A 57,671-nucleotide genomic window follows, 5' to 3' on the forward strand; every position below is an offset into this window, starting at 1 on the left:
TCCAAGTCTCCTTGTCTCCAAGTCTCCTTGTCTCCAAGTCTCCTTGTCTCCAAGTCTCCTTGTCCCCCAAGTCTTCCTTGTCCCCCAAGTCCTTCTTGTCCTCCTTGTCTCCCCATCCCCCCCTCTCCCCCTCCCCCCCTCCTCCTCTTCACCGCAGAAGCAAGGGCACAATCATCAATTAAAGCGTGTCGTACAGCTTTAATTCCACCGATGCGATTTAAGGCTTCTCTACGAATTAGAATACAGCCTCCGGCGGCTGCGGCTGTTGTATTATTTGGATCGTTAACCCAGCGAAAGGGATAGATTTTTTGAAAGAAAAAGACAAAAGCCGGAATTAAAAGTTGTTCCCAAAGGCTTTTACAGCGAAGTCGCACCATTACCGAAACCAAATCTAAATTATCTTTTTCGGCTTTGGCAACGAGTCGGCGCAGGTTTGCTATATCATGCTCAATGTCTGCATCGGTTAGTAAATAATAGTCGGGTGTAAATTTTGAAGCTTTGTAAATGCCTTGTTCAATTGCCCATAGTTTACCAGTCCAACCGGGAGGTAGGGCTTGGGCGGAAATAATTTGTAATTGCTGCGATTTGTTTAAAGCGTATGCCACACCTTCAGCTATATCTGGAGTGCCGTCTGTGCTGTGGTCGTCTACGAGAAATATGGTGAACGAGCCGTGATAATCTTGGCGTAGAAGCGATCGCAAACTAACTGGTAGCAAATCAGCTTCGTTACGTGCCGGAATTACCGCACACACCGTCGGTAATGATTCTAGCATTGTTTCTCCTATCTCTAGTCGCTGGTCTGTTCGCCAAAACTGACCCCGCAAAGTTAATAATCCAATCCAAATTACCAAAGATAAGAGCATTACCCCGAATATAATTCCTTCCATAACCTCTTGCCAATTCACTGCCTCTGTGAGCAAAATACTATGTTTGCTGATTGTGTGCAAAGAACTTTTTTTTCCAATGCTGTGTCGGTAATATTGTTGAGATTGAGTAATATTACATGCAAACTCAAGATAGAATAACAGTCAATCAAGTAGCAGAAGCGATCGCCAAAAGCCAAAATCATCTTCTCTCGATTCAAAATCCCGCAGGTTATTGGTGGGCAGAGTTAGAATCTAATGTCACGATCACCGCTGAAGTTGTCCTTCTACATAAAATTTGGGGGACAGATTCGCAAAGACCTTTACACAAGGTCGAAACCTACCTGCGTTCTCAACAACGACAGCATGGTGGTTGGGAACTTTTTTATGGTGATGGCGGAGAACTCAGCACTTCGGTAGAGGCTTACATGGCGCTGAAGCTGCTAGGTGTACCAGCAAGCGATCCGGCAATGACAAAAGCGCGAGATTTTATTTTACAGCGAGGCGGCATCAGTAAAACTCGCATCTTTACGAAGTTTCATTTAGCACTGATTGGCTGCTACAACTGGCGGGGTCTTCCCTCGATTCCACCAGCAATTATGCTTCTGCCAGATGCTTTCCCATTTAATATCTATGAAATGTCGAGTTGGGCAAGGTCAAGCACTGTCCCTTTATTAATTGTCTTTGACGATAAGCCGATTTATCAAGTTGATGAAGCGATCGCTTTAAATGAGTTGTATGTTGAAGGTGCAGATATCCAATTTGAATTACCTCGTAATAACGATTGGACAGATTTATTCATCACCCTGGATAATGCTTTCAAGTTAGCAGAAAACTTGAATTTAATGCCTTTGCGGTCAGAAGGTATCAAAGCCGCAGAAAAATGGATTTTAGAAAGACAAGAAGCAACCGGTGATTGGGGCGGAATTATTCCGGCGATGCTAAACTCAATGTTAGCTTTGAAGTCGCTCAATTACGATGTTAACGATCCGATTGTCGTTAGAGGTTTGCAAGCACTTGATAATTTTGCGATTGAAACTGAAGATTGTTACCGAATACAACCTTGTGTTTCTCCAATTTGGGATACAGCTTGGGCAATTCGTGCTTTAATAGAATCTGGTTTTGCAGCAGATCATCCGGCGATAGTTAAAGCTGGAGAATTTCTGTTAGACAAGCAGATTTTGGATTATGGTGATTGGGCAGTTAAAAATCATCAAGGTAAACCGGGTGCTTGGGCATTTGAGTTTGACAATCGCTTTTATCCAGATGTAGACGACTCTGCGGTAGTTGTCATGGCGTTGCAGATAGCGAAACTACCGAATGAAAAATTAAAGCAGCAAGCGATCGCCCGCGCTATTAATTGGATTGCTTCGATGCAATGTCAAGCCGGTGGTTGGGCTGCATTCGATCTCAACAACAATCAAGATTGGCTTAATTTAGTGCCCTATGGTGACTTAAAAGCGATGATCGATCCAAACACCGCTGATGTTACCGCCAGAGTATTAGAAATGCTGGGCGAATGCAAACAGTCAATTGATACTCAAAGCTTTGAGAAAGCGATCGCGTATCTCATCAACGAACAAGAAATTGATGGTTCTTGGTTTGGTCGTTGGGGAGTAAACTACATTTATGGAACTAGTGGCGTACTTTCCGCTTTTGCTTTAGTTGCACCGCAGACTCACCAAAACAGTATCTCACGCGGTGCAACTTGGTTACTCAAATGTCAAAACCCCGATGGTGGTTGGGGTGAAACTTGCCGCAGTTACAACGACCCCAGTCTTAAAGGAAAAGGAAAGAGTACAGCATCCCAAACCGCTTGGGCAATAATAGGGTTGATAGCAGCAGGTGAGGCAACAGGGAAAATAGCGCTGCCCGCAATTGAAAAAGGAATTAACTACCTTTTAGCGACTCAACAATCAGATGGTACTTGGGACGAATCAGAATTTACAGGTACTGGCTTTCCCGGTCATTTTTACCTGAAATATCACCTTTATCAACAATACTTTCCTTTAATAGCTTTAGGGCGCTATCAGGCATTATAGGATTTTAATACGTTCGTAGTGAGCGGCTTGATCCGCTCATCTAAACACTCAATTCCCTATTGCCTATTTTCCAGATAACTATGAAAAAAATCAAAGCTTTTAACAGTGCTGGGAAACTCACAGCACTTTTATTCTTAATAACTATATTCCTCACCCCTTTTGTAATAATCAACGCTGGACAACGCGGCGTATTAATGCAATTTGGTCAAGTGCAAGACACAATACTAGGAGAAGGAATTCACACAATCATTCCTATAGTTAATACTGTCCAAAAATTGAGTGTTCGAGTCCAAAGCCAGGAAATTTCCGCAGAAGCATCCTCAAGAGATTTACAAGATGTCTTCACCGATGTAGCGCTCAACTGGCACATTATCCCAGAAGAAGTAAATGCCATTTTTCAACAAATTGGAGATGAAAAAAGTGTTATAGACCGCATTATAAATCCAGCGGTTGAAGAAGTACTCAAAGCCGTGATAGCAAAGTATACTGCTGAAGAAGTTATCACAAAAAGGGGGGAAGTGAAAGCAGGAGTTGACAATGCACTAACCACACGCTTAATTAATTATCATATTGCAGTTGATGATATTTCTCTAGTGCATATCCACTTTTCAGCACAATTTAGCCAAGCAGTGGAAGCAAAACAAATTGCCGAACAAGAAGCAAAACAGGCAGAATTTATAGCGCTGAAAGCATCAAAACAAGCTCAGGCAAATGTGAATCTTTCCAAAGGAGAGGCTGAAGCGAACAGTTTGCTGCGTGAAACTTTGACTCCAGAAGTACTGCAAAGACAAACAATCGAAAAATGGGATGGCAAGTTGCCATTAATTGTTGGTAAGGACGTTCCCAAATTGTTGAATTTGAGAGATTTGGTAGAAGCTAATCAAAAATGATGGGCATGGGGCATTGGGAATTGGTAATTGGGAATTGGTAATTGGGAATTGGTAATTGGGAATTGGTAATTGGTAATTGGTAATAGTGATGTGCGTTTTTTTCATTAGCCCATTCCCCATTCCCCATTACCTATTACCCATTACCTATTAGCCATTCCCCATTCCCCTAACAACTAACTCTTAACTATTAGAGAATAAAACGGGAGTATCAAGAATCTTAAACTGAATTAATAGGATAATCACTAGAGTAAAGACTGTTGAGGAAACTAAACCCGTGAATAACTCTTTTTTCAGGTTACGTTCTTTGGGTTCGTTTTGAAAAACATCTACAGACCCTAATTGCATTAAAATAATTCCGACAATGTTAGATAGCCAGTAGCCGATAATTGAACAAGGTATAAGTAACTTTGGGTAAAATAAACTACACATATACCCAAAACCATAAGCTATTGGCAGATTGAATAATAAATCATTCCACCAACATAATGGCGATAGTAAATATCCAAGCACTAGAAAGAATCCACCTCGGAGTTTTTTCCACATGTCTGGTTGGATGACGACGTGATTCGCGGTTTGTAATGATTCGTCAGAGGTGGTTTGTCTGGCTACGCTCAAATCCTGACTGACATTTTGGATATTTAACATGATAATGACTTAATTCCTATCGGCTTACCGTAGTTTATATAAAAACGCAGAAAAAGTCTACTCTACCAATAGAAAGATATCTATGCAGTTGACGGCGATGTCGGGACGACAACGCTTTGCGAACGCCACTATCAAAGGAATTCATCGTATTGGAAAAAGCAAAAATAGCGATCGCTTGTTACCAGTTGCCTTGGTATTACTGAATTTTAAGTATAATATATTACATATAGCCGCAAACGAAATTAAACATAAAATACTCTTTTGCTTCGTAGTGAGCGGTTTACCGCTCGTCGAGTCGGGATTTTAACGGCTTCAGCCGTTACTACTTAAGGAGCGTTTATTTATGCCTATCTACTTAATTAAGAAATATAATATGTTGTGCGATCGCCATCGGTCTGCTTACCCAAAATATTCCAACATCGAAACATTTCAAATCATTTTTTTACCTTTCCCCTTTTGAAAAATCCCTTTTCCCCTCCTTTGGTAAAAGCTATAATAAAAATGATGAATTAACTTAATAATATGACTAATTCTTCTTTAACTACTTTCTTTTTGATATTAGGAATAGTTTTCCTGACAATTTCTGTTATTGGGCAATCAAAATTGTTTTTTGCGGAAATTAATCCTGGTTGTTTTGGTCGATTTTTAGCTTTAATTATTGGTGTATTCAGCTTAATCTGTGCTGTTTTCATAGGAGTATTTCCCCTAGAAAGTGTTGATTTAGTCAAAAATTACTTAGCGCAGCAGCTTCAACAAAATATAAGCTCGATTAACCAACTTTTACTTGGGTCATAACACAATACAGTTCAGTTAGTAGTGTTCAGTTATCGAAGATCCCCCCAACCCACGCCACTTTGCTCAAGTCGAGCCAGCCGCTTGCGGGGGTTCCCCCCGTTGTGCGGACTGGCGTGGGAAACCCTTCCTGTGCAAGTGGCTCCCCTTATGAAGGGGGGCTTAGTTCCCTCCTTTTTAAGGAGGGTTAGGGAGGATCAAGTCTTAACACCAAGCGTATTCGGTCATAACAAGAGCGAATGTGAAATAATAATATATTAATTGGGGTGCGTTAGCAAAACACAACGCACCCCTTAACTGAAAACCTATGTAATTAGTATTAGTAATAAGCACCTATGAGGCTGTAAGTCAGAGCCGCTAATACGAACAAATTCACAAAAATGTAAATCAAATCACGCTGGCGAACAAAAGCCAAAAGGGAAACTATCACCCGAACTATGGGAGTAGCAATTAATAGCAGCAATCCTAGTTGAATAATCCCACGGCTGCTACCTGAAAAAACAGCTTCTACCACACTTGTAGGAGAGCGAAATTTAGATGGGGTTCCGCGAAAAAAGTGATATTCAGCAGGTTCAGCACCGTGGCGAATTAAATACAAAATACCGCCGAGCAAAACTACAGCACTAGCAATAAGAACGCCATATTTGAGAAGATTGCTAAGTAGATTTTCTAATTGCTGCTCGCTTGATGTTTTCGTGATGCTATTACTATCAATATCACGAGTTATTTTGTTAGCGCGTTGTGTTAACTCTTGAATATCAGAATCTGGTTCTGACTGCAAAGGTAGTGCAACTACTTCAATTTTTGGCTGTACCGATGATTTCCACTCCCAAGCCGACGAATTAAATTTATACATTTTACAGCCCCCCTAATAGACTGTTGTAGACCATCTTCAAAGCCATTACCACCAGCACAAGGCTGAAGATAATTCGCAAAATCTGCGTTTTAGCACCTACTAGAACTCTTGCACCCAAAAAAGCACCAGGAAGTACCCCCAACATCACCGGCATTGACAATCCTGGATCGATGTAACCCCGTGCTAGGTAAACCCCTGCTGATGCAGCTGCTGTCACACCGATCATAAAATTGCTGGTAGTGGTCGAAACTTTGAAGGGTAGACGCATAGCTTGATCCATCGCTAATACTTTGAATCCTCCTGAACCAATGCCAAGTAAACCAGAAAGCACTCCAGCTACTAACATGACGCTAAACCCAGCTGGCACAGATTGAACTTGATAAGACATCAATCCATCAGGAGTTGGGTAAGTACCATTGAGTTTTAGATAGTTTGCCAGAAAGTCAGTTGACTCAGTTTCGAGATTTTCTGGTCTAGGTTGTTGTGAAAGGTATGCTGAATAAATTAAAACGATGGCTAACACAATCGTCAGCGCTTTGATAGAAATAAAACTAGCAATTAAAGCACCAACTATCGCGCCAATTGTTGTTGCCACCTCCAGAAACATTCCCAAGCGTAAATTGGTATAGCCTTTTTTTATATAAGTACATGCCGCACCGGAAGAAGTGGCAATTACAGACACCAATGAAGCACCAACGGCGTAGCGGATATCAACGCCAAACATTGAAGTTAATAAAGGAACAATTACTACTCCACCCCCTAACCCAGTCAGCGCACCGAGAAAACCAGCGCTAAATGACCCTATCCAAACTAGTAAAGAAAATTCTAGGATATTCAATTTTTCTTTTCCTCTGTTTTGAAATGTATATAACAAGACCGAGATAATTTTTTATGCTTTCTTTAAATTTAAATCGCAGGCGGGTGAAGGCAAAGTATTATTGGGCACAAAAAATGATTTTTTTGTCACTTTCTGCGCCAGCCGATGATTTTTGTGGGCAATAATCACAAAGAAAGCGAGATTTCGCCATCAAATAAGTTTAATAGAGTCAACGTGCCACTATCTATTACTATAAAAGCACCTAACCCGATTAGCACAAAAGGCATAAACTTATTGCCGTAGCCAGTTAGAACAAGAGCGATCGCTTTGTTGTGGGTTAATTTATATGCTGCATAACACAACACTCCTACCAACACAAAGAATACCCCTAAAATTACCAGTAGACTCTCCCAAGTACTGCTAGCAAACAAAGGCAAATAGATGCTAATGTTGTCAGTACCATTAGCAACCGTGACGGCTGCCACACTGTAAACTTGGAGATTGATTAACTTGGCAAGAATCGAGTTGTTATGCGCTGTTTCTCCCTCGTTTTCTTCTGATGCATCTTCAAAATTGAGCAAGCATTTGATACCGATTAGTATTGGCAGTAAGCCAAATAATCCAATCAAAGGACGCGGTACAATTAAACCGCCAAAGAAACCGGGAATACTCAGGATTATTAGTGTTGTAAAGCCTATATACTGACCTGCAACGATATGCCAACGACAAAACGTAGCATTCACTTGTGAAAAAAACAGCGTCAGGAGAACCATATCATCGATGTTGGTGGCACTAAAGGCTGTTACCCCTGTAAAGAGTGCAGTAACTAACTCGCTCATATTAATTTTGGATACGTGAATTTTGTGGATCGTCAGCGCCGGTTTTCCCAGACGGATGCGTTTTCTGTGGAAAGTCAAAAGCTGGAAATTTTAAATTCCCAAACCAGGCACAAGTTGGTACGTTCCACTTTTAATTAGGATGGAGAGTCCCAAGTAGATTAATACAAACGGAAAGATTTTCCGACCGTAGCTCGCTACAACCGGAGCTGCCAGACGATTACGAGTCATGTGGTAAGACAGGAAGCACCACAGCCCAATAGTTAAATAGCAAACACACAGAATTAGACCCAAACTAGAAAGATTGCTACTGGCAAACAACGGTACGTAAATTCCTATGTTGTTTGCTCCATTTGCAATGGTAACAGCGGAAACGCGGTAAGTTTGGCGATCGCGTATAGTTGCCCATAATGATTGATTGCGACGCTGAGATTCATCATCACAGTTTAAAACTGACACAGTTTGCACCGATCCCTCTTCTTCTCGACTGATTAAATTACTGATACCAATCGCGATGGGAAGAAAACCTAACAATCCAATCCAAGCATCTGGAACAATTAAACCCCCGAAGAAACCAGGGAGACTAGCAAAAACTAATGCAGTGAATCCAAGAAATTCACCGATAACAATATGCTTGGGACGAAAGGTACGATTGACTTTTCCGAAAAAGGCAGTCAAGTATAAATTGTCGTCAAAGGTGGTTGCAAAAGCGGCAGAAATGCCAATAAATAAAGTACTAATTAGCCAACTCATGATCGTTACTCACAATGATTAAATGCTGTTTTTCCTAATTTTTCTCTGCTTCTCGATATGAGGCTCGCTCAGAGGCAGTGCGACTGGCAAACTGGGTCATGTTGATACTGACAAAAAATAGCCCAATTAAACCAACCAGAAAACTTAGCCAGATGCCGTTGACAAATATAGGCAACGATTAAGCCGATGTTTGATGCTCTTGTTTGTCGTGGGTGCAATAACAGTGAAAGATTGAGCTAGGACTTCTGGTAAATATTGGTAATTCAGCTTTAATCCGTGAGCACTTGGTAGATGCAATTTTATTTTCATTTTCCAAAGTTTATTGTGATGAATGACGCATGTATTGATAGGTTTACATGCAATTCATAGATAGAACCAAGGCATAATCTTCCTTCTATTCCATTTCTTATAAATCTATTTAATTTGTATTAAAATTATTTGTATTTATAAACACACATTGATTATACATGATGTTTTTTAAATAATCAAGTATTAGTAAAAGACATATTTTAAGTTTTCCTGATAAAAGTTAATTACCCCTAAGTTCATCGGAATACTGCCTATCAAATGTCAGTCATGAAATAATTATTTAATATTGGCTAAAGTCATAAAAAATACAATTTTATATAAGTATGAATTAGGTAATTTAAATTAATTGAACTCATAAAAGCGCCTTAATTCAACGTTGAGAAGCGATTTTAGCTAGTAAGCATGACTGTAAGAGAGCAGTAGAAAAGTAAATTATTTTGCTAAACTTGCGAAAATCAAGCTCAAATGGTAAGGTGAAACATGAATTGTTAAGTAGCAAACAAGCGTTGTTTACAAAAATTAGCTTTTGATAGCCTCCATAATGTCGAGAATTATGTAGAATCAAAAGCTGTAATTTATAGAATTAGGGGCAAAGAATCATGAAAAATTTCAAATACATTTTGATGATGGCGCTATTGCTAGTAAATCTAGTATTTGCTCCACCTTCATTCGCAGATGCGCCAAGTTTTACCAAAAATCCTGACTACATCGCACTAACTAAAGAGATTAAGAACTTGCAGACTCTTAAAGAAGCACATGCGGGTGTAGAAAATTTCACAAATGAGGAAATTGATAAGAAACTCAATGAATTAGAGTTTCAAAAATATGCTTTTGAGTCAGGCATTAACTGGGGGCAATGTCGTAATGAGACAGGTAAGACTATAGCTGTCTATGGACCAGATCCAAATCTGGACGATGACGATGATGAATACTCGTTGGGTGCTTCACTGTATTTTTTGGCTGATGGTAAGACAACAAAAGATAAATGGGATTGCAAAGGAGTTTTTCTCCCCAACGATATCAAAGCTGTTGCCCTCACTCCTGGTGGACAAAATCAAGACTTGACTGGTGGTGTTGTCATCAAGGTTCCCAATGGAACTAACTTAGTATTGAAGACAAATGCAGATACTGGGGCAATTGAATTCAATCAAGCTGGTATTCAAGTCTTGAAACCAGGTGAAGTAAACTGGTTTATCCCGAATGTGTCCCAAGCGATTGTAAATGCACGAGTGACCAATGCACCTACTAATAAGGGTTGAGGGATAAGGGATAGTGGGGCATTGGGCAATGGGCAATGGGCAATGGGCAATGGGCAATGGGCATTGGGCAATGGGCAATGGGCATTGGTAATTGTCTCCCTTGTCTCCCTTGTCCCCCTTGTCCCCCTGCCCCATGCCCCATGCCCCATGCCCCATGCCCCATGCCCCATGCCCTACTATCCCTATAACTGTGTTTCTTCCGGAAGTAATGAGGTTTCCTCTACTGGTGGTTCATTTACATCGCTTGCTTTGGTCAAATGCGGTTTGATAATCAGATTTACCCCAATTGCCCAGGCTAATGCAACCATCCATCCTGCAAGAATATCACTAGGAAAGTGAACGCCAAGGTAAAGTCGCGTCCAGCCGATCGCAACGACGAATAAACTACCGAAAAGCAAAACTAACCAACGCGAGTAGCTATTCCAAGCCAAAACTACCAAAACTGCTATTAGTGTCATACTCGTCATTGCATGACCGCTAGGAAAGGCATAACTGAGTTCATGAGCGCTTGATTCCCACAAGTCAGGACGCACTCTATGCATGAATTCCTTAGCTGTGCGGTTGATGAACGCGCTTCCCAATGCGGTGATGAGTACATAAGCTAGCGATCGCCAACGCTTCAACAACAATAACACCAGTGCGATCGTACTAAAAATTGGTATTGCAGTCCAAAACGACCCAAACTTAGTTAGTGACAGTGCAAAAATATCTAACTGTGGCTGTGCTGTTTTGTGAATTGCTATCAATATCGGCACATCCCACGGAAACCCACCTTCATGTTGCCATACTTCTAAGGCAAGTAACCCAAAGATTTGCAAAGGTAAATAAACCCCGATAAATAAAATTAGCAGTTCACGCCAGCGAGCAATCAACAGTTTTTTGATAAAGCTCAAAGGCGATTTTTGTTGTTGGCGATCGCCTGTGACGTTTTCTAATTTTTCCATATTAAATATTCCCTTGGACTGAGGTAACAATTCGTAAGATGCGATCCAAGTCATCATGCTGCGCTTGGATTTTTTGCATGGTATTTGATTACATTAATTTTAAAACTATCTTCTAAATTTATACATAATGTAACACTTTATTCTCAACAAATAACTTAGTAATTTTTATTACTAAAAACCCACGGATATTTAGTTTCACACGATATTTCATCGATGTAATTGGGTAATCTACAACACAGTGGACTAGACGTTTGCTTATGATTATAATTAAAATACGGTAAGTCACTCGGCTTTTAGTGCTTAACATGTAAAATACTAGAAAAAGAAGAAAGCAGTTAAGTTTCGCAGGAGAAGCGTCCCATCGGCAGTTAAGACCTGCTCAACAAGGGAAAAGTGCGATCGCCCTGAAAAAACTCACTCTAACGGCTTTTTTCGTCAGGATCTTAAATCCTCAAAGCCTTCGCTAAATAACCTTTGTGTTTCTCATCCAATTAGAAACACGAAAATTTGTGCTGTCTGCATTACCACAGTTAAAAACCCCCCATTTTGGATAGGAGTATGGACTATTTATTACTACCACTGTTAAGCTTCGGCGTTGGCATCATCGTTGGTTTAACAGGAATTGGCGGAGCATCTCTCATCACCCCAATGTTGATTTTTGTATTCCAAGTTCCGCCTTCGGTGGCTGTTAGTTCTGATGTCGTGGCTGCCACACTAATGAAGATTGTTGGCAGTGTCAAGCACTATCAACAGAAAACCCTTGACATGCAAGTTGTCAAATGGCTGGCATTCGGAAGTGTCCCAGGATCGCTCTTTGGGGTGGGGATTTTGCATCTAATTAAGCGTAATGGTGGATCTAGCCTGGATTATATTCTGCTGCGCTTGCTTGGGGTGATGATTTTGTTAGTTACAGTCTTAGCACTCGTACAATTGCTACTTTTGACTTTTTTCCCCAAGTTTACGCTACCCGAACTGCCAAAGTTTGACTTAAAAACTAACTTAGGTCGTTTTATGACGATGACAATAGGAGCAGTTTTAGGCTGTTTGGTCGGTTTAAGTAGTGTTTCTTCCGGTTCAATGTTTGCACTGGTATTGATTGGCTTTTTCCGTCTTGATGCTCGTAAATTGGTGGGTACAGACATTTCACAAGCCGCAATTTTATTGTTTTTTACCTCCCTCGGACACCTCACTTTGGGAACAGTTAATTGGAGTCTGGTAATACCGATTTGGATAGGCTCAGTTCCAGGGGTATTACTAGGTGCTAAAATCTGTAAAATCGCGCCTCAACGCCCACTGCGGTTTATCATTTACACAATATTGATGATGGTTAGTTGGAAGTTAGTTTATCAAGCGTAATGGATAGTGGATGGTGGATAGTGGATAGTGGGTAGTGGGTAGTGGATAGTGGATAGTGGATAGTGGATGGTGGATAGTGGATAGTGGTTATGAGTACTTTTTTACAACCAACAACCAACAACCAACAACTAACAACTAACAACTAACAACCAACAACCAACAACCAACAACCAACAACCAACAATCCAAAATGGTTAAGCTTTTACCCACGGTAATAAATTGAATGTACCTCTTTCATACATGATGAAAAGTCCCAAAGCAATTAAGACATAGGGGACAAGAATGTTACCGTAGCGAGTTAAAATATCAGCAATGGTAGGTTGAAGGGTTAATAGATAAGCAATAAAGCACCAAACCCCTACCATGACAAAAAAGACACTCAAAATTACTCCCAGACTGGCAAAATTATGACCAGCGAATAAGGGAATATAAATACTGATATTATCACCACCATTGGCAATCGTTACTGCCGCTACTTTATATGTATTAGGATGCAAAAGACTCAACACAAAAGATATTATGGGGTTTCTGTGTGAGGACTGCTTAAAATCACTGGTTACTGTCTGAACTTCTGTAGTTTCTTCTTCCGGACTTAGCAGTTGCTTAAGACCAATTACTATTGGTAGTATTCCGAGTAATCCAATTAATTCTCGCCGCACTACTAAGCCACCGAAAAATCCTGGTAAGCTAGCGATGATGATGGCGGCAAAACCAAGATATTGACCAAAAAAGATATGTCGGCGACGAAAGTTAGCATTTATCTGTGAAAAAAATAGCAGCAGGATTATGATGTCATCGATATTAGTGGCAAAGAAGGCGATTATTCCTTCTATGAAAGCCGTCCCAAGCTTGTTCATGCTGGATTGTCGGAAATTATTATTTATATAGTAAATTAAACGAACCGCAAAGACGCGAAGAACGCGAAGAAAGAGTAAGAGAAGAATGAATGAGTTAGTTGCTGCATTTGGTACTGGGGTAACGGCGTTTACTGCTACTAATATTGATGATATTGTGATTTTGTTACTGTTTTTTTCGCAGGTTAATGCTAGTTTTCGCCGTCGTCATATTGTTGTTGGTCAGTATTTAGGTTTTACGGTGTTGGTAATTTTTAGTCTTCCCGGTTTGTTTGGGGGGTTGATTTTATCGCCACACTGGATTGGATTGCTAGGTTTGATGCCAATGGCAATCGGTATTAGTAGTTTGGTTAATTCTGAAGATGAATCGACTCAAGAGAAGGCGGAAATAGAAGAATTTGATGATTTAAATGTTACTAGTTTTTTTGCTCCCCAAACTTATAGTGTAGCGGCTGTGACTATTGCTAATGGTAGTGACAATATTAGTGTTTATGTGCCTTTGTTTGCTAACAGCGGTTTTGTCAGCTTCTTAATAATTATTATTATATTTTTTGCACTTTTAGCTGTTTGGTGCTATGTAGCAGATAAATTAACTCATCAGAGTACAATAGCTGAACTGATAACTCGCTATGGTAGTTATCTTGTGCCTTTTGTGCTGATGGGTTTAGGTGCTTTTATTGTCTTGAAAAGTGAGGCGTTAAGTCTAACTAAATTAATTCTTAGTTGTATGTGTTTGACTGTTTTGGTGAAAAAGGATGGGGATTCTGTTGACAAGGTATAAGGAAAAAGGAATAAGGAAAAAATTCAATCTCCATAAATAAATTTAGACATAAGTTGAAACAAAGCTAGTAGTGTGTCATCACAATTAGGCGATCGCACTTTCTAAATGCTTTGCCACAAAAATTGCTGCACATAAAGCTGCTAGAGTAGAAATTCTATAAGGGCAATCTTTCATATGTGGCTAAAGGACGACTAGCTGACACAGAGCGCGTCTTTGCTCATCGTATCAGGTATTGTTAGAATAAGATGGTAGCCCTGTGCCACCATAAAATAAAGCAATTCCGGTGTTACAGGAATAAGCTTGACGACAAGAAAGCGCTTTGCGCTTTGGATTGGGGAATCTTTTTCAACTGAACAAGCACGAGTCGGTTCGATTAACTCGCTCGTATATGAGCGCAATCTACATATGAGTATTCTTCAATTGCTAAATGTAATACATCGGACTCTGCTGTGTCCTTTGATTTCGTTCTTGACACATGTCTTGCAGTGTATAGCTTCTCAAAACTTCAATGGCAGCATTGTTAGCTTGTAGCCAAATGTCTTGCACCAGATTCTTTTCTAGAGTGGGAGGTTCTGAGCTTTCTTTCGGTTTGCGATCGCCTTCCACCAAAGTGACAATTTCCAGCAAGGTAATTTGCCAAGGTTCACGAACTAAAAGAAAGCCTCCCCTTGAACCGCGTTGACTCTTAACCACACCCGCACGTCGCAAGCTGGTCAGAATTTGCTCTAAATAGCGTTCTGGAATCGGTTGCTTGGCAACAATCTCGCTCATCGTCAGAGGAACTTTTTTGTCGTGATGGCTTGCCAGTTCTAAAAGTGCTAGCAAAGCATATTCGACTTTAGAAGACAGATCCAAAAGAGCGTAATTTGGGCTATTCAAGTCTCTACTCAATATACTACGGTTTTTCGATAGATTTGAGGTATATAGCAGCGATCTTAATTTTCCTCAAACTAACGGATGTGATAGCATCCCAATTATCACTAACTGAAATACCTCTAATCTATCGACATACCGTAGATTATCCATCATAATTCCTGTCTTGGGAATTAATTATTTAGGTTTTTGATTTTACTTCCCCGATCAACAAAGATCCAAACTTCCTTATGCTACTAACTGATTTGCGAACGATTTCTGAGCGCGATCCAGCTGCCCGTAACTGGCTGGAAGTGTTGTTTTGCTATCCCGGACTTCAAGCTATAGTGCTTCATCGACTCGCACATCGGCTGTATAAAACACAGATGCCGTTTATACCTCGGTTTATTTCCCATCTCAGTAGGTTTTTTACGGGAATTGAAATTCACCCAGGAGCAACGATTGGCAAAGGTGTTTTTATTGACCACGGTATGGGAGTAGTGATTGGCGAAACAGCGATTATCGGCGATAATGCCCTAATTTATCAAGGTGCCACCCTCGGCGGTACTGGCAAACAAAGCGGCAAGCGTCATCCCACTTTGGGTAATAATGTCGTTGTCGGCGCAGGGGCAAAGGTATTAGGCAACATTCAAATCGGCGATAATGTCCGCATCGGCGCGGGTTCGGTGGTGCTGCGAGATGTGCCCAGCAACACGACTGTAGTCGGAATTCCCGGACGTGTAACTCGTCAAGACAACACAAGTGTTAATGCTTTGGCTCATGATAAAGTCCGGGATGTGGAAGCTGAGGTTATACGCGCTTTATTTGAACGAGTCAAGTCTCTAGAGAAACAAGTTGTCCAGATGGAAACTGAATTACATATGTCCGTCATCCAAGATAACGGACAAACCGATAACAGTAAGTGTAATACAGATTCGGTAATTGAAGACTTTCTCGATGGTGCGGGAATTTAGCTTTGTTAGTGGTTGGTTGTTAGTGGTTGGTTGTTAGTGGTTGGTTGTTAGTCGATATTCTTTGAGCGCTACCCGCTAACCACTATCCACTACCCACTACCCACTACCCACTATCCACTACCCACTATCCGCTAACCACTATCCATTACCAACTATCCACTACCAACTATCCACTATCCACTAACTCTTTCTAAGCATAAGCCGGAAAAACTCTTGCTTGCTTGGGTTTAACGTAGACTCGCTGATTTTCTTTCAGTAAAAGTTGATTGAACTGTTCTCGGCTGAGGTGAGCATTTATCCTTTCCCCAGATTCTAGAATTAACTCAATGCGAATTTCCCAGCCAAGGTGAATTATGTTGTCAACTTTGGCTGGTGTTGCATCTTCGACTCTCTGGGGTTGAATGAGAATGTCATGAGGACGTAAGAATACGCGATCGCTCGCTGTCACAGAATAATTGCCTGTTTGAATACCAGCGTTACCGGGTAAGATATTCACTGGACCAATAAAGCTCATCACAAATGGTGTTGCTGGGTGGTCGTAAATCTCGGCTGGAGTGCCAACTTGCTCGACTCGACCTTTATTCATGACGACAATCTCATCAGCAACTTCCATTGCTTCTTCTTGGTCGTGGGTGACAAAGACTGTCGTTACATGCACATCTTCATGCAGATGTCGCAACCACATTCTTAAATCTTTGCGTACTTTCGCATCTAAAGCGCCAAAGGGTTCATCTAACAGCAGAATTTGCGGTTGAACTGCTAAAGCACGCGCTAAAGCTACTCTTTGCCGTTGTCCCCCAGATAATTGTGAGGGATAGCGATCGCCTAATCCACTCAACTGCACCAAATCTAAAAGTTCGTCTACTCGCACCTTTATCCGGTTTTTGGGAGCTTTGCGGAGTTCTAGGGCAAAAGCGATGTTCTGCCGCACTGTCAGATGCTTAAATAAGGCATAATGCTGAAATACAAAGCCAATATTACGCTCTTGCACCCGCTTGTGAGTAGCATTTTCACCAACTATCCATATTTCACCGGAACTAGGTGTCTCTAATCCAGCAATCATCCGCATTAAAGTTGATTTTCCTGAACCAGACGGACCCAAAAGCGCAACCAGAGAGCCAGTTTTAAACTCCAAACTTACAGAATCCACAGCATGGAAAGAACCATAGTGTTTGGAAACATTCTCAACCGCTATCCCCATAGGAAATCCTTCCAGAAATTGATATATTTTTAATACTACGGTTAATGTATCGAATAATAGGATTATTTGCAATAATGTCTTTATACTCTGCCCCGCCAAATTCTTTAAGTAAGAATACAGTTCAATCTTTTTCCCGTCGCTCTTTGTTGCCACAACAAACTCATACTCTGTGGAAAATTGAAACAGGGGTTGTACGAACATTTACTTATCTCGAAGACGGTACGAGCGTTACTCTGGGAGTGTGGGGATCGGGAGATATTGTTGGCAAAGCTTTGTCCAAAGTCGAACCTTATCAGATGGAGTGTCTCACCAAAGTGCAAGCGACAATCTTTGATTTGCAAGGATGGGATCAAATTGCAGACGTATTGCTAGCACACATCCACCAAGCTGAAGAATTGATGATTGTTCGTGGCTATAAAACAGTTGATATCATGCTTGTCAAGCTGTTGACATGGTTATCTAAAAGGTTTGGTCGTGAAGTTGAACAAGGACGTTTGATAGATATGCGTCTGACTCATGAAGACATTGCGGAACTATTGGGTTCAACTCGCGTGACAATTACTCGTATTCTCAGGCAATTAGAAGAGGAAGGCTTTATTCACCGTCTCAGTCTGCATCGAATTGTGCTGCGAGAAGAAGAAATTTGGCACTATGAGATTTAAGGTTACAGGGCAAACGCATCTAAATGTGGCACAAAATAAGTTGATTGAAGTTTAGTCCCGCGTTTTAGCGCTTTTACGAGTCGATTTGGGGTAAAGCCACCGTCTTTCAAGCGGGGGATATAAGCGAATGGCTGAATAAATTCAGCCTTAAAAATATATTCTCTGTTTTTAACTCTTTAATACGAATTGAAACACAGAGATAACTGCTAGAAAATATACAGGCATACTCACTTGATGAGCCAGTCCTTGAGAAACTTTAATCAAAGGGTAAATAATGAAACCAATTGCCAATGCCTCTGCAATTGAGTAAGTAAGGGGCATAGTTAGAAGAATTAAGAATGCAGCAATTGCTTCTGCTGGATCGTTCCAATTAATGTTTTGCACGCTACTTATCATCAAAAAACCCACCATAATCAATGCAGGAGCTGTTGCAAAAGTAGGCACTGCTGCAAATAAGGGAGTAAATAATACAGAAAGCAAAAATAGGACTGCTACGAGTTCGATAGCAGATGATGTTGGTTGACTGTCGTTGCCAGGTTTTGTGACGGTATCACCGACATTGCTAAGAACACTGCCACCTACCACTGCCATTAAATCTGCGTCATCCAATTCTTCAAAAAGGTTAGATTGGATACCAGCCATTTTGCTGTTAGACATAAATTCTCCTTAAATTTAAATTGTTTTTATTTACGTAGAGAAGCACCATTTGGTTAGTAATATTAATAACCACAAAATTACTTAAATAAATATATCTTTAGACATAGAATATTATCAGTATAAATACTACTATCTATGCCTTTTGGCATAAGTAGAGTACTGATCTAGTCGTGGCAATGGAGATTTTAGTCAGGTAATCTAGCAGGTCGATTGTGGCGTTTGCGGAGCGATCGCCACATACATAATGTGCTAATTTTGGGAATGATATATTTTTAGCAAAAAAACGTAAAATCAAGTAAATGTATTAATTCCTTAATTATTTGTTATTTATTAAGATTGACAATGTTTCACACCCATGATAAAAATTACTTCCCGGAATTGATAGTCAGGAGTTTCTGCCTCCTATTAGTCCTTGGACATCATTAATCGGCATATTTCTGGTTGGGACTGTTTGTAGTGCGATCGCTCTTTCTTCTTGGGTGAAATACAACGTCATAGTCAAAGCTGCTGGGACTGTGCGTCCTACAGGAGATGTCCGGGTAGTGCAAGCGGATATGGAAGGAAGCGTTAAAAATATCTTTGTTAAAGAAAATCAGAATGTCAAAAAAGACGATGCGATCGCTATCTTGGATGATGAGCAACTACGCATCAAAAAAAGCCAATTGCAAGGCAATATCCAACAAGGTATATTGCAACTAATTCAAATTAATGCCCAAATCAAAACTTTAGATACTCAGATTAAGGCTGAATCTACAGTGATAGAACGCTCAGTTTCTGCTGCTACAGCCGATTTAGAACGCAACCAACGCGAATATCAAGAGCGAACAAGTACAACTAATAACGAATTGCTAGCAGCTCAAGCAGACTTACAAAAAGCCAATTTAGATTTGCAAAAAGCCAAAGCAGATTTAGAATTTGCTCGGGTAGATCGCGATCGCTACCAGCAGATGGGAGCAACTTGGGGCAATTGGTAAGCGTGAATTTGAGCAGAAAAAACTAATTGTTGTCCAGACACAATCAAGAAGGAGAAGCTGAAAAAAAATCTATTGAAATCGCTAAAGCGAAAGTTGCATCAGCCAAAGTCGCTCTTAATCCTAGTAAAGCAACAGTAGCGATCGCGCCTAAATCAGCAATACCAACCATCTCCATCAGCATTAGGCTTGCCTTTAATTGTCAAATTTAGAGATTCTAAGTAAGTCAGACCACTGCTAATCTGTGATGGTGTACCTTGAAGTTCTAAGTCAAAACATCCGTGTCTATCTGTATTTTCTCCTAACATTGCTTTAGTAATATTCACAACTAAATCATGAGCAGAAATTAATTGCGAAATCACAGGTTCTTGCTGATAGCATTGGGGAATATGCAAGCGCAAGCGAACTTTAGTAAGATTATTTTGCAAAACTGGCGAAATCAAAGATGGTCTGGTTAAAAGTGGAAGTTGATGTTTATTAAATTTATTCATTATTTACGAAACTTATTTATTTTGACTTAATTGCTATCAGGAATTGAAACTAACCAAAGCGGTAATTTTAATTTTTCTAAGTAACTTAGACTAGCGCTAAGTTGTTGCGGTCTACCCCACAAATCTAAGTCAAACCAACCATCATCTTGCATGTCGGGATTTAACAACGCACTGGTGATGTTGACTGTGAGCATATAATGAGAAACTAATTCGGAAATTATCGGTTTATGGTAATAGTTTTTCAAGATGCACAGTTGCAAACGCACTCGATTTGTTTGAGCGATCGCATTATATATTGGTTTTTGTTTCAACAAAGTTGATGCAGATTCCCTATTAGTTAAATTGCTTCCTTCGTTAGGGAAAGGCTGAGTGTTTCCTGATTTAATGTGATTGGCGATCGCTAATTGCAGCAAATCCACCCCCAATCCTTGTAAGTAAGATAGCGAATAAGCCAATTCTGGGGGATTGCCGGAAAGTTCTAGGTCAAACCAGCCATCTTCGTTACTGTCTGATGTCAGCGATGCTGCGGTAATATTGACGGTTAAATTATAGCGAGATACAAGCCGGGAAATTATCGGTTGTCTATTATACCGCTGGGGTATGCGAATCCGGCTGTGGACTGGAGCAGGTTTTTCAAAGTTGCACAAAAGACATTGCACTCCTTCACGATGATGAATTGCTTTTCTCGGTGATTATTAATCTACGCTAAATCTATCGATTTACAGTATTTACTACTGATGTAAAGGAATTTAGCACAAGAGCGACTAAAAAACAATGCCCCAATAGTGCTGAATATATAGTAAATGGCATGGGGCATGGTAAATTAGAAGTCACTACTGTTAAACTCCACGCTTGTTGGCATATAGCGGTTCTCAGTTGAGTCAGGTACACCAACAGACCTAACCCCCCAGCCCCCTTCCCGCTTGAGGGAAGGGGGAGTCCGGTTCCCTCCCCTTGCAGGGGAGGGGGGGTTTTGCGTAGCAAAACCGGGGAGAGGTCAGCGCGTACCTCACTCAACCCAAAAGCGCTATATAAATTACAACAAAAAATGCCCAAATGCCTTCCGTAAGGTTGCGGTACTCCGCATCGCCTGAACAATCAGCATGTGGGCATTATTTTTGGTAAATATTTTATATTGTTTGAAGCAAGCGGCAATTAATCTGCTTTACCAAATACCTGTTTCGCTGTTGTTATCCCAGATTTGCAAATCCAAATCATGGAGATAACCTAAAGCTCGGTCAATTTGTCCAATTGTGCCTTGTAAATCTAGGTCAAACCAACCATCACCAACAGCATTGGCGCCGAGAACAGCAGCAGTGATATTTACAGTCAAACCGTAATCAGACACCAAGCGAGAAATCACAGGTTGAGAGTGATAGTCTTTAGGAATTCTTAAGCGAATCCGTTTATGGGTGAGCGCAATGTCATTAGGCATAATGGATAGTGGTTGGTGGATAGTGGATAGTGGATAGTGGATGGTGGATAGTGGTTGGTGGATAGTGGGCATGGGGCATGGGGCATGGGGCATGGAAAGAATCTCTCCCGAATCCAATTCTTAATGCCCAATTCTTAATGCCCACTGCCCATTGCCCATTGCCCATTGCCCATTGCCCATTGCCCAACAACTATCAACCAACAGCCAACATCCTATTCAACATCTTTAATGCGGGTTTTCCGTTCGAGAATCTCCTTCAACACCAAGGTGACAACTGCTAGCAGCGCTAACAATACAGCAGCAGAGTAGGCAGCTTCGGTTTCATACTGCTTGTAAGCGTCTTCGACAAATAAAGGTAAACTTTGAGTTTTATCAGCGATGTTTCCCGAAACTACGGATACAGCACCGAATTCACCCATTGCTCTGGCATTTGTCAAAATCACGCCGTAAAGTAAGCCCCAGCGGATACTTGGCAAAGTGACACGCCAAAATATCTGCCAATCCTCTGCACCTAAGGTTCTGGCTGCTTCTTCTTGGTCTTTGCCAAATTCTTCTAAAACCGGAATTACTTCACGAGCGACAAAGGGCATGGTAACAAATGCTGTAGCCAAAATCATCCCCGGAAAGGCAAAGATAACTCTGATACCATGCTCCTGAAGCCAGCCGCCAAACCAACCTTGCCGCCCGTAGAGCAGTACAATCATCAAACCTGCAACAACGGGGGAGATAGAAAAAGGTAGGTCAATAATGCTGAGGACAAAAGCACGACCGGGGAATTTGTGACGGGTGATCGCCCAAGCTGCACATAAACCAAATACTGTATTTAAAGGTACAGTAATTACAGCCAGAATTAGTGTCAGCCAAGCTGCATGAAGAAAGGCAGGACGGGTTAAGTTTGAGAGAAATGGACCAACCCCTTTTTTGAAAGCTTGGAAAAAGACGTTGGCAGCAGGGATGTAGAGAACTAAAGCTAAATAGGCGATCGCTATCCCAATTAAAATAATTGGCATCCAATCTCTAGATTTAACAGGTTTTTGCGGCTTTGGATCTGTGGCACCTGAATGAATCCGAGGTGGAAAAGAGGCTTCATTTTGTGTCATATCTTCTTGCCCAAGCTTGTAAAAGATTAATTCCGATTAACAACACCAAGGAAATCAGCAGTAACACAGTACCAATTACAGTTGCCCCAGAATAGTCATACTGCTCTAATCGCTGGAAAATCAATACAGGTGCAATCAAATCTTTGAACGGAGTATTGGAAGCGATAATTACCGTTGAGCCATACTCCCCAACCGCACGGGAGAAACCCAAGGCAATACCAGTCAAAATAGTCGGAAATAAAGGCGGAAAAATCACCTTCCAGAAAGTCTGCCATTGACTTGCCCCCAAACTCCAAGCAGCTTCTTCAATTTCGCGTTCCATTTCCTGAAGTACAGGTTGCACTGTCCGCACGACAAAGGGCAGCGAGATATACGTCATTGCTACCGCTACACCCAAACGAGTGAAAGATACCTTAATGCCCAGCGGTGCTAGCAACGAACCAAGCCAGCCATTATCGCTGTAAACAGTTGCCAGAGTTAACCCCGCAACCGCTGACGGCAGCGCAAAGGGTAAATCTACTGAGGCTTCAATAATCCGTTTCAAAGGAAATTTATACCGAACCAAAACCCAGGCAATGAGAGTACCAAAGACTCCGTTAAACAGAGATGCAATTATTGACGTGGTAAAAGTCACATCATAAGTTGCCAGTGCGATCGGACTAGTCGCGATTTGCCAAAACTTAGCCGGAGGTTCGGTACCCGCTTTTAAGAACATCGCGGCTATAGGGACGAACAACATTACAGTGAGGTATCCCACAGTAATTCGCCACGTCCAAGGAATTCTAGACAAATTATTTAAGAACTTCTTCCACACCGGAGGTTCTGGGGGAATGAATTGCCGAGAAGAGGGAGGTGAGGAGACAGCCATAAAGTAGCTTCAAATTGCAAATTTAATTGACGTGTTTGGGCTAAAGGGGAAACGTGGGTACGCAAAAAATCACTCTTGACTCTTTCTTAAGTTTTGTACAGACACAATTAGTAGCGTCTGTACTGACTTTTGATTAATTACCGTTTCTTTTGGGCTTGAATATTGTCAAAAAGAGCACCATCTGCAAAGAACTTCTTATCGGCTGCATTCCAACCGCCCAACTCGTCAATTGTACCTAGAGTTTTCACCTTGGTATACTTGTCGGCAATTTCTTTGAGTTCTTTATTTTGTGCTACCGCTTCATCTAAAGGTCGGAATCCCAATTTGGCAAACTCTTGCTGTGCTTCTGGAGTATAAAGGTATTTGACGAAACCTTCTGCTACTTCTCTTGTGCCGTGCTTATCAACGTTTTTATCTACAACTGCGATCGGATTGTCGATAGAGATATTTACCTCAGGAACGACATAATTCACCTTCTCGCCCTTTTGTTGTGCCAAGACAATTTCGTTTTCGTAGTTAATTAAAGCATCTCCCTGACCTTGCTTGGCAAATGTATCAGTGGCTTCACGGGCATCTTTAGTCAGTATTGGCACATTATTATAGACTTTGGTCACAAACTGAGTCGCTTTAGCCTCATCTCCCCCAGTTTTAATCACTGAATTCCATAGTGCTAAGAAATTCCACTTGGCAATACCCGATGTTTTGGGGTCAGCAGTAATCAGTTTTACATCGTTTTTCGCTAAATCTTCCCAAGTCTTGATACCTTTAGGGTTGCCTTGTCGTGTAACTAATGCGGCAACAGTTTTAGAGACAATGCCATTGTTGGGAAATTCTTTTTCCCATCCAGGCTGAATTAGTCCAGCCTTCTCAATTTTTTGAGTGTCTCCAGCGAGTGCCAAGTGGACGACATCCGCTTCTAAACCGTCGATAACAGCGCGAGTTTGCGAACCAGATCCGCCGTAGCTTTGTTTGAAGGTGACGTTTTGGTTATGGTCTTTTTTCCACTGTTCAACAAATTTAGGAATAATTGCTTCGTGAACCGCTTTGGTGACTGCAAAGGAAACGAGGGTTAGTTCAACGTCTTTGTTGTTAGCTGCTACAGGACTAGCACCAGAATTTCCCGCATTGCTATTGGCATTATCCGCATTTCCACCAGAACAGGAGGCGATCGCTACACTCAATATCGCTCCCACCAAAAACATCGATACAAAGCCTTTGAAGGAACGCAACTTCAGTCTGCGGCTCAAATGCTCAATGGTTAGCCCCGATTGCTTCAGCCGGCGTTTCCATAAACTCATTTTTTATGCTCCCAATCAATCTACTCTTTATTGATATACATACCGTGCAATAGATAATACAAGGCTGGAACCAAAAACGCAAGAGATTATCTCCACATTTTTTCTGGAGAATTGGGAGTATGTTAAGCGAGTGAATAGCGATCGTCCTATTTGGCAATATTGTCAATTAATTTACTTTTTTATACACGAGTTTTCCGAAAAATTTCACGTATAAAATTCCCTTGCATTTTCAAGTGTTATCTGATAGCTTCTTAATTGCACATAAATCTACTATAACTTTATCAAGTTACCGTAGATTTTTTAGAGACAAGTTAAGCACTATCCCATGACACATTTTCAACCGAAACAGCATAAATTTATTCAAACAGTTAAGCAACTAGTTCCCCTAAGTAAACGTACCTCTGCAATACTTGCAGCCGGTTTAGGTCTAAGCGTCCTAGTTCCTGTTTATGCTGCCTTTTCTGCATCTACTAACCCTTCGGGTCAGCAAGTTTCCCATCTCCTGTCGGAGACGCTGCGCGAACGACGCAGAGCGCCAAGACGGGAACTTGCTGACCAAAAGACTCAACTGATTAGCCAAGGTGGGAAGAATGTGGAAATAACTTTGGTTTCTTATGCAGTCACCAAGGTTGCTTACGATAAAATCATTCCCCAGTTTGTGGCGAAATGGAAGCGGGAAAAAGGTCAGAATGTAGTGATTCGTGAAAGCTTTGGTGGTTCTGGATCTCAAGCGCGTGCAGTAATTGACGGTTTAGATGCGGATGTTGTCGCTTTAGCACTAGCTCAGGATATCACAAAAATCCAAAGCGCAGGCTTGATTAAACCAGGTTGGGAGCGGAAAGCACCAAATAACGCAATTGTGACTCACTCAGTAGTTGCACTGGAAACTCGTCAAAACAATCCGAAAAAGATTCAGACTTGGAGTGATTTAGCCAAACCTGGAGTAAAAGTGATTACAGCAAACCCCAAGACTTCCGGTGGTGCAAGGTGGAACTTTTTGGCTTTGTGGGGTGCGATCGCTCAAACTGGTGGAAATGAAGCTAAAGCTCTTAACTTTGTGACTCAGGTTTATCGAAATGTAGCTGTATTGCCTAAAGATGCGCGAGAAGCTAGTGATGTTTTTTACAAAAAAGGTCAGGGAGATGTTCTGATCAATTATGAAAACGAAGTAATTTTAGCTGCACAACGAGGAGAAACTACACCTTTTTATGTAGTTCCCCAAACCAACATTTCTATAGATGCTCCAGTAGCAGTGGTTGACAAGAACGTAGACAAGCATAATACCCGTGCAGTTTCAGAAGCTTTTGTTAAGTTTCTCTATACCCCTGAAGCTCAACGTGAATTTGCCAAAGTAGGTTTTCGACCAGTTAATTCGGCTGTCGCTAAGGAAGTACAGAGTAAGTTTCCCAAGATTTCCAAGCTCTACACTGTTCAGAATCTAGGTGGTTGGGCTACTGCTCAGAAAAAGTTCTTTGATGATGGCGGAGTTTTCGATAAAATCCAAGGTGGACGACGTTAATAAGCTGTCGGTTTAACCTAACTTAGCGCAATGCATCGTTAGAAACCCGGTTTCTTTGAGAAACCGGGTTTCTTTGGATCAAAATTTTAAGGGCAAACCGTCCTGAAATACTAGCAGTTCTCCGGGTTGGATTTGCGTCCAAACTTCGTTGTCGGTGAGGGGGGTAGTAGCGATAACAGCAACGCGATCGCTTGGAGTGGTCAATTCTTGGAAATCTACAGTTACATCTTGGTCAATCAAGTGAGCCGCAGCAAACGGCGCTTGCCGTACAATGTAACTAAGCTTGGTTGAGCAGTGAGCAAAAAAATGCTCTCCCTCTGATAATAAGTAATTAAAAATACCATAAATAGAAATTAAATCAGTAATTTCCCGAAGAGCTAAATATAGTTCTTTGACGTTTGGCTGACCTTCGGGAAAACGTTGTCTTAACGTTTCTAGTATCAAGCAAAACGCTCTTTCACTATCAGTTTTGCCGACAGCGTGATAAAACCCCATACTTTGAGGGTGAAAATCTGGTAAATCTCCATTGTGAGCAAATACCCAGTACTTTCCCCACAGTTCCCGACGGAAGGGATGGCAGTTTTCTAGGGCAATTTCTCCTTGAGTGGCTTTGCGGATATGGGCAATCACATGGGTAGAGTGGATGGGATAGCATCGTACCACCTCTGCGATTGGAGAACTAATCGAGGGTTTGGCATCGATAAAAAGCCGACATCCTTTACCTTCAAAGAAAGCAATCCCCCAACCATCACTATGGTCGTCAGTTTTTCCTCCCCGTGCAGAAAATCCTTCAAAAGAAAAGCAAATATCCGTGGGGACATTGCAGTTCATTCCGAGTAATTGGCACATAGCGATCGCCGTTGTGAACTATAGACATTAATGCCGTTAGCCTCAAGATACTTCAGAATGACTGATTTAATCTGGAGCGATCGCAACAAGAATGAAGATTTAGCTTTTAGGACTTACGCAAAATCTCTCTAAAACCCTCTTTTCTCTGTGTCCTCTCTCTTGAAAAGGTCTGATGCCTGCGGCAACGCTTCGCGAACGGAGGAAACCTCCGCTCAGACTTTTCGCTGCACCCTCTGTTTATATAAGGGATTCAGTGGATTTGTGTTAGTTTTATAGTCTTGGCACCCATAGCCTCAGCTGTGTTTACCTTGTGACTCAAACGTTCGTAGGGACGACGCAAACTTTTAGTCTCCACTTCCCAGATGTACCCATTAATCACTACATCCTGGGGAATTAAAGGAGAATTACGCAGCAACTCCACCTGTTTGACGCAGATTTCATCCACATCGGTAAACATTTTAATCCACTTGGAAAAAACGCCTTTTGGTAGTTTCAACTCTGGAAGTGCAGGATCGACGTTAACCAGATCTACATCTATTCCAGTATTTTTCAATACCTCTGTGAGAAAGTCTCCAGAGGCAGTCATCATGCCACATTCGGTATGGTTAACGACGATGATTTCTTTTGTGCCAAAAAACTGTGTTGTCAACATCGCCGACCGAATTGCATCATCCGTAACTAAACCCCCAGCATTCCGGAAAATATGAGCATCCCCCTCACTAATTCCTAACGCTTTCTCCACAGGTAAGCGTTCATCCATGCAGGTTAATACCCACAAAAGCTTGTTGTTGGGTATACCCAACTGCCTCCGCAATGCCCATGCTTTTGTGTCTGATAAATTCTGGTCAATTTGTTGATGCAACATCGCTTGCAATCTCCCAATCGTTACTTGGATGTGCTTGTAGCCTTCTCGTTGGCTTTGCCGGGTGTAGAAAATCTTACTCAATACTTGCTACGGCAAACAAGTTGCAGCAATGCTTTTGTGTAAGCCAGGTCATCTACCGTCTGGGCAATTTGTCGCTTTGTCCGCTTGTTGCAGTGCCGAGATAGTCGGGATAAACCAGAGTAGCTGCATAACTCCCCTCCTCCAATCTACGACAAATCCGTCTATGCCATATTTAGTGGTTCTAAGTTAGGACTATTGCATATACAACTGAACAAATCAAGGGGGTTTTCAAAAAAAGTACTGTATCCATATCCAGTTAGTGTAGATTTATTCTCGGCATACTTGGTTGATAAATACACACTTTTCGCTACATGTAGCTGGTGATTTGGCTACGGTCGCAGGGTCGCAACTCCTTTAAATTGTCATTTGCCGCGTTTGAGTAGGATAAAAACAAGTTCCTAGGAACAGAAGAATAAGATACATTGATTGCCATTTTTAGCTCAGGAGTAAGGTCGTTGCCAGAAAATTTGAGTACACGGAATTATTTATTGTTACATTTAACCCAATCTTAATCTAAACTTAATTTACAGTAAACATCTCAATTTACCGTAGATTAAACACGAATGGTCAACACTGACGATCCCACTATTGTTTTGCTGCTACTTTTTGGCGGTGTGATGCTACTTCTGTATGGTGTGCGGCTAGTCACCGATGCTATGCAACGCGCTTTGGGCGCACGGCTGCGGCTTGTGATGATGACGCTTTCCCAACGTCTGGGAGCGGCTTTTATGGCGGGAGTTGTAGCAACTGTGCTGACTCAAAGTTCCACTGCTACTGCCTCTGTGCTAGTGGGATTGGTGAGTGCCCAGTTGGTGCCCCTAGCAGCGGCAGTTGTTATGTTACTGGGGGCGGCGGTTGGCTCCACATTGGTAGTGCAACTGTTAGCGTTTCATATCACAGACCACGCGCTAGAAATGTTGGGATTGGGCGCGGCAGTAGCCTTATTTACTAGCCGCACTACCCTACGTCATATTGGTAGGGGGATTTTCAGCTTTGGACTAGTGTTGGTAGGGCTGGCGATGATCGATGCAAGTAGTACTCCCATCGCCGCCAGTCCGATTACCAAAGTTATCCTTCAGGCACTCTCTAGTTCACCCTTGGTGTTGGTACTGACAGGCACATTGCTAGCTTGCGCCTTTGTCTCTAGTACGGCGACAATTGGGCTGGTGTTGGTGCTGGCGGCTGGTGGGGCATTGCCACTTAATGCTGCACTGGCAGTTACACTAGGTGCCAATGTCGGGACGACAATCGCCCCGTTGTTGACCGCCCTGAATCGAGGCAGTATTACTGGACGTAGGCTGGCGTTTATTTATGTAGGTACTAGGCTATTCGGGGCTGTAGTAGCGCTGATTGCGCTCAAACCGTTGACAGCACTACTGCATAGCGTGCCACTTACTCGAGCTGCCCAAGTTTCGCTCTTCCACCTGGGGTTTAACCTCTTCCTTGCAATCCTCTTCGCTCCACTGGTCAATCAGTTAGCACAGCTAGCGACTAGGCTGCTACCAGAACCGACTACGGTTGAAAAGTCCGGATCGCGCTACCTCGACTCGGATGCCCTACCCATGCCTGCGGTAGCACTCGGACAGGCGATGCGTGAAATCCTCCGGATGGCTGATGTGGCTGTGGAAATGTTGCAGTTGAGCATCCACGCTTTTGAAGACGGTGGCAAAGACATACCCAAGCACATTGCCGCGCTTGATGACCAACTCGATGACATAGAAGCAGCAATTAAACGCTACCTGATGCGGCTCAGTGAAGATTTAATGACTCCAGAACAGGCGAAAAGGGAGATTGCATTGCTCTACATCAGCACTGACCTGGAGGCAATTGGCGACATTATTGACAAGCAATTGATGCGACTAGCCCGCCGACAACGCCGGAAACAAATTGCCTTTACTTTAGAGGAGTGGAATGACGTAGCTACTTATCATGGTGAAACAATGTCACTGTTACAGAAAGCGCTGGCAGGGTTGGCATCTCAAGATCCGATGATTGCTGATGAAGTTCTAGTGCGTAGGTCGTCGCTCAATCAAACCAAACGTGAACTTCATCTACGGCATCTCCATCGTCTGCGTTCTGGGTCAGCATCCAGTCTGGATTCAAGCGCTATCCACCTGGAAATGGTCAATGGCATTAGCCGCGTCATCTCACACACTTGCAGCATTGCCCGTGCTGTTCAAGGTGAGTTTTGACAGTTAATACCAATTCTGTATGAAGATGCGCTGACGCGCAAGAAATAAAAACGAACCACGAAGAGGCGAAGAACGCGAAGAGAGGAGGTATAGAGATAATTTGGCGCAGCTTCACAAAGAAACGGTATAAGTAGGGTGTGTTACGGCTTTAGCTATAGCGCACCGCTGTGTAACATGGTGCGCTATAGCGCTTCGCTCATGTTTTTCGTTACAAACAGAACTTACGCAGAATAATGAGAAAACGAACTTTACTAGGCACAGAGAACACAGAAGTTGAGAGGAGCGAGAGAGTTTTTGCGTAAGTCTTAACAAATTCAAACTTTTAAAGTCTCTACAGAAGTCAACATTTGTTCAAATGCGATGGAAAGCCGACTTTGAAAACGCTGGCGATGTTTCAACTTTAAAAAAGGGCGGGTTATTTCCGTAGGAGTTGGCGAACCATTTCTATTATCAATGATTTTAAGCGATCGCAAAGTTGACAGACACAGTTCTTTTTGCACCATCAAATCGGAGATTGCTGTGGCACCTACACCGTTTTCAACTACAGCCTTGACCATTTCACCACTGTTTAAAACAGAAATAACATTTAATTGCGATAAATCGATCCCCCAATTTTGCAAAGCTTGGTCAAATCTTTGCTGTGTACCAGAACCAGACTCGCGCATTACCCATCCAGTTTGAGTTAGTTCGCTTAAGCGAACCTCTCCTAATTTAAACCAAGGGTGAGATTTACCAACCACAATTAGCAAGCGATCGCTCGCAACAACTTCTTCCTCTAAAGAAGCCTTCAGCGATGCTTGCACCTCTCCTTCCACCAAACCCAAATCAAACACACCCGTTGCTGTTCCTGCACAAATCGTTTCTGCATTAGCGAGAGTGCAGTTGACAGCGATCCCCGGATATCTGCGCTGAAAAGAGCTAATCTTTTCTGGCAACCAATAATTACCAATCGTCAGACTTGCTCCCAAATTCAACTTACCACGTTGCAGATCGTTTAATTCCCGTAAATTTCTTTCAGTCAGAGTAACTTGCTTTAATATTTCCTGTGCTTCCATTTGTAGCAACTTCCCTGCCTCAGTGATCTCAATGTGCCGACCAATTCGATGGAAAAGTTTGACTGCATATTCTTCCTCCAAGCTTTGAATTGCCGCACTCACAGCCGGTTGAGTAATGTAAAGCGCTTCCGCAGCACGGGTAAAGTGGAGATTTTCCGCAACCGCTATAAAAACTCGCAATTGGTCAAGCGTCATTCCCGCCATTTTATGCATCCCTAAAACTTAGTGTATGATAAAAACTTTTCCGTTAAATCTTGATCCCACAATTTTTTCAGAAAAGAGAAACAAAGACTCATTTCCTACTAGGGTTGGGGGGTATCTGCAATGGCTAAATTTATTCAACCAGATGTACTAATTATCGATTTTTAATCACTTTTATTTATTGTTTGGAAAATAAATAACATTTGCTTTCATCATATAGGTCGCTTAGAGTAAATATCAAGCTAGATGCATCAGTACTAGAGCTTCTTGTGATGGCTACCAAAATTAAGTTTTGCATAAGGAAGAAACTTCAATTGTTTGAGGCATACCTTGTATTTTTTTTCAAGTCGAGTCAAAAAGCCCAGACAGACGCGATCGCGCTTGTGGCTGTTGTTCTTACTTGGCAATTACAGGAGATTGTGTACTTTGTTTCAATTTAAATGAGTACAAAGCGATCGCGCAAACAAAAAATGTCTTGACTACCGAAAGATTATAGCTCAATTCACAGCCGTTATCGCACCGACAACAAAGCCCGCCGCTAATTTAGGCTAATTCTTTGTTGGTATTATCAGTAACAATATGCTTTGATTGTCTCTGGTATTTTACTTATTCTTGTTGTAACTGGTTTTTCATCCAAAAATGAAGCGGAAAGTTGAAGCAACTCACTTTAGTTTCAGTGATGCCGAAAATATTTAGTAGTTACGCAACTAACTACTATCCACGCTCCTACTAACCAATCCTTATAAGGAATGAATGTAAATGAATGAATTAGTAACAGCAATTACCACTGGTTTAGCTGCGTTCACTGCAACCAACATTGATGACCTTGTTATTCTCACGCTGTTTTTTTCACAAGTAAATAAGACATTTCGTAGTCGGCATATCTATATTGGTCAATATCTCGGTTTCACAGCATTAGTTCTTGCTAGTATGACTGGGTTTTTTGGTGGTTTAGTAGTGCCATCAAACTGGATTGGACTACTTGGATTGATGCCAATTGCTACTGGTTTAAGTCGCTTGCTGAATAAAGAAAGTGATTGTGTTGAATCAGAAACAGTTGTGGCGGAAAAAAGCGCGATCGCTAGTTTTATTTCTCCTCAAACTTACAGCGTAGCTGCTGTTACAGTCGCTAATGGAAGTGACAATATTGGCATCTATATGCCTTTATTTGCCAACAGCACCTGGGAAAGCCTTTTGATAATTCTCGGCATCTTCTTTTCACTCGTAGGAGTTTGGTGTTACGCTGCTTACACATTAACCAGGCTCCCAGCTATTAATCAAGTCATTACTCCTCACAGCAGCACAGTTGTTCCCTTTGTTTTGATTGCATTAGGTGCTTTTATTGTCTGGGAAAGCGGCGCTTCAATTCTCATCACTTTAGTTGCAAGCTGCTTATATTTAACCTGGCTAATTCTGGCAAAAAATTCGGGACAATCTCCGGAAATGGAGAATTAAAGGTAAAAGCGAAGTATTTAGAGCAAAATGTTATTCTCAAGTCTCAAGAATACTTCGCACTGGAAATTTTTATGAAATGTAAACAATAAGTGAGATTTCGGAAAAATGTTATTAAGATTAAACAAGTTGAATCTTGCCAACAATAAAAATTTTCACAATATAGCAATCAGTTTAGGAATTCTTAAAAAGAAGATTCCCGACTTCTTAGAGAAGTCGGGAATCTGAAACTGTCATTTTTTTATATTTAACAACTTTAAAAAAATCAACATAAAAGTTGTAAAGTTGACTACAGGGTAAAATCGAAAAGGAGAAAAAACGTGAAATTGAAACCTTTTGTAATCGCTTTGGTAATTCTGGTAAACCTAGTGTTTGTCCAACCTTCATTCGCTGATAAACCTAAGTTCACCAAAAATCCTGACTACATAGAGGTGACAAAAGCTCTTGAAAGTCTAAAGACGGCACAAAGTATACAAGCTCAAGGCGAAAACACTAATCCTCAGGAAATTCAAAAGAAAATTGATGAATTAGAGTTTCAAAAATACGCTTTAGAAACCGGAACCAGCTGGGGACAGTGTGCAAACCAAACAGACAAAACCCTGGCTGTCTACGGACCGCAACCAGATGAAGACGACGTTGGAGAAGATTATCCATACGATACTGCACTTTACTTTTTAGCACCTGGTCGGACAACTAAAGAGAAATGGGATTGTAATGGAGTTTATCTACCAAATGATGCCAAACTAACAGCTATAAGCTCTAACCAACAAGGTGAAGAATTAGCTGGACCTGGTGCGATCAAAATAGTTGATGGTACTCAGTTAGTCGCGAAGACAAATCCTGATACTTCTGCTGTTGAGTTGAATATTCCTGCTACTCAAGTTTTCAAAGCAGGCAATCTGAATTGGTTTATCCCTAATGTTTCGCAAGCAACTATAGATACACGAGTTGCAAACGCGCCTAGTACTAAGATAGCTGAGAAAAATCTAGTGGTTGTGCAGAAGAATCTAGAGAAATCAGTGCAGAAGAATCTAGAGAAAGAGACTGTAGAACCCGAAATTCCTACTGAAACTCAGCCACAGGTACAGCCTCTACGTCGGTACGACGAGCCACGTCTACCAAAACAAGGCTATTACTACAAAAGACCCTGAGCGGTTAGTATAGCTCAATAAATAAAAGTCGCGTCTGAAAAAACACAGCAACGCGATTAGGGGAAAAGTGCGAAAAATTCTGAATATAGCCTTAGCCAGAATCTGGGTAAAAAATAAAACTCGGAATCTGGCTTTTTCTTCCTAAGACAAAGAACATCGCTCTTTTAAATTAAAGATTAAATTGTTACTAAAGGTACTTGGATTTCAGGCACATTTTATTTAAAAATATAAAATTAGAGTTAGGGTCTTACTGATGGGGTTGCTGTTCAAAGCCAAAAATGTAGATATAGAAAAGGCAAAGTTAAGAAATCCGTCGCGAGTGCGGGATCATTTGGCAAATGAGCGCACTTACTTAGCATGGATGCGGAGTGCGATCGCTCTCATGGGTTTTGGTGTTGTCATCGTCCGTCTTCGCCACTTCCAAGTACCACTCATACCACATCCAGGAGCGGGGTGGAAGTTGGGTTTAACTTTCTCTTTAGTTGGTTTATTAACTGTCTTACTTTCAACTCAACACTATTTCGCCGTTCGCGATAACATCGATGAAGATACTTATGAACCCCCAGATCGCTGGGTAATTCTTTTCAGCCTCGCTATGCTTATTTTGGGTGCTGGGGTAATCTATTTTGTCTTCTCTGTCCCCCTCGATCCAATGAGTCCTGTGATACCTGAGTAATAGCAGCAACTTACCACCATAGCGGGTTTCAATTAGCTGCAATAAATAAAAGAATAATGGAACCGCAGATAAACACCAACTTTCACCTTCACCCGTTTCTTTTATTTAAATGCTTATTTTCTCTCTCGCAATAGTCAGCTTTTTTGCTTGGTTGGTTAGCACCCTAGCTGGTGGTGGTAGTCCTTTCATGCTCATACCTCTAATTAACTCAATCCAAGGTGCCGCATCGGTTCCGCCGGTTATAACTATCGGTATGTTTTTCGGAAATGCACATCGCATCGTACTTTTTTGGCGATATATTGACTGGAACTTGACATTATGGTATATTCCAGGCGCTATTGTGGGAGCGATGCTCGGTGCGTATACTTTCACCCAAATTCATTTAGATTGGTTGCAGTTACTCATCGGCGTTTTTTTGGTAATTAGCATTTTTGGCTTTGGATTAGAACAAAAAGAAACTACATTTAAAGTCAAAGCTTGGTATATTTTACCTGCCGGCTTCGTCAAAGCTTTTGTCTCTGGATTAATTGGAACTACAGGTCCAGTATTGAACGCTTTTTATTTAAATTATGGTCTAGTTAAAGAAGAGTTGATTGCTACTAAAGCAACTCATGTAGTAATTATTCACTTAGTTAAGATATTGACTTATGCTACATTTGGAGTATTATCACCGCAGATTATCGCTATCGGTTTAATCATTGGTCTAGTAGCCATCCCAGCCAACTTTCTCGGTAAGTATATTCTCAATAAGATAAATGCTCAACAGTTTCGCTCGATAGTACTCGCAACAATGGCTATCAGCGGTGTATGGATGCTGTGGGGACAACGAGATTTACTCGTTTTTTGGTAATGGGTAATTGGGGAATGGTGAGTCCAGCGCTGCGCTCCTGGTTTCCCTCTCCTTACGGAGACGCTACGCGAACGTGTCGGCAAGGCGCGAACCCGAAGGGGTAATAACGTAAGTTGCTAGTTAGTGCCCTCAAACCGTATTATTTAGATACAGAAAGTGCTTTTTTCAGTAATTATAAACACTATTGTTTTGAATTTTGTACTTAAAACAAGGCGCTTTTTGATAACTAGCAACTTGGGTTATTAGGAAATTTTTTCAGAATTTAGTTATGAAAATCTCTCTAACATCTGAGGATGTTCAAAAATTTCGTAACGATGGAGTTTTGCTCGTGCCAAATATTTTAGAGCCTAGTATCATTGCTAAAATATTAGCAAGAATACCCTCAATGCTTAAAGGAGAGTATGCTACAGGGATCAAGCCCGCTGAAATAAAAATTGATCCCACAAATACCCAACAGATAAGCGGTAAGCTATGGGAATCAGAACCTGAGATAAAAGCAGTTGTTCTAGATCCTGAATTGGGAAGAGCATGTGCTATTTTGGGTGATTGGGAACAATACGGATCAAAAGCCGTTCATTCCAGCCTATGGCGAAAACCGCCTGGCGCTCCAGAAACTACAATTCATCAGGATGCCGCCTATGTTGATACATTTATTCCTAATAAGCTGATTACCGCCCTTATTGCTTTAGAAAACATGACAATTGAAGCAGGTTCTACGCAATATATATTAGGATCTCATAAATGGGGTTTAGGTAGAAGAGTAAGATCATTGAGGGAATCAGAGGACTATACAGCAGAAGCCAAAACTGCCGCTCGAGAAGCTGGCGTAGGGAATTTTGAAATTTTTACCACTAATGTTGAAAGTGGAACAATAGTATTTCACGATGGGTTGCTATGGCATGGTGCTGGACGGAATAATTCACAACAACAGAGAGTGGCTTTATCCTGTGCGATCATGCCTGCAAATATTAAAACGGTATCAGTAGATGATCCTTATGTGTTTGGAGAGGCTAGTGAATACCCTTTCACTTGGCAAGGTAAGCTCATCTAATTTCAGTAGACTGAAAACTTTTCTGTGAAGTCTTACCAGTCCTTCATTTTCCCGTGGGAATGCAATTTGCCAAAATCAGCTTATAATCTACCTTTTAAGCACCTCTGTTCTGAATGGACGCGCATAGCGATCAGCTGTAGTCGCGACCGCAAGCCCCAAAAACGACGGCTCTTACCCTTATTCTTTCGTCAACTTTCAAAACTTTTCGGTCTACTGAATTTGGTAGAAAGAAAAGATGTGCATTAGTTATTTAATTTACAATCCTAAAATAAGTAGGAAACTTAGGATAATAGGTAATTGGGAATTGGGAACGTGGGAACGTGGTAAAGCATTTTTTCCATTAGCCCATTACCCCTTCGGGTTCGCCAGTCGCCTGCGGAGGGAAACCCTCCCTTTCTCGCTGGACTCACCATTACCCATTACCCATTACCCACTCCCCACTCCCCATTCCTCACTCCCCATTCTTTAATTCTGTCTTGAGGAGGATACTACGTATAATATTTTGTTTTATGATGTTAAATTTAAAACTTAGGTTAAGAAAAAGTTAAAAAATTGCCCAAAATTATTTTCCATAGGGGGTAAATTAATGGTACAGCCTAATAACAACGATAAAGATAAGTTTCTTTACCCTCGAAGTCGCTATTACGGTCAAGGTAGACCACAAGAGCTTATATTTAATGCGAATCTCCAAGAGTTTGCCCAAAAGGTGGGCTTTATTACCGCTTTAGAAACATCTGGTAAATTATCTCCTCAAGATGCTTACGACCAGATTAAAGCGCTGTGGAAGCAGTTGAAACACAGCAAAAAGCAATTAGGAATTGGTGATGAGCCGCCAACATCGACCTAAAATTGCTTCTTTTAGCGTATAATCACCTGAAACTCGTTTGCACTCAGCGACACTATGATATTCTCAGAACCTATCTCAATCAGCCAACGTCCGCTAGGTTGACCGTCTGAGAGTATTTCTTGAGCGCGGACTACTCCAATTTTCCCAGCTACATATGCTGGATGTAGAATCAACACTCTTTCTCCAATTGGAAAAGTCTTTGGGGTATGCAATGGCTTTTCTGAAACTAAAGGTTGCGTAAGTGAAATCCGATGTATTTCATAACCAGATTTTAACCATAAAGGTGTACTTTCTCTGACTTTTTTAATTGCTACTTTCATGACTATACTTATGGGCAAATGAATGAACTTTGGAAATGTGTCTTAGGGCTAGCCCAAAGCGCGAAAATTATCATTCTTAAGCTAAGTGCTGAATTGAGAGTAGAAATTCTTCGGCAGAGTGATGCGAAATGGTACAATTAGCGTCTAGCCTAGTACAGGCGAACTATTAAAAAGATAGAATGTCTGATTTAATTTTGTTTTGGCATCGTCGCGATTTACGCATTTCAGACAATACAGGACTTGCGGCAGCGCGATCGCACTCGTCTAAAGTCGTGGGTGTATTTTGCCTCGACCCGAATATTTTAGAACGAGATGATATTGCCCCAGCTAGAGTAACTTATATGATTGGCTGTTTGCAAGCATTACAAAAGCGATATGCTGAAGTTAACAGCCAATTATTAATATTGCACGCTAATCCGCTGCAAGCGATACCCGCACTAGCTGCGGCTTTAAACGCTAAAGCAGTATTTTGGAATTGGGATGTAGAACCGTATTCTCAAATACGCGATCGCACTATCATTGATGCCTTAAAAGAAAAAGGGATTCTGTTTCTCGATCAAAACTGGGATCAGATTCTCCACTTTCCCGAAGAGATTCGCAGTGGTTTGAATCAACCTTACACAGTTTACACTCCTTTTTGGAAGAATTGGATTAGCAAACCGAAAGCTAACCCAGTCGCAACTCTGGAAAATGCCGAAGGATTGACGGAAGCTGAAGCAGAAATTGCCAAAGAAAATGGGGCTATTCCACTACCGACAGCGAAAGATTTAGGATTTCTTTGGGATCGAGACTTAGTAATTGCACCAGGAGAAGCAGCAGCGCTGGAAAAGCTAGAGGAATTTACTAACTCTGCCATTTATGAATATAAAGAACAGCGGGATTTTCCGGCAATTAACGGGACATCTCAACTGAGTGCGGCTTTTAAATTTGGAGCGATCGGTATTCGCACCGTATGGATCGCGACTTTAGAAGCGCTAGAAAACAGTCGCAGTGATGAAACACAAATTAACATCCGCACATGGCAACAAGAAATCGCGTGGCGGGATTTTTATCAACACGCAATGTACAACTTCCCGGAATTAGCAGAAGGTGCTTTCCGCGAAACTTTGAAAAACTTTCCTTGGCAAATTAACGAAGAATACTTTCAAGCTTGGTGCGAAGGTAAAACAGGTTATCCGATAGTAGATGCAGCGATGCGGCAAATGAACGAACTCGGTTGGATGCACAATCGCTGCCGGATGATTGTAGCCAGTTTCCTCACCAAAGACTTGCTGATAAATCCCCAATTGGGAGAAAAATACTTTATGCAGAAGCTGATTGACGGTGATTTATCAGCTAATAACGGGGGTTGGCAGTGGAGTGCTTCTAGCGGGATGGACCCCAAACCCTTGCGGATTTTTAACCCTGCCAGTCAAGCGCAAAAATTCGATCCCGAAGGTGAATATATTCGGGAATGGGTTCCAGAATTGCGCTCTATGGATACAGAATATTTAGTTACGGGGAAAATTTCACCTTTGGAACGTGAGGCTGTTGGCTATCCTCAGCCAATTGTCGATCACAACCGACAGCAACGCCAGTTTAAAGGACTTTATCAACAGCAAAGAGAGAGTATACCGACGCTGGGGTAGGGAGATGGGGAGAGGGGGAGAGGGGGGGATGGGGGGACAAGGGGACAAGGGGACAAGGGGGAGATGAGGGAGATGAGGGAGATGAAGAATTAATTCCTTTCACGGCAGGTGCTCCACTTGGGGAGACCCCAAGACCGCACTGCCTCCCCTTTTCCCTTTAACCTTTTCCCCTCCTCAAATTGCCGAATGACAAATAATTAACAATTAATATAAATCAGGATAAACAAGTGGCATAGTTAAGGCTAAAAGATACTTGAATCAAAATAATGATTAAAGTATCAAGCTTTACTCTTGCGGTTTATGTCTTCGCCTCTCGATCGCCCTTTTAAATTTGAAGTCAAGCTACCATCATCCCACCCTGAGTTATTAGAAGGATTGGATACATTGCTGCGCTTGGGTTTGATATCCGATGCCCAAGTTAAGCAGATAGCCTTTGAATTTCTCGTTTGTCAGATGGTGTCGCAACCTCAGACTAAACCAGAATCGCAGGTAGCGTTTGCAACTATCGAACCTGCGAAAGCCGCAGCAGTACCACAAAAGCCTGTTAAACCAAACTTGATCGCAACGATGTTGCAATCATTGGGGGCAGAATTAAGTGTCCGCTGGCTGTTATTTTTAGGTGTATTTCTGGTAGTAGTGTCCTCTGGGGTGTTGGCTGCAAGTCAGTGGGAGAGATTCCCCGCTTCGGGACAGTATGGAGTTTTGTTAGCTTATACTTTGAGTTTCTGGGGGTTGAGTTTTTGGGCAGGCAAACAGGCTAATTTAAGATTAACGGCACAGACATTGCTAATTGTCACTCTTTTATTAGTGCCGATGAACTTTTGGGCGATGGATAGCTTTAAGTTGTGGCAAAATCCTGTGGATTGGTTAGTAATAGCGATCGCTTTTCCTATCCTCACAACTATTACTATTTTACTCTGTAAAAATCGCTTATTTATCGCCAACTCTCCAATCGGGAAATTGCCCCTAATAAATATTTTGGCGCTGTCATACTTACACTGGGGCTGGAAATTACCAGGATTTCCCTTAATTGCCGTTTATTTGGCGATGATAAGCACAACTCTTATTACCGTATATCACAATCGATTTTCCCCAAATCTTTCGCAAAAAGAAGATAAGCGCGTCGGACTTGGTATCACTTTACCTGCCTTAATAGTAGTTTATGCTTTGGCGGTGTTATTAGTACGGGCGATTTTTGTTGTCCGAGTAGATATCACCCAGTTAGGTTTAGCTATTGGAATTTGCGGTTGGTTAGTCGCTTGGTTAGCACAAAGAGGAGAGGGAGAGGGGGAAATAGGAGAGGGGGGGACAAGGAGAGGGGGGGATGGGGGGAAAGAAGAATTATTCTCCTTGTCTCCTAGTCCCCTTGTCCCCTTGTCTCCCCCTCTCCCCCTCTCCCCCTCCCCCACTCCTCAACTACCGTGGGAAATCCTGGGGGGAATCTTACTTTTCCTCGGTTGGTTAGTAACGGTGGTATCATCACCTTTGCAAGCGATCGCTGTTAGCGGTTTGAGTTTGTGGTTTTTCAACCGTCGTTTGCAACAACATGCTTTCAAAGTTGATTTAGCGGCAATTTTCGTTATAGGCTTGCAGACAGTTTGGCTAGCTTGGCGGTTGATACCTGCTGAATTACAAGAATCAGCGATCGCTATTGCAACAAAACTCACCAATTCACAAAACGAACCTTGGGCGTTATTAAGTGTAGCTTTATTTCCCTACCTAATTTTCATGCTAGCGCTAACAAATCGAATTTATCGCACGCAAAAGCGGGAATTAGCTAATTTTGGCGATAATTTAACGCTTTTATTCGGAATTTTATTAACTACCATTGCTTTAGTCAATCCGATATTGCGATCGCTAAATTTACTCTTTTCCACAATAACTCTCGCCGCAGTCACCCAGCGACGCAGTTATCAGGAAAACGAGACAAGGGGACAAGGGGGACAAGGGGGACAAGGGGGACAAGAGGAAGCAATTACCATTCCCCATTACCCATTACCCATTCCCCATTCCCAATTCCCCACTTCTCTGATATATCTAACACACATCACCGGGGTACTAACACTTTGCTCGACAATTGATTGGCTGTTCCCAAATCTGCAAACTCAACTCTGGGCAAGCATTTTGTTAGCGCTGATGGTTGCAGAGTGGCTGCAAAGCCTTGGCGATGAAATCTGGCGACGTAGTGCATGGCACATCGGTTTCGGATTAGCGGTAACTAGCTATTTACTACTTTGGGTGAATGCTTCCGCGTCTTGGACAGGCGGTATAATCAACAATCAGAATTGGGGCTTAATTTGGTTAATTACCCCCATCACTCTCACCGTAATTGCTAGCCGCACTTCTGCACCGCGTCGCATTACCAGCAGTTACTTCAGCGTTTTGACGTTGTTGGCGGCACAGTTACTTATTTTACCTTTGCCAGGAGCCAGATTAATTGGTTTGGGTGTGGGTACGGCGGGGATGTTTGCAAACACGCGCTATTTGCGAAACAATCAATCAGCGGGAACTACGGTAGGTTTTGGGCTGAGTTTTCTTGCTGTGCTGCTGTGGGATGGGGTTTTTGGTTTACCGCATCTATCGCTAGATGGATGGTTTGTGGTGGGAGCGATCGCTATCTTCAGTTTATGGTTTGCGAGCAAAGCGCTGAGTCGAGGTGAAGAATTAGCCGCTATATATGCAACTGTCACCGACAAATGGGCGATCGCCTTATGTAGTTTTGAGTTATTGACTTTAACACTGCACGCGCTACTTGTTTACCAAAGCTTTACAACTCTCGGTTTTTTATACTTAACTTCTACAGCATTAATTTTGGCTGCGATCGTTTATCGCAGTTGGCGACAACCGACAAATTTAGCATTTTATGGCATCGGTTGGTGTCTGGAATTGTTGATAGCTCAGATTTTCGGCTTTGGCGAAGGCGATATTATCAAGATTGCGATCGCTAACATTGCCTTAGGTTTAATAACTCAGCTTTTTGGTGAATGGTGGCGAAGGCGACATCAATTATCAAAAATGCCCAGTAGTCTCCACATATTACCGTTAATATATGGTGCATTTAGCGTATTGCTGCGTTTAAACACCTTTACCGAGTGGACGGGTTTATATTCTTTAGGTGTAGCCTTGATTGTAATTGGTGTAGGGCGACGCCACCAAGATTTAAAACCGCTACTTTATTTAGGAATCACAGGCATATCAATTTCCGCTTATGAACTTTTGTTCTATCAAATGTCCCAAGCTTCGGGAGGTGCTTGGGGTGATGGATTAATTGCCATGTCTGCTTTGGGGGCAAGCATCATGTATGCTTATCGTATACTGTCGCCTTGGCTAATTAACTATTTACGTCTTACACCCCAAGAATTAAAAGGAATTGCTCATATTCACTGGGCTTGGAGTAGTTGCTTGTTAATGGCAGCCATTACCGCTCCTATCGCCGTCAATCGCCTGGTAGGATTAGCAACAAGTGCTTTTTTGATTCGCTACGCCATTTTTCAAGGACGCCATTTTCCCACTTCCCCAACTCTTCGCCTTGGGGGTATTACAACAGAGGAAATCTGGGTTTACTTAGGTTTATTAGAATTTGCTGGTATGCGAATTTACTGGCGCGAAACGGCAGTAGGACAGTTATTAACTGGTGTTTTAGTTCCTTGGAATGGTGCGATCGCTTGTCTATTTGCCTATTTTCTCTACATCTTACCTTGGGAGAGTTGGGGCTGGTCGAAAAGACCTTGGCAACTCGCTGCCTACATAATTCCACTGGTAATATTATGGGAAACTCGACTGCAAGTATACCCGATTACGATAGCGATCGCTGCTGGGTATTACATCTTCCTCGCTAAGATTCGCCAAAATATTCGTTTTACTTACATTAGTGTCGTCTTGATTGATTGGGCGCTATTTCGCTGGTTTTGGGATTTGCATCTCACAGATAGTTTGTGGTACATCACACTGATGGGATTATCACTGCTGTATATTGCTCAAGTCGATCCACATCTTCGCCTTCCAGATTATAAAACATCTCGTCACTACTTACGACTTATAGGCAGCAGCATAATTTGTGGATGGGCAATTTTATTTCATATTGAAAGTGCGATCGTACCAGCAATTTTCAGCCTCATCGCCATATTTGCCGGATTAGCTTTGCGCGTGCGGGCTTTTCTTTACGTTGGTACGGCGACTTTTTTCATTACCAGTATCTATCAACTAATAATTTTCAGCTTGCGTTATCCCTTTTTAAAATGGGTGATTGGCTTGTTTGTCGGTATTGTGCTGATGTCGATTGCAGCCAACTTTGAAACCCGTCGCGCTCAAATAAATTCTTTACTTCGCAGCACTAGCGATGGATTTCAAGAATGGGAGTAAGTTAAGGCAAGAGACGCGATAAATAGCCGTCTTTACAATAATCGGTCTTTTGTAGAGACAGCGATTTATGGCGTCTTTGCTGATAAAAAAATCCCCACACAATATTAGATGAATGTGGGGATTTGCTATAAATTTAAGCTGAGATGTTATACTAATTTAAAAAAAGAATGCGACAGATGGGTAGGGGCACGGCAGTGCCGTGCCCCTACGGGTGTACCTCACGTAAACGAGAACCGCTATAAGCGCAACAGCTTAACAATCATTTTTAGTGATGTTTTCATATTCAGCCAACATCAAAACCACGGTTTGAAACAACGGTAAATCAATGGTTTTGACAATCTGCTTTACACTCGTTTATTAAGCACTGAAGTGCTTACTACGTAATAAAATACATAATAAAAACAGAGACATTAATTTAAATGCCTCTGCTCATTTCTTCATCCTATGCGCTCTTAATCCATCCTCAAACTGTGTTTTTCTACATCAGTTTAAGCTTTTCAATATTTGTTTCCAGTCCAGAGACTATCAGAGAAATCATCTGTAAAATCGCGGCTCTATCACCTGTCTTGCAACGCTCAAATAACAAATGAACATCCACCAACCCCGTCTCAATTGCTGATTTTAACACTGTATTTTCACTTGCTTTGAGATTGTTATTTGCACAAGCCGTGTAAAGCACTACTCCCGCCATTGTGTACATATCTAACATTGGTTCATCACCATTGTTATTGACAATCTGGGGAAAGTTTGATAAAGGATGGACGAACTGGTCAAAGGTTAATTGAGTCATGATTTTGGTCAAACCGATACTTGAATAAGTTCAAACTCCAGATGAAAAAGAGGGGGAAACAAGAGGCAGTGCGTTGCGAAGCGCTAGTTTCGTGCGATGGTCACGAACCTTGAGGCATAGCCTTTGTTGGGGTTCCCCCCGTCTTAATTGTTGAATCAGGTACGGAATTTTAAGTTGTCTGATGTTGCTAAATGTGTGCTAGAATATATACTGAAAAGAAGAGGGACAAAAAACCCTTGGATTCCTTTGTTAAAATTGAAAGCTAGCTCTAAGAGTGAAAAGCTGGCTTTTAGGGTCATCTGCCTTTTCTGATTCTTCTGCTTCAGTGACGAACGTGCTTCACACCTTAATCATAATCTTGTCATTTTTATTTGTCAAGATGTCATTTAAAAATGACTAACAAAATCGTCCTGCTTTTCAGATGTCATGAGAGAAAATAAAAGGTAGGAGTAGTGTTGAGAAGTTCAAATTATGACTGATAGAAGACGTTCTGACGATTACAAGCAGGTTAGCGGCTACATTCCGATAGACTTAGCGCGGGAGTTTAAAAGCATCTGCGCTCGCGAAGGAGTGTCCCAAAGCGACGCATTAGAAGAAATGACACGTGAGTGGCTAGCCAAAAGAACAGGCGTCCACTCTGTAAAGACTGAACCTGCTCGTCCGAAAACAATTGCTGAGGTAGTTCAGGTAAACATGACAAAACTTAAGGGCTGCGGAGTGAAAAACTTGCGAGCGATCGCCAAAGCAGAAGTATTACCTACACCAGGAGACTTTGCCATCATCACATCAGCTTTAGGTATTCCTGAGGAAGAACGAAAAATAATTTGGCAAGAAACTTTCAAAATTTCCGTGTTTTCCGATTTGAGGAGTGTAAATATATGTAAAGAGTCTGAAAGTATAAAAGATGAGCACGAGTATTCTTCGGATATTGAACCTACCGGGTTGGAACTATAAAATGTCCCATGAGGGAGTTTCCATCCTTGCTCCCACAAAGCGACATGCTACCGACCTTGCCCAAAGCTACGGAGATGCTCTCAGCGAAACTGCGGCAAAACTTAACGGTAAGGTGCGAATTAAATGGAGGGGCTGTAAAAATCCAATCGAATTTTTCGGGTGGATGTCTTCCACTGGTGCCCCCACACCCTCAGAAACAGCCGAACGTATTTTGCATTCTGGGGGTGCAGTCTTTTGCAGCCAAGTGCATATCCCAAAAGAGTTATTGTACCGAATGGTTGCAGCCGCAGAAAACGAGCGTCCGATTAGCATTGTCAGACAAGACAATCGCAAGCAAATCATAGTCAACCAACCAATGGCTGACATGTTAAATACACCCCCGGAGGTTGCTACCCAAAGAATAATGACTCAATTTTGGCTTCCTGAGGATTTGGCAGAACTAGAACAAAGACTACGCAGTAATAGCGAGTTTACCTGGACTTACTCTGCTGGACTCAACGAGCAAGCTTGGGCAATTTTAACAACTCACTTTGAGGCATTTGAGGTTGAGGGTATCTGGTACAGACAGGGAACCTGCTTATCAACTCCTCAGCTAGTGCCAATTCCACCAGGGGCTTTTGCTCCGGTTTAAGTAGGTGGACAATTTAAGCCGAAGAATTACGGTTGTGCATTAATTTTTACTTTCAGGGTGCATTCCTTACTTAAAACATTGATTAAAAGTGTATTAATATTAAGTTCGATTTATGAATGAAAATTCCCACAAACCGCGCTTTGGCTGTGGGAAATATTAAGAAGAGTGAATTATTTTTCATTTTCTAGAGTTTAATCAGCGTGAGGGAATTACCTTTGCTGCTTTTCGCGCTGCGTGCGTCTGGTATCCCTACGCTATGCCAAGCAAGAGCGCAGCGAAGTGTTATGCTGCTGATTCCATCATTACTAGGCTTATCAAGCTTTTTGCGATCGCCTCTGGGTTAAGAACTAAATCTACTTTCCCAGTGTCAATAGCTGCCTTGGGCATATTGAAGAACTTGGAAGTAGCTTCATCCTGAGCGATCGTCGTACCGCCATACTTTTTAATTGCCGTCATTCCTAAAGCACCATCACTGCCCAACCCAGTTAGGATAACAGCGATCGCCCGCAACGAGTAACTAACTGCTACCGACATGAATAGCTTATCAACTGAGGGACGGACAAAGTTCATCTTTTGCTGGTTTAACAGAGACAGCCTACCGTCAGAATTCACTACTATGTGGCGATCGGGGACATAAGTGTAAACCGTCCCTGGACGTACTACATCCCCTGATTTTGCCTGCTTAACCCGCAGGACTGTGTGCTGGCTGAGGATTTCTGCCAGATGACTATTGTAGTTAGGATTCATATGCTGAACTACAACAATGGCGGCAGGAAAATCTGCTGGTAAGGCAGATAAAATCTGAACGATTGGTTTTTGCCCACCTGCTGAAGCTCCTATTGCGACTATGTTGTAAGCAATATCGGGAAAGTGTGACAGAATTCGCTGAGATTGTTGTACCGCCACGTTTTTTTTCATATAATTATACTTTGCATTTCAAAGGCGCTCATAAATATAAATGCAATAGCAGTATGACAAGCATAACTGCTATGTTGGCTAACTAACATATATCATAGATATATGTTAGTTAGCCAACATCAAATCTTTACGTTCGGTAAACCTTTTGTCAGAGGTTCTCCACAGCTGCGGGTTATTTAATTAAGATAACTCGCTCAAACAGGCTGGTGATGTCTGTGTTGTGCAATCACCTGGCATATCAATGGAAAACCGACTTTTGGCTGCCCTGCCTCCTGAGGAATTTGATCGCATCATTGCTTATATGGAGTTCGTCTCCCTAGATTTCAAGAAATATCTCTACGAGCGTAACCAACCAATTGAGTACGTCTATTTCCTCACGCATGGTGTAGGCTCTATGGTCACCGTAATGGAGAATGGTATGGCAGTTGAAGTGGCTACGGTGGGCAATGAAGGAATGGTGGGTCTTCCAGTGTTCTTAGGAGCCAATAGCATTCCGGGCGAGTGTTTTATGCAAGTCCCTGGCAATGGCTGGAGGATGAGAACAGATTTGTTTAGAGCGCATGTCACCCCAGCTAGCCCGTTGCACGAACTGCTGCAACGCTACACCCAAGCGTTGTTTAATCAAATCGCCCAATCAGCTGCGTGCAACCGTTTGCACTCAGTCGAAGAGCGATTGTGCCGTTGGCTGCTGATGACCGCTGACCGAGTAGATGCAGAAACTTTTCCACTCACCCAAGAATTTCTTGCCCAAATGCTGGGTGTGAACCGTTCCACAGTTAGTCTTGCTGCCTCGATTCTTCAGAGGGCAGGGTTAATGACTTATGTTCGGGGTCAAGTAACTATCGTTGACCGCTCAGGTTTAGAAGCTACAAGCTGCGAGTGTTATCGAATCGTCCAACAGGACTTTGAGCGTTTGTTCAACGGCAAGTAAAAGAATCAGGACTTACGCACTCCTTGATGGAAAAACGAACCGCGTTCGCGTTGGCGAAGCCTCTCGAAGAGAAGCGTCTCCGAAGGAGAAGACACGTTCGCGCAGCGTCTCCCTTAGGAGAAGGACACGTTCGCGCTTCGCGTCTCGTTCGCGCTTCGCGTCTCCGACAGGAGAAGAGAAGAAATAAGAGTTTGAGAGGTATTTTGCGTAAGTCCTAAGAATATAGCGATATTATATGGCGGGTTGTAGGGGCACGGCAGTGCCGTGCCCCTACGGGTGTACCTCATTAAACCGAGAAACGCTATATTTGTAGGGTGCGTTAACGAAGTGTAACGCACCATTTGCGACAAAGATGCTTAATACAACGCCTTCACCCACTCCCACTCCTGCATCAAACCTTCTCTGAGAGAAACTTTAGGCTGATATCCCAAAATTCTCTGTGCCTTGGATACATCCGCTGCTGTGTGACGCGCATCTCCCATCGCTTTTTCAATATGATTTCTCTTGATGGGTTTGCCGACAATTTCCTCCATCGTGTCCAACACTTGTTTTAACACCACCCTGCTACCACCGCCAATATTAAAGATTTCGCCCACAGCTTCGGGTACGCTGGCAGCGGCTAAATTAGCCGCGACAGCATCACTAATAAAAGTAAAGTCCCGCGTTTGCAACCCATCGCCATAAATCGGAATCGCTTCATCCTGCAAAATCGATTTGAAGAACTTATGAAACGCCATATCCGGGCGCTGTCTCGGACCGTAAACTGTAAAATAACGCAACGCCACAAAAGGCACGCCAAAGTTTTTTTGATACAGTCCGCACAACCTTTCAGCTGCTAGCTTGGTAATACCGTAAGGCGAAACTGGTGCCGGACAAATTTTCTCATGGGTGGGTAGAGTTTCCGCATCACCATACACGCTAGAAGTTGAAGCAAATACTAACCTTTTCAGGTGTTTGGCATCCTTTGCCGCTTCCAATAAAATTTGGGTAGCGCTGATGTTCCGTTCAGTGTAAGCACGGAAACCTTGACCCCAACTAGCACGTACTCCCGCCTGTGCTGCTTGATGGTAAACTACTTCAACGTCTTTGAGGAGTGTTTGCCAATTCAAAAACTGAATATTTCCTTCAATTAATTCAAAATTTGGGAACCAATGTAAATGTGCAACATTCTTACGCTTTAAAGCGGGGTCGTAATAATCGTTAAACTCATCAATTCCGATTACTTCATCGCCTTGTTTCAGCAATGTTTCTGCAAGCTGAGAACCAATAAACCCCGCTGCGCCGGTGACAATAACTTTAGCCATGTTCTGTGATTTTTGGATATTTTATCAATTTGAATATTCCCAGGTTAATCTTTACACCCAGGTAAACGCCAATACTTTAGGATTATTTTTTGAAACAATTATTTGCAGATGAAACTCGTTACTTGAAAATACCTAAATACTGTGGTTTTTTGGCAAAAACATCAGTATATTTGTTGATTGTTTCTCGATATATTGCCGTAACTATACGTAGGATATTATTTAAATCTTGCAAAAAATTACATCACAAAACATTACTGAGAATTAATGTAATATAGGTTACGTAGTAAGCACTTCAGTGCTTGATTTAAAGCACTGAAGTGCTTACTACGACGAAATAACAATCAATTCCTGATGGGGGGCTTGCATCAGCGTCAGAATTGATGGAAAAATTGATTGGCGAAAAGACTTAAGGCATAATCATCGCAAGGAAAGCGCGTGAAAGTTTTAGTTGTTGGTAGTGGAGGGCGGGAACATGCTCTAGCATGGAAACTGCTGCAATCTAAGCAAGTTGAGCAAGTTGTGTGCGTGCCGGGAAATGGTGGTACGGCTTCTTTAGAACGCTGTGAAAATTTACCTCTGGCGGTAGATGACTTTGAAGGTATCAGCCGCTATTCTCTACAAAATAACATTTCTTTGGTGGTCGTTGGTCCAGAAGTACCGCTGGCAAAGGGAATTACCGACTATCTGCAAAATAAAGGTTTGATGGTTTTTGGTCCAACGAGAGCGGGAGCGCAAATTGAGGCAAGTAAGGCTTGGGCAAAAGCTTTGATGCAGGAAGCGAAAATTCCCACAGCGAAGGCTGCGGTATTTACGGAGGCAAAAGCAGCTAAATCATATGTGAAATCGCAGGGCGCACCAATTGTTGTCAAGGCTGATGGTTTGGCGGCTGGTAAGGGCGTAACTGTGGCAGCAACAGTGGAACAGGCACAGGCGGCTATTGATGCGATTTTTCAAGGGCAGTTTGGCAGCGCTGGAGAATTTGTAGTTATTGAAGAGTGTTTAACTGGGCAGGAAGTGTCAGTTTTAGCCTTGACGGATGGATTGACGATTCGCCCTTTATTACCCGCTCAGGATCATAAGCGAATTGGCGAGGGCGATACAGGAGATAATACTGGAGGAATGGGAGCTTATGCCCCAGCACCGATCGCTACACCGCAAATTATGGAATGCGTGCAAAAAGAAGTGCTAGAGAAAGCGATCGCCATCCTCAAAACCAAAAACATCGACTATCGAGGCATTCTCTACGCCGGCTTAATGATTGCCCCAGATGGCAATTTTAAAGTTTTAGAATTTAACTGTCGCTTTGGCGACCCAGAAACGCAAGTTATTCTCCCACTGTTAGAAACACCCTTAGAAGAATTAATGATTGCCTGCGTCCAGCAACGCCTGGGAGACATGCCGCCGATCGCTTGGAAAGGTGGGGCATCTGCAACTGTCGTCGCTGCCGCAGGCGGCTATCCTGGGGCGTATGAGAAAGGAAAAGTAATCACAGGCATTGAACAAGCTTTATCCGCAGGAACTAATGTATTTCATGCTGGGACAAAGTTGCTTACTCAGCAAGTAGTGACAGATGGCGGTCGGGTGTTGAATGTCATCGGCATAGGAGAGAATTTTGATCGAGCGATCGCTTCTGCATACGCCGGCATCAAATGCATCCACTTTGAGGGAATGTATTATCGGCGCGATATTGGTCATCGGGCATAGGGCATGGGGCATAGGGCATGGGGCAGGGGGCAGGGGGCATGGGGGATGGGACAAGGAGACAAGGGGACAAGGAGACAAGGGGACAAGGGGGACAAGGGGGACAAGGGGGACAAGGAAGAATTTATCCGATTCTCAATGCCCAATGCCCAATGCCCAATGCCCAATGCCCAATGCCCAATGCCCAATGCCCAATGCCCAATGCCCAATGCCCAATGCCCAATGCCCGACTAACATATTTGTCAAATTAACTGTTAATTTTTAGTTGTTGGGGTTTATAAGAGAAACTACTAACAATTTATTTAAAATGCTGGCTTTTTTTAAAACAATCCGAGAAGCGATCGCCAATTGGTGGTCGGAGTTCACTCTCCAGACCAAGCTTTTGGCTGCTGCCACTTTAGTGGTTTCTTTAATTATGAGCGGTCTAACCTTCTGGGCGGTGAATACGATTCAGCAGGATGCACGTCTGAATGATACCCGCTTCGGTCGTGACCTCGGACTGCTACTTGCTGGTAACATTGCCCCGCTGATTGCTAACCAAAATCTCACCGAAGTTGCCCAATTTTCCCAACGCTTTTACAGCAGCACCTCTAGCGTGCGTTACATGCTGTATGCTGATGAAACTGGGAAAATCTTTTTTGGCATTCCCTTTTGGGAACCAGAGGTAGAAACGTCCCTAACAATTGAGCGTCGGATACAGCTACCAGATGATTATGCTACCGATGCAGACAAGCCGATGGTGCGACAACATCAGTCGCCGGATGGAGTCGTAACTGATGTATTTGTGCCTTTGATTGCTGATAACAAATATTTGGGTGTATTAGCGATCGGCATTAATCCCAATCAAACCGCAGTCATTTCTACAAATTTTACCCGCGATGTCACCATTGCCGTATTTATCACGATTTGGGTAATGGTGATTTTGGCAGGAGTAGTCAACGCTTTGACCATTACCAAGCCAATTAAAGAACTTTTAGCCGGAGTAAAACAAATTGCTGCCGGAAATTTTCAGCAGCGAATTGACTTACCACTAGGTGGGGAACTAGGAGAGTTAATTTTAAGCTTTAATGACATGGCAGAGCGTTTGGAGAGTTACGAAGAACAAAATATTGAAGAACTGACGGCAGAAAAAGCCAAGTTAGAAACGTTGGTTTCCACCATTGCTGATGGTGCAGTGCTGATTGACAACAACATGCAGGTGATATTAGTCAACCCCACAGCGCGGCGAATTTTTGGCTGGGGAAATAGTCATGTCGAAGGTAGTAGTCTATTGTCTCATTTGCCCTCAGCAGTGCAAATGGAAATCACCCGACCCTTGTATGAAATGGCAGCAGGGGAGTGCGAAAGCGCTGAGTTTCGCATCCCGATTAGCGAACCTACCAAGCGCACCATCCGCATTCTTTTAACTACAGTTCTCAACCAGCAACGGGAGAATATTAAAGGTATCGCCATCACCGTGCAAGATATTACCCGTGAAGTAGAACTAAACGAGGCAAAAAGCCAATTTATCAGCAACGTTTCCCACGAATTGCGAACTCCTTTATTTAATATCAAATCGTTTATCGAAACTCTGCACGAATACGGTGAAGATTTGGGTGTAAATCAACGGCGGGAATTTCTAGAAACAGTTAACCATGAAACCGATCGCTTGACTCGTCTGGTTAATGATGTTTTGGATTTGACCAAGCTAGAATCTGGTCGCAATTATCACTTTAATGGAGTCGATTTGGCGCAAGCGATCGACCAAACTCTACGTACTTACCAACTTAATGCTAGAGATAAAGGCATCGAACTTATTCAAGAAGTTGCCCCAAACTTACCGCTAGTAGTCGGTAACTACGATTTGTTACTGCAAGTGTTAGCAAATCTCGTTGGTAATTGCCTGAAATTTTCTCTTGCTGGTGGCAAAGTTGCAATTCGCACTTATCAATTAGACTCAAAACCCAATCACAACCAGCCAGGTCAAGTGCGCGTAGAAGTCTCCGATACTGGTATTGGCATTCCTCTAGAAGACCAAAAAGCAATTTTTGACCGCTTCTTCCGGGTTGAAAACAGAGTTCACACTTTAGAAGGCACAGGTTTAGGACTATCGATTGTCAGAAATATCATTGAAGAAAAGCATCACAGTAAAGTCCATCTCGTGAGTGAAGTTGGCGTTGGTACAACTTTTTGGTTTGATTTAACCGTTTTTAATGAAGATGCAATTCAAGTTTTTGTTGAGGGTGCAAATGTAGTTTAAATTTTTGGTTGATAGTTGATAGTTAATGGTTGATAGTTGATAGTTGATGGTTGATAGTTGATAGTTGATGGTTGTTATTCCGCTATCTACTATTTACTAACTCCTAACTCCTAACCAGTCATTTGCTATTTTATCATCTAAATAAAGCTATCAACAAACATACTAATACTAAACTTAGTAACAATAACAAAGACGAATTGCGTTTAATCCAGCTTTTCACAGTTGCAGCAAAGCTGGTGTTTTCGCGTTGTTGTTGCAACTCTAACTTGCTCTCTTCAATGTTTTGATAGAGAGTACATTCTTTAGCATAAGGACGTTGAGGAAAGTTACAACTATCATCAGCATGGTAGGTGCAACTGTCGCACAAATACTCTTTCCCGGTAGCACGGTGTAAGGGAATGCCGGGATGTCCGAATGCTTTGAGAGCTGTGCGGCAATGGGGACAGGTGACAGCTTGACTGTCAACGAGTTGATGACAACGGGGACAAGATACAGTAGCCAAAACTTGAACGTCAATAAATAAACATTCTGATTTTAGCTATTTACAGCAAAGGATGGAGCGATTTAAGATTTAGAATTTGGGATTGGGTATTATTAATTTGTATCTTTGCAACAATCCTAAATCATTTATAAAATTCTCTTCTTTCTCTTTTTCTGTGTCCTCCGCGTTCTGGAGCGGTAGCCTACGGCAAGCCGCTTGCGCGTCTACGTTTCTCATAAATCAAATATAAATATTTTCAGTATTTGAATTTAAATACAGATACAATCAAAATAAAAGTCTTAGTAAAAAAATGATGGGAGCAGTTCACGCTAAAGTCAAGTTAACCAATGCTATAGATGAAGCGCTAATAAATCGAGGTTTGCTAGCACCAACTTTATTGCGCGAGCATGAAACTCAAGGATTAGTTGATACAGGGGCAGTATCTTTAGTAATTCCAGCAGATATTGTAGAACAGCTAGGTTTGCGAATTCGCGCTTCACGGGTTGCTCAATACGCTAATGGAAGTGAAGAACGTGTAGGAGTCACTGAACCCGTAATCATTGAGTGTGAAGGACGTGAAACTGTTGCAGAGGCTTTAGTTGTAGGTAATGAGGTGTTGATTGGTCAGGTGATTTTGGAACAGTTAGATTTACTGGTAGATTGCAAAAATCAGCGCTTGATACCGAATCCAGCTAACCCTGATTATCCAGTGGCAATGATTAAGTGTTTATGCGATGTAAGCGCGACAAGCTGATGCAGCGTCTACGCTTCTCAATATACTTCAGTTAGCTTGCTTATTTATCAAAAAACTACCATATATTTCAAAATTAAACGAAACGTTAACTTTATTAAACTACCGATTTCAATTTCAGATTCGAGTGATAACTTAAATAGTAGGACACCAAACAAACCACAACCAAAGTCAAAGGGCAAATGACTTCGTGTCCCCCGTCATCAGCCCAAGCAAATAGCAGCATAAAAATAAGTGGCACTGCCCCTAAGTTGAATAGGGAAGCCAAATCCTAAAACGGAAAAACGTAAATATGCTGAGTTTGCCCGTTGTTGTATCCACCTTAGTAGTTGACTGATTCTATTACTTAGCAAGTTTAACAATTTGAGAATCACAAATTTTGAAAAACCTGGTCAACCTTGACCAGGTTTTTGAATGTTTTAGTATAAATTTTACCTATTTTAAATTTATCAACTAGCCAGCATATGTAAAATGAAGAATCGGGCATACTCGGATTAATCGAGATTTCTAGGGCTAAAAACGGCAAAACCTGCCTGTGAGGGGTATCGGCAGGATTAGGGATTACAATTGTCACTCCAAAGTAACGCAAATGTCAAGGAGTATGACGGGGTTAAATTCTTTCAACCAAATATTAAAATGTTGTAAGAAGTTAAGTGTACAAAACACCTAAATAACAACAAACTCCTATAACTCATCGCGTAACTCATCGTGTTCTGGAAAGAACTTATCGTCTTTTTGAAACGTATAACCAATTATTGGTCGATAAACTTTATCAGGTTTAGGTTCGTTATACATCTCTTCTTTTACAGAATTAACCTTTTTCTCTATTAATTTTAGATTTAAACTTTTATATGCGTTGTCAAAGTTCTCTTTGTCTTTTTTATCGGGATTATAGAGTATAACTCTACCATTATCTTTATTTAAAACTCGTAAAATCTCCTTGGCTACTTCAGGCTTAATAGGAGAGCCCATCACTGTTACATTACTAACTATCCCATCTTTAATTGGCAAGGAAAATGGTAAGTCTTGTTTGTTCTCATATTCACGCACTGCCAAAAAGTACTCAGGGTCAATTATCTCAGATAATAATGTATCCTTCTTTGCAATCATTGGTCCTCTTACACTTTCATTAGAAAGTCTTTGATCAAATTTACTGATAAGATAAGTATTATGAAATCCCGATATCTGGTTGTCAGAGGTTATAATTCGACCTTCTCCCCATACATCTAAGAGATCTATTTTATCTAAATCAGCACGATAAGCAGTACTTGCTTCATAAACAATGTCGTAATTTTTATCATCTTCGCGTGCATATATTCCGTCGGGATTTCCTGCAACTTCATCGTATTCCTGTGATTTCTTACAACTTGATTCAACATCTTTTTTTGATGTCTTTGAGAAAAATTTCCAGTCACTAGTAGGATTTCTTTTTTCCCAGTGACCGTCCATATAAAACCAGTTATTATCTGGAAATAGTCCCCATTTCCAATCTCTAGTATCATTGTCTTTAAAATAACAAGCAGGGTAAGCATAATTAGCATAACCGCCATACACATTAGCTTCTGAGATAGGTACAAATGCAAACAGGGACAAAATCGTCGTAAGCAAGCTTAGAAATACTAACTTTACTGACAATTTAGAAAAAATGTTCAGTTTTTGAAGTAATTTGGTTTGCAAGTTGACATTTTGATTAGCCATAAGTCCTCCAAATTTGTAAGGAATGATTTTTGCACTGAGAACAGTTAAGACTTATGTATTGACATAAATTTGATTGTGTGCATAAGTCTGACTTAATTTAGTCAACAGAAGTGAAGCATGATGAGCTTTCCTTCTATATTTTGTATGGGAGTGAAAAAATCAAATTATGCAATGTGGAATAAAGATTAAAAAATTTATCAAGAAAGATAGTGCGTCAGTTCCGGTTATCCCACTATTAATTGCACAAGCTCGTGTTAACTTATATCTTGCACCTACACCCTAGAAGGGTGAGGCTATACAAACAAAGCCTGCCTACGCAGGCTAAAAAACTTGATTTTTCGTGTTCTTACGAGAAAAGTTAAGTTTTAGAAAAACATAGAAATCCAGTATTAACACGTTGGTGCAAGATGTGAGTTAAAGCGAATTAATATAGATGTCGTCTCAATAGTATTAGACGACATTACTGAAACTTCTTACACAAACGGATTGCATAAGGTTTATTTATGAGAAATAGGTTTCTCAACATCGGTGTAGTTGCTGAAAAGTAAAAAACCCGCCACGGGGACGGGGTTTAAAAGGATTATTCTTTCATAATTTTAAGTAATCAACGATAAACAAGGTCGTGACTACTATCCTCCTCGTCCATAGCTGCATATATTCCGTCGGGATTTCCTGCAACCTTATAGTATTCTTGTGAATTAGCACAACTTAATCTAACTTCTTTTTCAAGTGTGTCTGAAACAAATTTCTTGTTACCAGTATCAACGTTTTTTTCCCAGTGACCACGCATTACAAACCAGGAATCGTCTACATTTAGTCCCCATTTATAAACTCTAGTACCATTGTCGTTAAAGTAACAAACAGGGTAAGCATATGGTTCATCGGCAAATGCACTAGCTACTGAGATAGGTGCAAATAGGTACAAAATCGTAAGCAAGCTTAGAATTACTAACTTTGCGGACATTTTAGAAAAAATGTTCAGTTTTTGAAGTAATTTGGTTTGCAAATTGACATTTTGGTTAGCCATAAGTCCTCTAAATTTCTAAAGAATGATTTTGCACTGAAAGGAGTTAAGACTAATGCATTGACAAAAATTTGATTGTGTGCATAAGCCTTACTTGGTTTACACAACAGAAGTTAAACACTTTTACGTGCTTCTTCACTATCTTTAGAATGGGTGTAAGCACCATCAATTTATGCAGTTTTTGGATAGAGATGGAAAAATTTCACAGGACTTACGCAACTGGCACATGGGTCTCGATGCCAGTTGCGTAAGTCCTGTCTTAATAAACCTGCGATCGCCACTGAAATTATTAGCGACCAAATAGATCGAGAAATTAAGTCATATCTGAAATAAATCTGCTTGTAGTAAGCGCTTAAGCGCTTACTAAAAACACTATGCAATAGACAAAACCCAATCTCGTAAAAGTGGGTTTAGTTGATTCGGTACTTCATCATGAGGACAATGACCGGCTTGCAAGAAGTATTCCGTTAGTTGAGGATAGTATTGGCGAAACTTCCCAGAACGTTCTCTGGCATTCATCCAAGGGTCAGCTTCCCCCCATAACATCAACAACGGACAAGTTAATTGCTGCAATAACACATCATTTTTCTCTCCTTGAGGAGTGCTAAACATCGAAGCAAATACATCCACCGCACCAGGATCGT

58 protein-coding genes and 1 pseudogene (1 of these 59 running past the window's edge) are annotated in these 57,671 nt (G+C 41.8%); 26 read left to right on the plus strand and 33 right to left on the minus strand.

Going from position 1 to position 57,671, the window contains the following annotated elements; genetic code table 11:
* Positions 1-887, minus strand: an 887-nt coding sequence (locus AABK37_RS13750) for a glycosyltransferase (protein ID WP_432552123.1), incomplete at its 3' end; no start/stop codon positions are given.
* A 116-nt stretch (positions 888-1,003) separates the two neighbouring features.
* Here AABK37_RS13750 and shc point away from each other — a divergent pair.
* A complete protein-coding gene (gene shc / locus AABK37_RS13755) occupies positions 1,004-2,905 on the plus strand; it encodes a squalene--hopene cyclase (RefSeq protein ID WP_432552124.1) in 1,902 nt (633 codons plus the stop codon).
* 80 nt (positions 2,906-2,985) lie between these two features.
* Positions 2,986-3,795: a prohibitin family protein gene (locus AABK37_RS13760; RefSeq protein ID WP_432552125.1), complete on the plus strand. Its 810-nt coding sequence runs from the start codon at positions 2,986-2,988 to the stop codon at positions 3,793-3,795.
* Here AABK37_RS13760 and AABK37_RS13765 read toward each other — a convergent pair.
* The 7 genes from AABK37_RS13765 to AABK37_RS13795 all read right to left on the minus strand — a co-directional run bounded on the left by AABK37_RS13765 (position 3,782) and on the right by AABK37_RS13795 (position 8,494).
* Positions 3,782-3,922, minus strand: coding sequence for an alpha/beta hydrolase (locus AABK37_RS13765; protein ID WP_432552126.1), 141 nt, complete (start codon positions 3,920-3,922; stop codon positions 3,782-3,784). The two genes, AABK37_RS13760 and AABK37_RS13765, sit on opposite strands and share 14 nt — an antisense overlap.
* 53 nt (positions 3,923-3,975) lie before the next feature.
* Positions 3,976-4,440 carry a hypothetical protein gene (locus AABK37_RS13770; protein ID WP_432552127.1) on the minus strand — a complete coding sequence of 155 codons (465 nt, stop codon included), beginning with the start codon at positions 4,438-4,440 and terminating at the stop codon, positions 3,976-3,978.
* A 509-nt stretch (positions 4,441-4,949) separates the two neighbouring features.
* The gene (locus AABK37_RS13775; RefSeq protein WP_432552128.1) at positions 4,950-5,132 is read right to left on the minus strand and encodes a hypothetical protein; all 183 of its coding nucleotides are present in this window, start codon (positions 5,130-5,132) and stop codon (positions 4,950-4,952) included.
* A gap of 419 nt (positions 5,133-5,551) precedes the next feature.
* Positions 5,552-6,088 (minus strand): DUF1634 domain-containing protein, encoded by a 537-nt coding sequence (locus AABK37_RS13780; RefSeq protein ID WP_432552129.1) that lies wholly within the window; start codon positions 6,086-6,088, stop codon positions 5,552-5,554.
* Between the two features lies 1 nt (position 6,089).
* Complete coding sequence (locus AABK37_RS13785; protein WP_432552130.1) at positions 6,090-6,926, minus strand: sulfite exporter TauE/SafE family protein; 837 nt, start codon at positions 6,924-6,926, stop codon at positions 6,090-6,092.
* A 164-nt stretch (positions 6,927-7,090) separates the two neighbouring features.
* Positions 7,091-7,744: a cadmium resistance transporter gene (locus AABK37_RS13790; protein WP_432552131.1), complete on the minus strand. Its 654-nt coding sequence runs from the start codon at positions 7,742-7,744 to the stop codon at positions 7,091-7,093.
* A gap of 90 nt (positions 7,745-7,834) precedes the next feature.
* Positions 7,835-8,494 (minus strand): cadmium resistance transporter, encoded by a 660-nt coding sequence (locus tag AABK37_RS13795; protein WP_432552132.1) that lies wholly within the window; start codon positions 8,492-8,494, stop codon positions 7,835-7,837.
* A gap of 908 nt (positions 8,495-9,402) precedes the next feature.
* Here AABK37_RS13795 and AABK37_RS13800 point away from each other — a divergent pair.
* Complete coding sequence (locus tag AABK37_RS13800; protein WP_432552133.1) at positions 9,403-10,062, plus strand: hypothetical protein; 660 nt, start codon at positions 9,403-9,405, stop codon at positions 10,060-10,062.
* Here AABK37_RS13800 and AABK37_RS13805 read toward each other — a convergent pair.
* Both AABK37_RS13805 and AABK37_RS13810 read right to left on the minus strand, forming a co-directional pair.
* Positions 10,049-10,225 (minus strand): hypothetical protein, encoded by a 177-nt coding sequence (locus AABK37_RS13805; RefSeq protein ID WP_432552134.1) that lies wholly within the window; start codon positions 10,223-10,225, stop codon positions 10,049-10,051. The two genes, AABK37_RS13800 and AABK37_RS13805, sit on opposite strands and share 14 nt — an antisense overlap.
* Before the next feature lie 19 nt (positions 10,226-10,244).
* Positions 10,245-11,006, minus strand: coding sequence for a phosphatase PAP2 family protein (locus AABK37_RS13810; protein WP_432552135.1), 762 nt, complete (start codon positions 11,004-11,006; stop codon positions 10,245-10,247).
* Positions 11,007-11,564: 558 nt separating this feature from the next.
* On the opposite strand from AABK37_RS13810, the gene AABK37_RS13815 reads away from it, so the two are divergent.
* Positions 11,565-12,362, plus strand: coding sequence for a sulfite exporter TauE/SafE family protein (locus AABK37_RS13815; RefSeq protein WP_432552136.1), 798 nt, complete (start codon positions 11,565-11,567; stop codon positions 12,360-12,362).
* 194 nt (positions 12,363-12,556) lie between these two features.
* Here the strand turns inward: AABK37_RS13815 and AABK37_RS13820 are convergent, their stop codons facing one another.
* Positions 12,557-13,219: a cadmium resistance transporter gene (locus AABK37_RS13820; RefSeq protein ID WP_432552137.1), complete on the minus strand. Its 663-nt coding sequence runs from the start codon at positions 13,217-13,219 to the stop codon at positions 12,557-12,559.
* A gap of 85 nt (positions 13,220-13,304) precedes the next feature.
* On the opposite strand from AABK37_RS13820, the gene AABK37_RS13825 reads away from it, so the two are divergent.
* Positions 13,305-13,997 carry a cadmium resistance transporter gene (locus AABK37_RS13825; protein WP_432552138.1) on the plus strand — a complete coding sequence of 231 codons (693 nt, stop codon included), beginning with the start codon at positions 13,305-13,307 and terminating at the stop codon, positions 13,995-13,997.
* Positions 13,998-14,420: 423 nt separating this feature from the next.
* On the opposite strand, the gene AABK37_RS13830 is transcribed toward AABK37_RS13825, so the two are convergent.
* A complete protein-coding gene (locus tag AABK37_RS13830) occupies positions 14,421-14,876 on the minus strand; it encodes an RrF2 family transcriptional regulator (RefSeq protein ID WP_432552139.1) in 456 nt (151 codons plus the stop codon).
* A gap of 224 nt (positions 14,877-15,100) precedes the next feature.
* Here AABK37_RS13830 and cysE point away from each other — a divergent pair, with 224 nt between their 5' ends.
* Entirely contained in the window at positions 15,101-15,823 is a 723-nt protein-coding gene (gene cysE, locus AABK37_RS13835) for a serine O-acetyltransferase (RefSeq protein ID WP_432552140.1), read from the plus strand.
* 190 nt (positions 15,824-16,013) lie between these two features.
* Here cysE and AABK37_RS13840 read toward each other — a convergent pair whose 3' ends face one another.
* Entirely contained in the window at positions 16,014-17,024 is a 1,011-nt protein-coding gene (locus AABK37_RS13840; protein ID WP_432552141.1) for a sulfate/molybdate ABC transporter ATP-binding protein, read from the minus strand.
* Between the two features lie 74 nt (positions 17,025-17,098).
* Here AABK37_RS13840 and AABK37_RS13845 point away from each other — a divergent pair, with 74 nt between their 5' ends.
* Complete coding sequence (locus AABK37_RS13845) at positions 17,099-17,686, plus strand: Crp/Fnr family transcriptional regulator (protein ID WP_432552142.1); 588 nt, start codon at positions 17,099-17,101, stop codon at positions 17,684-17,686.
* 168 nt (positions 17,687-17,854) lie between these two features.
* Here AABK37_RS13845 and AABK37_RS13850 read toward each other — a convergent pair whose 3' ends face one another.
* Positions 17,855-18,343 (minus strand): solute carrier family 23 protein, encoded by a 489-nt coding sequence (locus AABK37_RS13850; RefSeq protein WP_432552143.1) that lies wholly within the window; start codon positions 18,341-18,343, stop codon positions 17,855-17,857.
* A 342-nt stretch (positions 18,344-18,685) separates the two neighbouring features.
* On the opposite strand from AABK37_RS13850, the pseudogene AABK37_RS13855 reads away from it, so the two are divergent.
* Positions 18,686-19,463, plus strand: a pseudogene (locus tag AABK37_RS13855) (biotin/lipoyl-binding protein); the annotation flags it as partial.
* Positions 19,464-19,469: 6 nt separating this feature from the next.
* On the opposite strand, the gene AABK37_RS13860 reads toward AABK37_RS13855, so the two are convergent.
* The 8 genes from AABK37_RS13860 to AABK37_RS13895 all read right to left on the minus strand — a co-directional run bounded on the left by AABK37_RS13860 (position 19,470) and on the right by AABK37_RS13895 (position 24,506).
* On the minus strand, positions 19,470-19,805 hold the full coding sequence (locus tag AABK37_RS13860; RefSeq protein ID WP_432552144.1) for an NIL domain-containing protein: 336 nt from the start codon (positions 19,803-19,805) through the stop codon (positions 19,470-19,472).
* Positions 19,806-19,831: 26 nt separating this feature from the next.
* Positions 19,832-20,452 carry an NIL domain-containing protein gene (locus AABK37_RS13865; RefSeq protein WP_432552145.1) on the minus strand — a complete coding sequence of 207 codons (621 nt, stop codon included), beginning with the start codon at positions 20,450-20,452 and terminating at the stop codon, positions 19,832-19,834.
* A 64-nt stretch (positions 20,453-20,516) separates the two neighbouring features.
* Positions 20,517-20,861 carry a hypothetical protein gene (locus AABK37_RS13870; RefSeq protein ID WP_432552146.1) on the minus strand — a complete coding sequence of 115 codons (345 nt, stop codon included), beginning with the start codon at positions 20,859-20,861 and terminating at the stop codon, positions 20,517-20,519.
* 109 nt (positions 20,862-20,970) lie between these two features.
* Positions 20,971-21,240 carry an NIL domain-containing protein gene (locus tag AABK37_RS13875; RefSeq protein ID WP_432552147.1) on the minus strand — a complete coding sequence of 90 codons (270 nt, stop codon included), beginning with the start codon at positions 21,238-21,240 and terminating at the stop codon, positions 20,971-20,973.
* Positions 21,233-21,406, minus strand: coding sequence for a hypothetical protein (locus AABK37_RS13880; protein ID WP_432552148.1), 174 nt, complete (start codon positions 21,404-21,406; stop codon positions 21,233-21,235). The genes AABK37_RS13875 and AABK37_RS13880 overlap by 8 nt, the downstream gene beginning before the upstream one ends.
* Before the next feature lie 46 nt (positions 21,407-21,452).
* Positions 21,453-22,340: a sulfate ABC transporter permease subunit CysW gene (gene cysW / locus AABK37_RS13885; protein ID WP_432552149.1), complete on the minus strand. Its 888-nt coding sequence runs from the start codon at positions 22,338-22,340 to the stop codon at positions 21,453-21,455.
* Positions 22,327-23,208, minus strand: a complete 882-nt coding sequence (gene cysT, locus AABK37_RS13890; protein ID WP_432552150.1) for a sulfate ABC transporter permease subunit CysT — start codon at positions 23,206-23,208, stop codon at positions 22,327-22,329. Before cysT ends, cysW begins: the two co-directional genes overlap by 14 nt.
* A 137-nt stretch (positions 23,209-23,345) precedes the next feature.
* On the minus strand, positions 23,346-24,506 hold the full coding sequence (locus AABK37_RS13895; RefSeq protein ID WP_432552151.1) for a sulfate ABC transporter substrate-binding protein: 1,161 nt from the start codon (positions 24,504-24,506) through the stop codon (positions 23,346-23,348).
* Between the two features lie 325 nt (positions 24,507-24,831).
* On the opposite strand from AABK37_RS13895, the gene AABK37_RS13900 reads away from it, so the two are divergent.
* Positions 24,832-26,025, plus strand: coding sequence for a sulfate ABC transporter substrate-binding protein (locus AABK37_RS13900; RefSeq protein WP_432552152.1), 1,194 nt, complete (start codon positions 24,832-24,834; stop codon positions 26,023-26,025).
* A gap of 78 nt (positions 26,026-26,103) precedes the next feature.
* Here AABK37_RS13900 and AABK37_RS13905 read toward each other — a convergent pair whose 3' ends face one another.
* The gene (locus AABK37_RS13905) at positions 26,104-26,874 is read right to left on the minus strand and encodes a class II glutamine amidotransferase (RefSeq protein ID WP_432552153.1); all 771 of its coding nucleotides are present in this window, start codon (positions 26,872-26,874) and stop codon (positions 26,104-26,106) included.
* A 250-nt stretch (positions 26,875-27,124) separates the two neighbouring features.
* Positions 27,125-27,820: a beta-class carbonic anhydrase gene (locus AABK37_RS13910; protein WP_432552154.1), complete on the minus strand. Its 696-nt coding sequence runs from the start codon at positions 27,818-27,820 to the stop codon at positions 27,125-27,127.
* Between the two features lie 563 nt (positions 27,821-28,383).
* Here AABK37_RS13910 and AABK37_RS13915 point away from each other — a divergent pair.
* The gene (locus tag AABK37_RS13915; protein ID WP_432552155.1) at positions 28,384-30,012 is read left to right on the plus strand and encodes a Na/Pi cotransporter family protein; all 1,629 of its coding nucleotides are present in this window, start codon (positions 28,384-28,386) and stop codon (positions 30,010-30,012) included.
* A 314-nt stretch (positions 30,013-30,326) separates the two neighbouring features.
* Here the strand turns inward: AABK37_RS13915 and AABK37_RS13920 are convergent, their stop codons facing one another.
* On the minus strand, positions 30,327-31,262 hold the full coding sequence (locus AABK37_RS13920) for a LysR substrate-binding domain-containing protein (RefSeq protein ID WP_432552187.1): 936 nt from the start codon (positions 31,260-31,262) through the stop codon (positions 30,327-30,329).
* Between the two features lie 765 nt (positions 31,263-32,027).
* On the opposite strand from AABK37_RS13920, the gene AABK37_RS13925 reads away from it, so the two are divergent.
* The 7 genes from AABK37_RS13925 to AABK37_RS13955 all read left to right on the plus strand — a co-directional run bounded on the left by AABK37_RS13925 (position 32,028) and on the right by AABK37_RS13955 (position 37,295).
* Positions 32,028-32,723: a cadmium resistance transporter gene (locus tag AABK37_RS13925; RefSeq protein ID WP_432552156.1), complete on the plus strand. Its 696-nt coding sequence runs from the start codon at positions 32,028-32,030 to the stop codon at positions 32,721-32,723.
* A gap of 323 nt (positions 32,724-33,046) precedes the next feature.
* The gene (locus tag AABK37_RS13930) at positions 33,047-33,871 is read left to right on the plus strand and encodes a hypothetical protein (RefSeq protein ID WP_432552157.1); all 825 of its coding nucleotides are present in this window, start codon (positions 33,047-33,049) and stop codon (positions 33,869-33,871) included.
* 253 nt (positions 33,872-34,124) lie between these two features.
* Positions 34,125-34,547, plus strand: coding sequence for a YidH family protein (locus tag AABK37_RS13935; protein ID WP_432552158.1), 423 nt, complete (start codon positions 34,125-34,127; stop codon positions 34,545-34,547).
* 109 nt (positions 34,548-34,656) lie between these two features.
* The gene (locus tag AABK37_RS13940) at positions 34,657-35,397 is read left to right on the plus strand and encodes a sulfite exporter TauE/SafE family protein (RefSeq protein WP_432552159.1); all 741 of its coding nucleotides are present in this window, start codon (positions 34,657-34,659) and stop codon (positions 35,395-35,397) included.
* A gap of 268 nt (positions 35,398-35,665) precedes the next feature.
* Positions 35,666-36,448, plus strand: a complete 783-nt coding sequence (locus AABK37_RS13945; protein ID WP_432552160.1) for a phytanoyl-CoA dioxygenase family protein — start codon at positions 35,666-35,668, stop codon at positions 36,446-36,448.
* Between the two features lie 304 nt (positions 36,449-36,752).
* Positions 36,753-36,917 carry a hypothetical protein gene (locus tag AABK37_RS13950; RefSeq protein WP_432552161.1) on the plus strand — a complete coding sequence of 55 codons (165 nt, stop codon included), beginning with the start codon at positions 36,753-36,755 and terminating at the stop codon, positions 36,915-36,917.
* 117 nt (positions 36,918-37,034) lie between these two features.
* Entirely contained in the window at positions 37,035-37,295 is a 261-nt protein-coding gene (locus AABK37_RS13955; RefSeq protein WP_432552162.1) for a DUF7219 family protein, read from the plus strand.
* Positions 37,296-37,306: 11 nt separating this feature from the next.
* Here AABK37_RS13955 and AABK37_RS13960 read toward each other — a convergent pair whose 3' ends face one another.
* On the minus strand, positions 37,307-37,615 hold the full coding sequence (locus tag AABK37_RS13960; RefSeq protein ID WP_432552163.1) for a hypothetical protein: 309 nt from the start codon (positions 37,613-37,615) through the stop codon (positions 37,307-37,309).
* A gap of 179 nt (positions 37,616-37,794) precedes the next feature.
* Between AABK37_RS13960 and AABK37_RS13965 the strand changes: the two genes are divergently transcribed.
* Together AABK37_RS13965 and AABK37_RS13970 are read left to right on the plus strand one after the other, a co-directional pair.
* Entirely contained in the window at positions 37,795-39,243 is a 1,449-nt protein-coding gene (locus AABK37_RS13965; RefSeq protein WP_432552164.1) for an FAD-binding domain-containing protein, read from the plus strand.
* A 300-nt stretch (positions 39,244-39,543) separates the two neighbouring features.
* Positions 39,544-43,605 (plus strand): DUF2157 domain-containing protein, encoded by a 4,062-nt coding sequence (locus AABK37_RS13970; RefSeq protein WP_432552165.1) that lies wholly within the window; start codon positions 39,544-39,546, stop codon positions 43,603-43,605.
* 478 nt (positions 43,606-44,083) lie between these two features.
* On the opposite strand, the gene AABK37_RS13975 is transcribed toward AABK37_RS13970, so the two are convergent.
* A complete protein-coding gene (locus tag AABK37_RS13975; protein WP_039747576.1) occupies positions 44,084-44,395 on the minus strand; it encodes a hypothetical protein in 312 nt (103 codons plus the stop codon).
* A 471-nt stretch (positions 44,396-44,866) separates the two neighbouring features.
* On the opposite strand from AABK37_RS13975, the gene AABK37_RS13980 reads away from it, so the two are divergent.
* Both AABK37_RS13980 and AABK37_RS13985 read left to right on the plus strand, forming a co-directional pair.
* A complete protein-coding gene (locus AABK37_RS13980) occupies positions 44,867-45,349 on the plus strand; it encodes a hypothetical protein (RefSeq protein WP_432552166.1) in 483 nt (160 codons plus the stop codon).
* A complete protein-coding gene (locus tag AABK37_RS13985; RefSeq protein WP_432552167.1) occupies positions 45,300-45,980 on the plus strand; it encodes a PAS domain-containing protein in 681 nt (226 codons plus the stop codon). The genes AABK37_RS13980 and AABK37_RS13985 overlap by 50 nt, the downstream gene beginning before the upstream one ends.
* A gap of 282 nt (positions 45,981-46,262) precedes the next feature.
* On the opposite strand, the gene AABK37_RS13990 is transcribed toward AABK37_RS13985, so the two are convergent.
* Positions 46,263-46,898 (minus strand): chemotaxis protein CheB, encoded by a 636-nt coding sequence (locus tag AABK37_RS13990; protein ID WP_432552168.1) that lies wholly within the window; start codon positions 46,896-46,898, stop codon positions 46,263-46,265.
* 241 nt (positions 46,899-47,139) lie between these two features.
* Here AABK37_RS13990 and AABK37_RS13995 point away from each other — a divergent pair, with 241 nt between their 5' ends.
* Positions 47,140-47,829 carry a Crp/Fnr family transcriptional regulator gene (locus AABK37_RS13995; protein WP_432552169.1) on the plus strand — a complete coding sequence of 230 codons (690 nt, stop codon included), beginning with the start codon at positions 47,140-47,142 and terminating at the stop codon, positions 47,827-47,829.
* A gap of 356 nt (positions 47,830-48,185) precedes the next feature.
* On the opposite strand, the gene AABK37_RS14000 is transcribed toward AABK37_RS13995, so the two are convergent.
* Positions 48,186-49,133 (minus strand): NAD-dependent epimerase/dehydratase family protein, encoded by a 948-nt coding sequence (locus AABK37_RS14000; protein ID WP_432552170.1) that lies wholly within the window; start codon positions 49,131-49,133, stop codon positions 48,186-48,188.
* 435 nt (positions 49,134-49,568) lie between these two features.
* On the opposite strand from AABK37_RS14000, the gene purD reads away from it, so the two are divergent.
* The 3 genes from purD to nblS are packed head-to-tail and all read left to right on the plus strand — an operon-like array spanning position 49,569 to position 53,073.
* Positions 49,569-50,837: a phosphoribosylamine--glycine ligase gene (gene purD, locus AABK37_RS14005; protein WP_432552171.1), complete on the plus strand. Its 1,269-nt coding sequence runs from the start codon at positions 49,569-49,571 to the stop codon at positions 50,835-50,837.
* A gap of 17 nt (positions 50,838-50,854) precedes the next feature.
* Positions 50,855-51,085 (plus strand): hypothetical protein, encoded by a 231-nt coding sequence (locus AABK37_RS14010; RefSeq protein WP_432552172.1) that lies wholly within the window; start codon positions 50,855-50,857, stop codon positions 51,083-51,085.
* 56 nt (positions 51,086-51,141) lie between these two features.
* Complete coding sequence (gene nblS, locus AABK37_RS14015; RefSeq protein ID WP_432552173.1) at positions 51,142-53,073, plus strand: two-component system sensor histidine kinase NblS; 1,932 nt, start codon at positions 51,142-51,144, stop codon at positions 53,071-53,073.
* Between the two features lie 133 nt (positions 53,074-53,206).
* Here the strand turns inward: nblS and AABK37_RS14020 are convergent, their stop codons facing one another.
* Complete coding sequence (locus tag AABK37_RS14020; RefSeq protein ID WP_432552174.1) at positions 53,207-53,575, minus strand: hypothetical protein; 369 nt, start codon at positions 53,573-53,575, stop codon at positions 53,207-53,209.
* Positions 53,576-53,864: 289 nt separating this feature from the next.
* On the opposite strand from AABK37_RS14020, the gene AABK37_RS14025 reads away from it, so the two are divergent.
* A complete protein-coding gene (locus AABK37_RS14025; RefSeq protein WP_432552175.1) occupies positions 53,865-54,308 on the plus strand; it encodes a retroviral-like aspartic protease family protein in 444 nt (147 codons plus the stop codon).
* Between the two features lie 681 nt (positions 54,309-54,989).
* Here AABK37_RS14025 and AABK37_RS14030 read toward each other — a convergent pair.
* The 3 genes from AABK37_RS14030 to AABK37_RS14040 all read right to left on the minus strand — a co-directional run.
* Complete coding sequence (locus tag AABK37_RS14030) at positions 54,990-56,003, minus strand: hypothetical protein (protein ID WP_432552176.1); 1,014 nt, start codon at positions 56,001-56,003, stop codon at positions 54,990-54,992.
* A 604-nt stretch (positions 56,004-56,607) separates the two neighbouring features.
* The gene (locus AABK37_RS14035; protein ID WP_432552177.1) at positions 56,608-57,030 is read right to left on the minus strand and encodes a hypothetical protein; all 423 of its coding nucleotides are present in this window, start codon (positions 57,028-57,030) and stop codon (positions 56,608-56,610) included.
* 369 nt (positions 57,031-57,399) lie between these two features.
* Positions 57,400-57,671, minus strand: the 3' end of a protein-coding gene (locus tag AABK37_RS14040; protein ID WP_432552178.1) for an alpha/beta fold hydrolase. Its footprint extends 664 nt past the window's final position; 272 of the gene's 936 nt are visible here — the last part of the coding sequence; its start codon lies off the right edge, out of view; it ends in the stop codon at positions 57,400-57,402.

The sequence above is a fragment of the Tolypothrix sp. VBCCA 56010 genome (assembly GCF_050875635.1).
Taxonomy (GTDB): Bacteria; Cyanobacteriota; Cyanobacteriia; order Cyanobacteriales; family Nostocaceae; genus Hassallia.

Coding starts and splice junctions, on each gene's coding strand:
- shc (WP_432552124.1), top strand. CDS start 1,004: ATGCAAACTCAAGATAGAATAACAGTCAATCAAGTAGCAGAAGCGATC.
- AABK37_RS13760 (WP_432552125.1), top strand. CDS start 2,986: ATGAAAAAAATCAAAGCTTTTAACAGTGCTGGGAAACTCACAGCACTT.
- AABK37_RS13765 (WP_432552126.1), bottom strand. CDS start 3,922: ATGGGGAATGGGGAATGGGCTAATGAAAAAAACGCACATCACTATTAC.
- AABK37_RS13770 (WP_432552127.1), bottom strand. CDS start 4,440: ATGTTAAATATCCAAAATGTCAGTCAGGATTTGAGCGTAGCCAGACAA.
- AABK37_RS13775 (WP_432552128.1), bottom strand. CDS start 5,132: ATGAAAACAGCACAGATTAAGCTGAATACACCAATAATTAAAGCTAAA.
- AABK37_RS13780 (WP_432552129.1), bottom strand. CDS start 6,088: ATGTATAAATTTAATTCGTCGGCTTGGGAGTGGAAATCATCGGTACAG.
- AABK37_RS13790 (WP_432552131.1), bottom strand. CDS start 7,744: ATGAGCGAGTTAGTTACTGCACTCTTTACAGGGGTAACAGCCTTTAGT.
- AABK37_RS13795 (WP_432552132.1), bottom strand. CDS start 8,494: ATGAGTTGGCTAATTAGTACTTTATTTATTGGCATTTCTGCCGCTTTT.
- AABK37_RS13800 (WP_432552133.1), top strand. CDS start 9,403: ATGAAAAATTTCAAATACATTTTGATGATGGCGCTATTGCTAGTAAAT.
- AABK37_RS13805 (WP_432552134.1), bottom strand. CDS start 10,225: ATGGGGCATGGGGCATGGGGCATGGGGCATGGGGCAGGGGGACAAGGG.
- AABK37_RS13810 (WP_432552135.1), bottom strand. CDS start 11,006: ATGGAAAAATTAGAAAACGTCACAGGCGATCGCCAACAACAAAAATCG.
- AABK37_RS13815 (WP_432552136.1), top strand. CDS start 11,565: ATGGACTATTTATTACTACCACTGTTAAGCTTCGGCGTTGGCATCATC.
- AABK37_RS13820 (WP_432552137.1), bottom strand. CDS start 13,219: ATGAACAAGCTTGGGACGGCTTTCATAGAAGGAATAATCGCCTTCTTT.
- AABK37_RS13825 (WP_432552138.1), top strand. CDS start 13,305: ATGAATGAGTTAGTTGCTGCATTTGGTACTGGGGTAACGGCGTTTACT.
- cysE (WP_432552140.1), top strand. CDS start 15,101: ATGCTACTAACTGATTTGCGAACGATTTCTGAGCGCGATCCAGCTGCC.
- AABK37_RS13840 (WP_432552141.1), bottom strand. CDS start 17,024: ATGGGGATAGCGGTTGAGAATGTTTCCAAACACTATGGTTCTTTCCAT.
- AABK37_RS13845 (WP_432552142.1), top strand. CDS start 17,099: ATGTCTTTATACTCTGCCCCGCCAAATTCTTTAAGTAAGAATACAGTT.
- AABK37_RS13850 (WP_432552143.1), bottom strand. CDS start 18,343: ATGTCTAACAGCAAAATGGCTGGTATCCAATCTAACCTTTTTGAAGAA.
- AABK37_RS13860 (WP_432552144.1), bottom strand. CDS start 19,805: ATGAATAAATTTAATAAACATCAACTTCCACTTTTAACCAGACCATCT.
- AABK37_RS13875 (WP_432552147.1), bottom strand. CDS start 21,240: ATGCCTAATGACATTGCGCTCACCCATAAACGGATTCGCTTAAGAATT.
- AABK37_RS13880 (WP_432552148.1), bottom strand. CDS start 21,406: ATGGGCAATGGGCAATGGGCAGTGGGCATTAAGAATTGGGCATTAAGA.
- cysW (WP_432552149.1), bottom strand. CDS start 22,340: ATGACACAAAATGAAGCCTCTTTTCCACCTCGGATTCATTCAGGTGCC.
- cysT (WP_432552150.1), bottom strand. CDS start 23,208: ATGGCTGTCTCCTCACCTCCCTCTTCTCGGCAATTCATTCCCCCAGAA.
- AABK37_RS13895 (WP_432552151.1), bottom strand. CDS start 24,506: ATGAGTTTATGGAAACGCCGGCTGAAGCAATCGGGGCTAACCATTGAG.
- AABK37_RS13900 (WP_432552152.1), top strand. CDS start 24,832: ATGACACATTTTCAACCGAAACAGCATAAATTTATTCAAACAGTTAAG.
- AABK37_RS13905 (WP_432552153.1), bottom strand. CDS start 26,874: ATGTGCCAATTACTCGGAATGAACTGCAATGTCCCCACGGATATTTGC.
- AABK37_RS13915 (WP_432552155.1), top strand. CDS start 28,384: ATGGTCAACACTGACGATCCCACTATTGTTTTGCTGCTACTTTTTGGC.
- AABK37_RS13920 (WP_432552187.1), bottom strand. CDS start 31,262: ATGACGCTTGACCAATTGCGAGTTTTTATAGCGGTTGCGGAAAATCTC.
- AABK37_RS13925 (WP_432552156.1), top strand. CDS start 32,028: ATGAATGAATTAGTAACAGCAATTACCACTGGTTTAGCTGCGTTCACT.
- AABK37_RS13935 (WP_432552158.1), top strand. CDS start 34,125: ATGGGGTTGCTGTTCAAAGCCAAAAATGTAGATATAGAAAAGGCAAAG.
- AABK37_RS13940 (WP_432552159.1), top strand. CDS start 34,657: ATGCTTATTTTCTCTCTCGCAATAGTCAGCTTTTTTGCTTGGTTGGTT.
- AABK37_RS13945 (WP_432552160.1), top strand. CDS start 35,666: ATGAAAATCTCTCTAACATCTGAGGATGTTCAAAAATTTCGTAACGAT.
- AABK37_RS13955 (WP_432552162.1), top strand. CDS start 37,035: ATGGTACAGCCTAATAACAACGATAAAGATAAGTTTCTTTACCCTCGA.
- AABK37_RS13960 (WP_432552163.1), bottom strand. CDS start 37,615: ATGAAAGTAGCAATTAAAAAAGTCAGAGAAAGTACACCTTTATGGTTA.
- AABK37_RS13965 (WP_432552164.1), top strand. CDS start 37,795: ATGTCTGATTTAATTTTGTTTTGGCATCGTCGCGATTTACGCATTTCA.
- AABK37_RS13970 (WP_432552165.1), top strand. CDS start 39,544: ATGTCTTCGCCTCTCGATCGCCCTTTTAAATTTGAAGTCAAGCTACCA.
- AABK37_RS13975 (WP_039747576.1), bottom strand. CDS start 44,395: ATGACTCAATTAACCTTTGACCAGTTCGTCCATCCTTTATCAAACTTT.
- AABK37_RS13980 (WP_432552166.1), top strand. CDS start 44,867: ATGACTGATAGAAGACGTTCTGACGATTACAAGCAGGTTAGCGGCTAC.
- AABK37_RS13985 (WP_432552167.1), top strand. CDS start 45,300: ATGAGCACGAGTATTCTTCGGATATTGAACCTACCGGGTTGGAACTAT.
- AABK37_RS13990 (WP_432552168.1), bottom strand. CDS start 46,898: ATGAAAAAAAACGTGGCGGTACAACAATCTCAGCGAATTCTGTCACAC.
- AABK37_RS13995 (WP_432552169.1), top strand. CDS start 47,140: ATGGAAAACCGACTTTTGGCTGCCCTGCCTCCTGAGGAATTTGATCGC.
- AABK37_RS14000 (WP_432552170.1), bottom strand. CDS start 49,133: ATGGCTAAAGTTATTGTCACCGGCGCAGCGGGGTTTATTGGTTCTCAG.
- AABK37_RS14010 (WP_432552172.1), top strand. CDS start 50,855: ATGGGGCAGGGGGCAGGGGGCATGGGGGATGGGACAAGGAGACAAGGG.
- nblS (WP_432552173.1), top strand. CDS start 51,142: ATGCTGGCTTTTTTTAAAACAATCCGAGAAGCGATCGCCAATTGGTGG.
- AABK37_RS14025 (WP_432552175.1), top strand. CDS start 53,865: ATGATGGGAGCAGTTCACGCTAAAGTCAAGTTAACCAATGCTATAGAT.
- AABK37_RS14030 (WP_432552176.1), bottom strand. CDS start 56,003: ATGGCTAATCAAAATGTCAACTTGCAAACCAAATTACTTCAAAAACTG.
- AABK37_RS14035 (WP_432552177.1), bottom strand. CDS start 57,030: ATGGCTAACCAAAATGTCAATTTGCAAACCAAATTACTTCAAAAACTG.